Source organism: Niallia sp. CD-39 (assembly GCF_059874745.1).
Genome location: NZ_JCBCPS010000009.1, coordinates 1 through 56,731, shown reverse-complemented (window position 1 = coordinate 56,731; position 56,731 = coordinate 1). Strand labels below are relative to the sequence as shown.

Genomic DNA, 56,731 nt, shown 5'->3' with positions numbered 1-56,731 from the left:
AAGAGATCCGCCGTTTATCGGCGCCCGAAAATAGCGTGCCGATGGTAGTTAGGGGCGCCCCTTGTGAGAGTAGGACGCCAGCGGGCAAAAAAAGAAAGTACCTGATAGGTGCTTTTTTTGTTATGTCTTGGTCTTTATAAGAAAAACATCCGCCGAATGTTCAAGAGACAAGTGATCAGGAAGAGTAATGATTAATAAGTAAGAGGACCACCTATTTAAAATAAGGCAGATATTCTATAAACTAGAATCAATACTAATTTAAATAGGAGTGAAGCTAATGAACCAACAAAGAAAGAAAGCTGTTTTTCACTGGAGTGGAGGCAAGGATTCAGCATTAGCTTTATTTAATGTTTTACAGAGTAATGAGGTTGAAGTTTTATACTTATTAACCACAGTATATAAAGAAAATCTTCAATCGACTGTGCATCATATTCCTATACATCTATTAGAAGCACAAGCAAAAAGCATTGGTATTCCACTACTCGTTGTAGAATTAGAAGAAGAGAAGGAATTGCGGGATTACATGGATGCGATGGTGGCAGTTATTAAGGAGTTGAATGAAGAGGGGATTAATTGTTTCATATTTGGTGATCTGACAGTTTCAAATGCAAAAACGTATCGTGAAAAGCAGTTTAAACCGTTCGGAATTAGCATAATTGAACCATTATGGGGATTAACTTCAGAACAAGTAATGGAGAAGTTTTTAGGCTCAGGGCTACAAGCAATCATAGTGACAACAATGGCAGATGTATTAGATGAATCGTATATAGGAAAAAGGATTGATGAAAAGTTAATACGTGGTCTTCCTAAAAGTATCGATGTATGCGGAGAGTATGGGGAATATCATAGCTTTTGTTATGGAGGAGGAATGTTTACCATATCAGTTTTACCTGAGTTAGCATTGCCTCTTTTTATTCGCAAAGAAATTAATTTGAGCAATGGGGAAAGAAAGACGTTTACATACTGGCATGCAGATTTCAAATGAACATAACAAAAAAGAGCCCTCAGCGCTCTTTAAATAAAGGAAAGTATTATAAGTTTTTCTTTAAAGAACCATTTGCTTTTCTTAATTGATGTAAGTAATATTTATATTTTGGATCGCTTGTATCTGTTGAAATCATGTCTTGTTCGCAGTCGAAACAAATAAATGATGTGTATAAATGAATGCCAATCGCTTTTCTTGTTTCACAGACGATACAGGTTTCATTTGCAATATGCGGTACTACTAACGGATTCAATATAGTCACCTCCATAATCATAGCTTAGCCTATTGCGTTTATTTGTATACAATTTTATGAAAATTCAACCCATTATGTTTTTCCTTCCTTCATTATCGTATGACAAAAGGCATTAATAGGTGTATGTCTATCCAAAGAATTTTATTTTGGCTTATATTGTTATATTTCATTCAATGTTTGATAAAATAAGTGGAGTCGTAAGTATTAGGAGTAGAAAATGAATCAAAATGCAATGCCTTTATATACAAAGCTACAAACACATATCAATCAGAAGGTGTATTCTTTCCATGTTCCAGGTCATAAATTTGGACATTTATTAAATAGGGGGGATCGTTACCTTCGTGATGTAATGAAAATTGATGCTACAGAAGTGGCAGATTTGGATGATTTACATTCTCCAGAAGGAGTTATCCTTCAGGCGCAGAATTTGTTGTCCTCTTATTATGAAGTTAAAGAAAGCTTCTTTTTAGTGAATGGATCAACTGTAGGTAACTTAGCTATGATATTGGCAACTGTTGAAGCTGGTGAAACAGTACTCGTGCAGCGAAATTGCCATAAATCAATTCTTAATGGCTTAAAGTTGGCAAAGGCAAAAGTAGTTTTTTTACACCCTGAGTTTAACGAGGAGTGGCAGGTTGCAGTAGGAATCCATAATAACACACTAATAGAAGCAATTAAGCAATATCCTTCAGTGAAGGCATTGATTGTGACGCATCCAAACTATTATGGATTGCAGGTAGATCATTTAGAAAGTATGATCGAACTTGCACACCAACATGGTATCGTTGTATTAGTTGATGAAGCACATGGTGCTCATTTTAAGGGAAGTAAGCGATTCCCAAAATCAGCAATTGAATTAGGTGCCGATGTAATCGTCCAATCGGCGCATAAAACATTGCCTGCATTAACAATGGGGGCATTTTTACATATAAACAGCAACCGTGTAGCACAAATGAAAATTCAATATTATTTATCCATGTTACAATCAAGTAGTCCATCTTATCCGATTATGGCATCATTGGATTTAGCAAGGCACTATATATCAACTTATCAATTGGAAGATGAACGCTATATGCTAGAACGATTGAAGTGGTTTCGCAACCAATTATCAAATACTTATGGGATTCGGCTGTTGAATGACGATAATGTCGATCCATTAAAAATAACAATTCGCTCCCAAACAAATAGAACAGGGTTTGAATTGCAAAAAAGACTAGAGGAAGTCGGAGTTTACACAGAACTAGCTGATTTATATAATGTGCTACTTGTTATGCCTTTGTTAAAAAATGGCATGGAGGATGATTTAGCAACAGCTTATGCTAAGATAAAAAAAGTGGCTAAGGAAGAACAAGAAATCGATAAACAATTCGCTACAATTCTTGAGCCAGTGAGGAAGATATCTGAACCGGAAGCTCCTTTCTACAATCCTTCTATGCTACCGATAAAAAGGGTACCAATTACGCAATCACAAGGATTTATATGTGCAGAGAATATCGTCCCTTATCCACCAGGGATCCCGCTTTTATATGCAGGGGAAAAAATAATGGATAGAGAAATAGAGTCAATGATGAGCTTATTAGCTGGAGGGGCGAGGTTTCAATCGAGCACATCCTTAAATAAACGTCTTATATCAGTCTATGAAAAATGAATTGAACCATCTGGAGGGTATCATGAACAAAGGAATATTTATCACAATTGAAGGTCCTGATGGGGCTGGAAAAACGACTATCATCTCAATGTTAGCAGAACAGCTAAGGCGAGAAGGCTATCAAGTATTAAGCACGAGAGAACCAGGTGGAATTGATATTGCAGAACAGATCAGAAGAGTGATTTTAGATAAAGAAAATACGAAGATGGATCCTAGAACGGAAGCACTACTATATGCGGCAGCAAGAAGACAGCATTTAGCTGAAGTCGTTTTGCCAGCAATAGAAAAAGGGTACATTATTTTATGTGATCGATTTATTGATAGCTCATTAGCTTATCAAGGATATGCTAGAGGGCTAGGAATTGATGCCGTCTTTTCCATAAACAAGTTCGCAATTCAGGATATGATGCCTGAGTTAACATTGTATTTTGACATAAATCCTGAGATCGGATTGCAAAGAATCAATCAGCATAAAGAACGTGAAGTTAACCGTTTAGATCTTGAAGAACTAGATTTTCATAAGAAAGTTAAAGAGGGCTACGAGCTATTAATTGAACAATTTCCGGAAAGAATCAAAGTCATCAATGCCGATCAAGCGGTTGAAGCTGTTTTTAAAGCAGCCGAATCTGTGGTCAAGACTGCCTTAAAAAAGGATTAAAAATGGATAAAATCCGTTTTTGAGACATAAATAATTGATATAATAGTTGTATTAAGCACCGCTTTTGACGAATTTATAAGGGGGTATGGAAAATGAAATTGATTTTAGCTGTTATTCAGGATCAAGATAGCAATCGTTTAATGAATGCATTAGTAAAAAATAATTTTAGATCGACTAAACTAGCAAGTACAGGTGGCTTTTTGAAGTCTGGTAATACGACATTCATGATTGGTACCGACGATACTCGAGTAGATGAAGCGTTGAAGATTATAAAAGATAATTGTCAGTCTCGTGAGCAGCTTGTTGCACCTGTTTCACCAATGGGAGGGAATGCGGATTCCTATATTCCATATCCAGTTGAAGTCGAAGTAGGTGGAGCAACCGTATTCGTCTTGCCAATAGAAAATTTCGAACAATTTTAAGGAACTACTTTCGGGGGTAGACAATGAAAATCAATCAAGATGTTCGTGTTAAATTGGATAATGTTCATCAGCAAAAGCAACCAAATGCTGGTGGTGCAAGATTTAATGAAATTGTACAAAAGCAAGGGCAAAAAATGCAGTTTACACAAATGCAAGCGATTATGAAGGACATTGATCTTGCTGGAGAGAGATTGGTAAGGTCCCGTCATTTTAGAGATTTAGCAAAATACAAATCACTTGTGAAGCGCTTTGTGAAAGAAGCAGTCGATTATGGGATGGACATTAAACAGTCCCATAGCTGGGATCAGTTTGGACAAGGTCGATCATTAAAGATCGTTGAACAGGTTGATCAAGAGCTGATGGAAATTACAGAAATGATTATGAAGAAGGAAGAGAAGTCAATTGATATATTAGGCAAGATTGGCGAAATAAAAGGACTTCTAATTAATTTATATATGTAAGTAAAAAGGTAAGTGAGTGATGAAGTTGACAAGCACATGGGAGCAATTAGAAGCGATTCAACCAACAGTTATGAAAATGTTCTTAAATAGCATAAAGAGAGATCGCCTTGCCCATGCCTATTTGCTTGAAGGGATGAGAGGTACTGGTAAGAAGGATGTTGGCCTTGTACTAGCAAAGAGTCTCTTTTGTTTACAAGCAATTGATGAATATGTTCCATGTGAAACATGCGCAAATTGTAGAAGAATATCGAATGGCAATCATCCAGATGTCCATATTATTGGACCTGAAGGGCTATCAATTAAGAAGCATCAAATCCATTCCCTGCAGCAGGAGTTTTCTAAAGCAGCTGTAGAGTCAAAGCGTAAGCTCTATATCATTGAGCATGCAGATAAAATGACAAATAATGCGGCAAATAGTCTATTGAAATTTCTAGAAGAGCCGAATAAGGGTACGATTGCTTTGTTGCTTACAGAGCAGGTTCAACAAATTTTACCAACAATTGTTTCACGTTGCCAAATTATTTCTTTTAAGCCAATTCAACCAAAGTTTTTGATCGAAAGGTTAATAGCACAAGGAATAGACCCCGCGCTCGCACCATTGCTTTCACATATGACAAATAATATTGAGGAAGCAATCCAGCTGAGTCATGATGATTGGTTTGTACAAGCAAGAAAAATAGTGGTAAAATTATATGAAGCACATAGGAAGCATGCACTTGAAGCAATGGTTTCTTTGCAAGAGCATTGGATGCACCATTTTAAAGAGAAGGATCAGATGGATAGAGGATTGGATTTAATGCTTCTCTTTATCCGTGATATCTCACAACTTCAGCTCGGCAAAGAGAGTCAAATTGTCTTTCGATATGAAAAGCAGCAGCTTGAACAGTTTGCTTTACATATTTCGGGACAGCAATTAACCAATCAAATGGCTGCTGTCCTTGAGGCAAAGAGAAAATTGCATGCGAATATGAATCCACAGCTATTAATGGAACAGCTTGTACTGAAAATGCAGGAGGGATCTTCAGTTGTATAATGTAGCAGGGGTACGCTTTAAAAAAGCGGGCAAAATCTATTACTTTGATCCCGGCGATTTGCAAATACAAAAAGACGATTTTGTAATTGTAGAGACAGTTCGTGGTGTTGAATACGGAAAAGTTGTAATCGGCCCAAAGCAAGTGGATGAGCATGATGTCGTACTTCCGTTAAAAAAGGTTCTACGAATTGCCGATCAAAAGGATCATTTGATCGTAGAAGAAAACAAACTTGCAGCAAAGGAAGCGTATGAGGTTTGCTGTGAAAAAGTCATTACACATCAACTAGATATGAAGCTAGTCGATGTTGAATATACATTTGATCGTAATAAAGTGATCTTTTACTTTACAGCAGATGGAAGAATTGATTTTCGTGAGCTTGTAAAAGATTTAGCAGCTATTTTTAGGACAAGAATTGAGCTTCGACAAATTGGTGTGCGTGATGAAGCAAAAATGCTTGGCGGTATTGGGCCGTGCGGACGTATGCTTTGTTGTTCTACGTTCCTTGGCGACTTTGACCCTGTATCGATTAAAATGGCAAAGGATCAAAATCTATCATTAAACCCAACGAAAATTTCTGGACTTTGTGGTCGCCTAATGTGCTGCTTAAAGTACGAAAACGACGAATATGAGTCTGCAAAAGAACAATTACCAGATGTCGGTGAGTGGGTTACAACTCCTGAAGGCGCTGGGAAAGTCGTAGGGTTAAATATTTTAGAACGAATTTTGCAAGTCGATGTAAAGGAGCAAGAAAGAGTCCTTGAATTTACGTTAGAAGAGCTTAATCAACATGGGACTGTGTCAGCTCAATCCACAGAGTGATGAGGTGGAATGCATGGATAAAAAAGAATTATTTGATTCAGTCATCAATATGGAAGAACAAATTGGGCAATTGTATACACAACTAGGGGAATTGAAGCAGCATTTAGCCGAAATTCTTGAAGAGAACAATTCATTAAAGCTTGAGAACGATCATTTACGTAAACATTTACAACTAACAGATGATCGTGATTCTGATGTACACAAACATACAAAATCAAAACAGGAATCAAAACAAGAGGTAAAACAATTAGATATTGGTGAAGGGTATGATAACCTTGCGCGCCTTTATCAAGAAGGTTTTCATATTTGCAATCTTCACTTTGGTAGCCCTAGAAAAGAAGGCGATTGCCTCTTTTGTTTATCCTTCCTAAATAAAAAATAAATGCATAGCCTTCCAAAATGGGAGGCTATTTTCTAAGAGTTTTGGAGGAAAGAAAATGGAATTATTAAAAGGGGATGAACGCCTCGATCATCTTTTGGCTGAAAATTTACGTATCATTCAAAGCCCATCGGTTTTTTCATTTTCTCTTGATGCAGTTTTGCTATCAAGATTTGTATATGTACCGATTCAAAGAGGGAAATTAATCGACTTATGTAGTGGAAATGGTGTGATTCCACTTTTTTTAAGCAGACGGACAAAAGGAAACATTACCGGAGTTGAAATTCAGGACCGCCTTTTTGATATGGCGAAGAGAAGCATTGCTTATAATGGATTAGAAGACCGCTTGCATATGATTCATGGAGACATAAAGGAAATGCCGACGCAGCTTGGCTACGGGAAGTATGATGTCGTAACCTGCAATCCGCCTTATTTTCAAACACCACCAACAAGTGAAAAAAACATCAATGAGCATTTAGCCATCGCTCGTCATGAGATTACATGTACATTAGAAGATGCAGTGAAGGCGGCGAGCAAATTGGTAAAGCAAGGTGGAAAGGTTGCCTTTGTTCATCGACCTAATCGCCTATCAGAAATTATAACGGTGATGCGCGCGTATCAGTTAGAACCGAAGCGAATTCAGTTTGTTCATCCAATGGTAGGAAAAGAAGCGAATACACTGCTAATTGAAGCAATAAAAAATGGAAAGCCAGATTTAAAAATCCTTCCGCCAATAATCGTGTACACGAATGAGGATGAATATACTCCGGTTGTACGAGAGATGTTATATGGAAAATAAACTGCATTTCTTCTATGTTTTGACATGTAGCGATCGCAGTCTATATGCTGGTTATACGAATCATTTGAACAAGAGAATAAGAATGCATAATGAAGGAAAAGGGGCAAAGTATACAAGAGCGCGCTGCCCAGTGCAGTTACTGTTTTTCGAAGTATTTACGACCAAAACCGAAGCAATGCAAGCTGAATATGCATTTAAACAGCTTACTAGAAGTCAAAAGCTACAATATATAAAAAAATAGGGGGATAAAGGATGCATCAACAAAAGAGTTTCCATATGGAAGATGAAAAAGGGATATTATATTTAATTCCAACCCCTATCGGAAATTTAGAAGACATGAGCTTTAGAGCGGTTCGCTTATTAAAGGAAGCAGATGTTATTGCAGCCGAAGATACACGAAACACAAAGAAGCTTTGTTCTTATTATGAAATTGATACACCACTAATTAGTTATCATGAGCATAATAAGGAATCAAGTGGAGATAAACTTGTTGAACGAATTCGAAATGGAAGCAAGGTGGCATTAGTGAGTGATGCAGGAATGCCAACAATTTCGGATCCTGGATATGAACTTGTCGTCAAATGCATAGAGGCTCAGTTGACTGTAGTGCCACTTCCGGGTGCAAATGCTGCATTAACTGCGCTCATAGCATCGGGTATCACAACACAACCGTTTTACTTTTACGGCTTTCTCTCAAGGCAAAAGAAAGAGAAGAGAGTTGAACTTGACGAGTTAAGGCGAATTCAAGCGACAATGGTTTTTTATGAAGCTCCACATCGACTAAAGGAAACATTAGTTCAAATGGAGCAGCAATTGGGAAGTCGCCGCATTGTCTTATGTAGAGAATTAACGAAGAAATACGAAGAATTTATAAGAGGAACGATACAGGAAGCGATTGAATGGGCAAATCAATCAGAAGTACGAGGAGAATTCTGTTTAATTGTAGAAGGTTCCAAACTAGAAGAGGAAGAAACTGAAGAAGCTTGGTGGGAGCAATTGAGCATAGTCGAGCATGTAAATTATTATATTGAAGAAAAGAGCTTCTCTTCAAAAGATGCAATTAAACAAACTGCTGTCGACCGTTCTGTAATGAAAAAAGAAGTGTATCGGGCATATCATGTTGAATAAATTAGAAAATCTACATTGATGATTAAGGCTTTTCTATGTGGTTTTTAACTTGACAACATGCGTAATTTTTCAAGGTATTTTGAGAGTTTCACCTGTTAGTAAAGATTTCATAAAAAAATATAGACAAAGTCGAAAATCGACTTTGTCTATATTCTAAAAACCTTCATCCGCAGATGAAGGTTTAATATCGTTTATTATTTCATTTGAAAGTTGCTTTGGATTTCGTTAATTAATTGCTCAGCACCTTCGCGGCTAAGAATTAATTTTCCACCAGCTAACTGTAGGTTGTCATCAGAAACTTCACCAGTAACTTGACAAGTCATGTTTGGCTTGTATTTCTTTAAGATGATTTTTTCCTCATCAACATAAATTTCTAATGCATCTTTTTCCGCGATACCTAGAGTGCGTCGTAATTCAATAGGAATAACTACACGACCTAGTTCATCAACTTTACGTACAATACCTGTAGATTTCATTATAAATCTTCTCCTCTCGATTTCTTTATCTCTATTTATATGAATTCGTCATTATTCGACATAATTCTTAAGTTTTATAATACCAGCGATTGCCATATTCGTCAATTACATTCAACTAATTTTTTTTGGAAATTACTACTACGTTGAATCCAAAGGGTTTCTAGGATCTTATAGGGAAAAAATACAATAAATAGTACTAATTTCATAATGGTTTATTCGACATTTATCTACAAGATCAAATGATGGATACCTTGCACAAATTCTTCTTTTTATGTATATTTTGATGATAGAAGAGGTTAAGCTGACGTATATAAACATGTATAAAAAACTCGTCTCTTAGGCGGGTTTTTCAAATACTTAAAACAATAGTTGTTCCATCGCTTTAGAAGAGTGACAAATCCTCTTATAATGAGGATAATAGAAGAAACAAAAGGATAGCGATCGTACTATGGGAGGGAGATATTATAATGAAAGAAAAATTAAAAACTTTCTATTTAACTACACCGATTTATTACCCAAGTGGGAATTTACATATCGGACATGCATACACGACAGTTGCTGGTGATGCAATGGCACGTTATAAAAGAATGCGCGGTTATGATGTAATGTATTTAACAGGAACAGATGAACATGGTCAAAAAATCCAAGAAAAAGCTGAAGAAAAAGGTGTAAGTCCACAAAACTATGTAGATGAAATTGTGGCTGGCATTCAAGATCTTTGGAAAAAGCTTGATATATCATATGATGATTTTATTCGTACGACGGAAGACCGTCATAAGACAGTTGTTGAGAAAATCTTCACACAGCTTGTAGAACAAGGTGATATTTACCTTGGTGAATATGAAGGTTGGTATTGCACACCTTGTGAATCGTATTATACTGAAACTCAATTAAATGATGGAAATTGTCCCGATTGTGGTCGTCCTGTACATAGAGTTAAGGAAGAATCATATTTCTTCAAAGTAAGTAAATATGCAGATCGGCTATTGAAATACTATGAGGAAAACCCATCATTCATCCAGCCGGAATCTCGAAAGAATGAGATGGTTAACAATTTCATAAAGCCAGGTTTAGAAGATTTGGCTGTGTCTCGAACAACATTTGATTGGGGAATTAAGGTTCCAGAGAACCCTAAGCATGTAGTGTATGTTTGGATTGATGCTTTATCAAACTATATTACAGCATTAGGATATGGAAGCGATGATGATCGAAAGTATGTAAATTACTGGCCAGCTGATGTTCATTTAGTAGGGAAAGAGATTGTTCGTTTCCATACGATTTACTGGCCTATTATGTTAATGGCATTAGATCTTCCATTGCCAAAGAAAGTGTTTGCTCACGGCTGGTTATTAATGAAAGATGGCAAGATGTCGAAGTCAAAAGGTAATGTCGTGGACCCTGTTACATTAATTGATCGTTATGGTCTAGATTCACTGCGTTATTACTTATTAAGAGAAGTTCCTTTTGGAGCGGATGGAGTATTTACTCCTGAGGGCTTTGTTGAGCGCATCAATTTTGACTTAGCGAATGATTTAGGAAACTTATTAAATCGGACAGTTGCGATGATTCAAAAGTATTTTGATGGAGAAATTCCAGCATACACAGGCTCTAATGGTGAGTTTGAGCAAGCACTAGTTAATGTGAATAAAGAAACTGTTGAAAAATATGAAGAGGCAATGGAAAACATGGAGTTTTCTGTTGCATTAACGAGTATTTGGCAGCTTGTGAGTAGAACGAATAAATACATCGATGAATCACAGCCATGGGTGCTCGCAAAAGACGAAGCGAAAAAAGAACAATTGGGGACAGTGATGTACCACCTAGCAGAATCATTACGCCGAATTGCAGTATTATTAAAACCATTTTTAACAAGAACACCTGATGCGATTTTTGCTCAATTGAATATTGAAAGTGAAAAGCTTACTTCCTGGGATAGCTTAGATGGCTTTGGTCAGCTTTTAGGTGGGGCGAAAGTGTTGAAGGGAGAACCAATTTTCCCAAGACTTGATTTAGCTGAAGAGGTTGAGTTCATTAAAGAAAAAATGCAAGGTGGCACAAAAGCGGAAGAAGCGAAAAAACCAGCGATTGAAAAACCAGATTCAGAAGAAATTACGATTGATGACTTTATGAAGGTAGATTTGCGAGTTGCTCAAGTTTTAGAATGCGAGCCAGTGAAAAAAGCAGACAAGCTATTAAAGCTTCAATTAGATTTAGGATATGAAAAGCGACAAGTTGTTTCTGGGATCGCGAAATTTTACAAACCAGAGGAATTAGTTGGCCGAAAAGTAATTTGTGTCACAAACCTAAAACCAGTTAAGCTCAGAGGTGAGTTATCAGAAGGAATGATCTTAGCAGGAAGTGATGATGGTGAATTGTCCTTGGCTACTATTGCTGAAGCCTTGCCTTTAGGTTCCCGAGTTAAGTAAGTTCTTTCCTTATAAAAACATAGAAATGCTTCAATTATGAAGTTCATTTCTATGTTTTTTATCATATCATCACATATTCGCATTTTCTAAACCAAACGTAATGCTACAATTGGTAAAATCCTTAAATTTCAAATTTTAGAACAAAATGAGATTATTTTTAAATATTATTCGATGTGTAATGTTTGTTGATGATGCTAAATCATTATTGTGATTTACAAAAAACAAGTCTAGTAAATCGTTATTTCAAGAAAATAATTTAAATTGTAAAGTAATTTTAATATTAGTAATCAATACGAATTATAAGGAGTCTTTGTCATGTTATTTGATACACATGTGCATTTAAATGCAGATCAATTTAAAGAGGATATTGAAGAAGTAATAGAACGAGCAATTTCAACCGGTGTAGAAAATATGGTTGTTGTTGGTTTTGATCGCCCAACAATTGAAAGGGCGATGGAGCTTGTTGAAAAATTTGAGTTTATGTATGCAGCCGTTGGTTGGCATCCAGTCGATGCAATCGATATGACTGATCAAGACCTTGAGTGGATTGAAGAGCTATCCTCGCATCCAAAAGTTGTTGCGATCGGAGAGATGGGCTTAGATTATTATTGGGACAAGTCTCCAAAAGAAGTACAAAAAGAGGTCTTTCGTAAGCAGATTCGCTTGGCAAGAAAAGTTAAGTTGCCGATTGTCATTCATAACCGTGATGCGACATCAGATATTGTGGAGATTCTTCGAGAAGAAGAAGCACATGAGGTAGGAGGGATCATGCATTGCTTTAGTGGTAGTCCAGAAACAGCAAAACAATGTGTTGAGATGAATTTTTATATTTCATTAGGCGGACCAGTAACGTTCAAAAATGCAAAAAAACCTAAGGAAGTTGCTGAGCAGATTCCATTGGATCGATTGTTAATTGAAACTGATTGTCCTTATTTAGCTCCGCATCCTTATCGTGGAAAACGTAACGAGCCAAGCTATGTAAAATTAGTGGCAGAAGAGATTGCAAAGCTTAAAGAGACAACAATTGAAGAGGTAGCAAGAAAAACAACAGCAAATGCGAAAAAATTATTCGGCATTTCTTGACAGGGGATGCTGTCGATAAGTTGCACAGTATGTCCAAATCTTTATTTTTTCTAAAAAGTTCTACACAACTTCTTTCGTTCATAGGATAACCATGTCGATAACTCTCTCTTTCTTTTCTAATTTTTTTTTTGCATAATAGGAAATATGTTTGAGAGTGACCTTTTCCAAGCAGGATCTTCAGTAGTTTAAGAGGAATTATCGACTGCCTTTTTTAACATCTAGGAGGTGTATGAGAGAAGAGGAGATAAACTGAATGAAACGAGAATGGTCCATTTTTTGTAATAAAGACTGAAAAATTGAGGAGTTGACAGATGGAAAGATTGTCTATATAATCACTCCGAGAGAAAAGGAGGCGTTTTTCATCGTGATTAAAAACATGAAAAACCTATTATCCAAGTCTTTGAGTAAAAAGAAACTGGCCGTTTTTTCTGCAAGTTTAATAGTTTTGATTGCAGCAGTTGGATTTATAACATATGAGATTACGAAGAATACGGTAACGGTTTCGATGGACGGGGAAGAGCGTGTTGTAAAGACTCATGCCTCGAATATTCAAGAATTACTTAATGAACTTGGAATTACATTACGTCAAGAGGATCATGTCCAACCAAAGGTGGATACAGAGATCCAGGACGAAATGAAGGTTGTATGGACTCCTGCACAGCAGGTAAACATAGTGAATGGCACTGAGCAAACAGCTGTATGGACAGTAGCAGCTACAGTGAAAGAAGTATTGGAAGAGCATGATATTCAGCTTAATGAATATGATGTAGTCGAACCAGCACTTGAAACAGAAACAGCGAGTAACATGGATATTCATATTCAAAAAGCATTTTCTTTAACCTTGAATGAAGGTGGAGAGGAAAAGCAGGTTTGGTCAACTTCGACTACGGTCGCTGACTTTTTAACACATCAAGAAGTCGAACTATCAGAATTAGACCGAGTTGAACCAGGTATGGATGAAACAATCAAAGAAAATGATGTAGTAAAGGTCATTCGAATTGAAAAAGTCACCGATGTAGTGGAAGAGCCAATTCGCTTTGCTGTTGTAACGAAAAAAGATGCAAACCTTAACCGCGGTGCTGAAAAAGTTGTAACTGCAGGAAAAGAGGGACTTGTATCCAAAGAGTTCGAAGTCGTTAAAGAGAATGGGAAAGAAATCTCTCGTAAACTTCTGAACGAAAAAGTTGTACGTGAAAAACAAGATAAGGTAGTAGCTGTTGGGACTAAGTCCGTACAAGTGGCACAGACAGCTTCTCGTGGCGAATCTGCTCCGTCTGGTGGCCGTGAGATCTATGTAACATCAACTGCCTATACAGCAAACTGTAATGGCTGTTCAGGCATTACATCAACAGGATTCAATTTAAAAGCGAACCCAAATGCGAAAGTTATCGCAGTTGATCCTAGTGTCATTCCATTGGGCACAAAAGTGTATGTTGAAGGATACGGGTATGCTATCGCTTCTGACACTGGTTCTGCAATTAAAGGGAATAAGATTGATGTATTCTTTGCCAACAAGTCAGATGCGTATCGATGGGGCAGAAAATCAGTTAAAATTAGAATTCTAAATTAAATCTTGATTGAGTTTATCTTTTAAAAGGGTTTTATATATTCTAATCATGATGCAGAGGGCTTAGATGGGCTCTCTGCTTTTCTAATGGAATTAGGTTTTCTTCTTGAATTTTTTTCGTATATAATATAGTTCATGTATATTTTGTTTTGTTACTAATTAGACGTTTAAGATTACAGAAATGTTTCATTTTTTTATCAAAAATTAAAATAAAATTTCTTATATGTTATTGGGTGTACCAATCCTAATTTTAGAATGAAGAAATGTTTAGATCCAATAATGCTGTACGAGTTTATCGGAGGAATTATGAGAATAAAAGAAATCATTGTTGTTGAAGGAAAAGATGACACGGTAGCGATTAAGCGTGCAGTGGATGCCGACACAATTGAGACCAACGGTTCAGCTATCAATATGGAAACGATTGAAAAAATTAAGTTAGCTCAAAAAGCAAGGGGTATTATTGTGTTAACAGACCCTGATTTTCCTGGTCAAAAAATTAGAAACACGATAACAATCCATGTTCCTGAATGCAAACATGCATTTATTGATCGAAAATTAGCGCTGAAAAAAAACGGGAAGGGGATTGGTGTGGAGCACGCATCTCCAGACGTGATTCGTGATGCATTAAAGCATGCTCATATGGCAATAGATGAATTTGAGGAGCAAATTTCAAAAGATGTGTTAATTGATGCAAAGTTGATAGGATTCCCTGATTCTAAGGAAAGAAGAGAAAGGTTAGGGAGAATTCTTAGTATAGGCTATGCAAATGGAAAGCAGCTGCATAAGCGTTTGAAAATGTTCCATGTCTCAATGGATGATTTTGTAGCCGCTGTGGAGCAGATGGAACAGGAGGATCATCATGAATAAAGATATAGCAACACCGATAAGAACGAGAGAAATTCTTGAGAAGTTTGGGTTCTCTTTTAAAAAGAGCTTAGGGCAAAACTTTTTAATTGATACGAATATATTAAATCGCATCGTCGATCATGCTGAGTTAACAGAGCGCTCAGGTGCGATTGAGATTGGGCCTGGGATTGGTGCACTTACTGAACAACTAGCGAGGCGGAGTAAGAAGGTAGTCGCATTCGAAATTGATCAAAGGTTATTGCCGATTTTAGAAGAAACGCTATCTCCATATCCTAATACAAAAGTAATCCATCAGGATGTTCTAAAAGCGGATGTGCTTGGAACTATGAAACAGGAGTTTGATGGCATTGAAGATATTATGGTTGTGGCGAACTTACCTTATTACGTAACGACTCCGATTATTATGAAGCTTCTTGAGGAGCAACTTCCTATTAGAGGCATCGTTTGTATGCTTCAAAAAGAGGTTGCAGACCGTATTTCAGCTAAGCCAGGCACGAAGGATTATGGCTCATTATCAATAGCTATTCAATACTATACACACGCTGAGACAGTTATGGTGGTACCTAAAACTGTCTTTATTCCACAACCGAATGTTGATTCTGCAGTCATCCGTTTAACGAAAAGAGAGAAGCCTAAAGTGGCTGTCAAGGATGAAGCGTTTTTCTTCCAAGTGATTAGAGCAAGCTTCGCACAAAGAAGAAAGACGATTTTAAATAACTTAACGAGTCAACTTCCAAATGGAAAAGAGAAAAAAGCGATGATTATTGAAGCATTGGAAGCATCCGCTATTGAACCGACTAGGAGAGGAGAAACGCTTTCCATTGAAGAATACGGTAAATTAAGCGATGAGCTCCTTGAAGTGATAAAGAAATAGCAGGTTATAAAAAGGCATCAGTTGTCTCAAACTGATGCCTTTTTATATGGGATTTCCATCTTATCGTGTAGAAGCACATGTTATGGAGTTGTCGCATATTTTATAACGTTACAATGGGTCTGTTTACTAAAAAGAATTATCGTTCATCTACAGATATTAACGACAGGAACGCTGGGTTTGGAGTGACAACATTGACGATCAAGAAAATGGATTTTGTCGGGAGGGTTTCTTACCATTGCGATATCATCTTTAAAGTAATTGATTTCAAAGAAGAGAATGGGGAGAGAATAGCAGTCCTTTACGGAGAGGATGTTCGTCTGATTGCGGATGCACCATACGATGATCTGATTCTTATGGATCAGTCAAGCAGGAAGAAGATTGAAGATGAGTATAGGTCGCTTGAGGAGCAATCCTTTCATTTGTTTAGACAGGATGTAGAATTATTAAAGCAAAAGCAAGAATATGAAGCAAGTGAAGGGTACGCTACAGAAATCAACTACTTTCAAATGCCCGGAAAAGTGTTGCATTTAGACGGAGATGCAAATTATTTAAATAAATGTATAAGTCTTTATGAAAGAATTGGGGTGCCAGTGACAGGAGTACACTGCAATGAAAAAGAAATGCATCTCAAGATTGGTAAGTTACTCGATTATTACCGTCCTGATATATTAGTGATTACTGGTCATGATGCCTATTCTAAAACTAAAGGAAAAAAATCCGATATAAACGCATATAGGCATTCGAAACATTTTGTACAGACAGTTAGTGAGGCTCGAAGACGGGTACCGCATTTAGATCAATTAATTATCTTTGCCGGTGCATGTCAATCCCATTTTGAGTCATTGATTCATGCAGGAGCAAATTATGCTAGCTCTCCGTCTCGAGTGAATATCCATGCTCTTGACCCTGTCTATATAGTAGCGAAGATCAGCTATACATCTTTTATGGAAAGAGTAAATGTTTGGGATGTTCTACGAAATACATTGACCGGTGCCAAAGGAATTGGTGGAATCGATACAAGAGGTGTTCTGCGTACGGGCATGCCTTATCGATATGAACAAAATAGACTTAACCAATAATTATATATTGATGAAGCGGACGATTACTCACCCGCTTCTTTTTATGTAGTTACATTTCGACATATTTCAACAACGTTTGATAATAGTGAAAAAACAGGTCTATCAATACGTATTTAAACTTTCCATATTTGTGTACATATACCCTTAAAATCTAGGACATACTAAATATTGTTGAACAATGGTAGAAAATGTAGTGAAAAATATATTGACAATTATTTTGAGATACTGTTATAATTTATATTTTTGTTTGACTATTTTGTGTCAGTGTGATATACTTTACATAGTGAGGTGGACCGAATGGCAAAGACATTATCGGATATTAAAAAGGCTCTTGATTCGAATCTTGGGAAAAGACTCTTGCTCAAAGCAAATGGCGGTCGTAGAAAAACGATTGAACGTTCAGGTGTTCTTGCTGAAACGTATCCTTCTGTGTTCGTTATTGAATTAGACCAAGAGGAAAATGCATTTGAACGGGTATCATACAGCTATGCGGATGTTTTAACAGAAACGGTTCAAATAACCTTCTATGAAGACTCATCAGGACAGGTTGCTTTAAGCTAACATAAATGTATACTTCATTAGGGCAGCGAACAATGGTTTGCTGCTTTTTGTATGAGCAGAATAAACGGATGATCTGATTCTTTATTTCATTCATTTGCTTTACTTGTTGCCGATAGAAGGGCCGCCAAACGCTTTTCTTCATGAAAAGGTACCTAAACATCCATAATAAGCTTAAGACGGATGTGAGGAGGTTACAATGAGGAGAAAGAGTGGTATGATGTCTCAAGAGCTCAAAGTGGAATTGGCGAAGGAAACAGGCATTTATGGCTCAATTCTTGCCAATGGTTGGGGAGAAATAAAGTCAAGAGATGCTGGAAACGTTGTGAAGCAAGCTATCTTACAAGCTTATACGCAAATGGAACGAGAAAATTCATGATCTTACGAACAGTCGGGGCCATCAGCTTCGACTGTTTTTAAGCCATTTCAACTTCAATAGGACAATTTGTATGAATGATTCATCTGTAATTACGTCTTATCCTTTTCGTTTTGTGGTAAAATAGGACAAAAAACGACGAATAAAGGATTCATTTTTAACATGAATACATGGGCGTGACTATATAAAGTAGGTGGAAATGTTGAAACTTTTAGTGAAGGCACCGGCTAAAATCAACTTATCTTTAGACGTGTTGTATAAAAGAGAAGATGGTTTTCATGAAGTTGAAATGATCATGACGACTATTGACTTAGCCGATCGTCTTGAAATTACTAAGCTTGAAACGGATGAAATTAAAATTATCTCACATAATCGATTTGTGCCAGACGACCATCGGAACCTGGCGTATCAAGCTGCAATGCTTCTTAAAGAGCGCTTTCAAGTAAAGCAAGGGGCTTCAATTGCGATTGAGAAGGTCATTCCGGTCGCAGCAGGCTTAGCTGGAGGAAGCAGCGACGCAGCAGCGGCTTTACGAGGCTTAAATGAGCTATGGGAGCTTGGTCTAACATTAGACGAATTAGCAGTGTTAGGGGCGGAAATTGGCTCAGATGTATCATTCTGTGTATATGGTGGTACGGCATTGGCCACTGGGAGAGGAGAAATCATTAAGCAGCTTCCAGCTCCGCCAACATGCTGGGTTATTTTAGCGAAGCCATTCATTGGAGTATCAACAGCGGATGTTTATCGTCGATTAGATGTTCAGAAGGTTGAACATCCGAATACCGAAAAAATGATGAAATCGATTCGTGAAGACGATTATGAAGGGGTATGTGGTTCAATGGGCAATGTATTAGAATCGGTCACATTGCAAATGTATCCTGAAGTTGCTCAAATAAAGGAGCAAATGAAACGTTTCGGTGCAGACGCCGTATTAATGAGTGGCAGTGGTCCCACAGTATTTGGACTAGCACATCATGATTCACGTATGCATCGAATTTACAATGGTTTAAGAGGCTTTTGTGATCAAGTATTTGCCGTACGAATATTAGGTGAACGCAACACTTGATTAAATCCGTATATTAATGATATATTTACGGTAAAATATTCGGATTTAGTATTGGGGGTCCAATAATGAAATTTCGCCGTAGCGAACGTTTAATAGATATGACCAATTTTTTATTAGATCATCCTCAAGAATTGGTATCCTTGACGTTTTTTGCTGATCGATACGGATCGGCTAAATCCTCCATTAGCGAAGATTTAGCGATTATAAAAGAAACGTTTGAAACGCGGGGCATTGGTACATTGCAAACTGTACCTGGAGCTGCAGGTGGCGTAAAATATCAGGCGAGCATTAAAGAAGAGGATGCATTGACCTTTATTTCAGAGTTATGTGAGCAAATAGCAAGTCCAGACCGCTTGTTGCCTGGTGGCTATTTATATATGACTGATATACTAGGTGATCCTAGGATCGTTAAGAAGGTCGGACGTCTATTTGCAGCAGTGTTTGCAAACAAAAAAGTTGATGTAGTAATGACAGTGGCAACAAAAGGGATTGCACTAGCTTATGCTGTTGCTGATTATTTGAATGTTCCAGTCGTGATTGCACGAAGAGATAGCAAGGTTACGGAAGGATCAACTGTCAGCATCAATTACGTATCAGGATCTGCAAAACGCATTCAAACAATGGTACTAGCAAAACGTAGTTTAGCAGAAGGTTCCCGTGTATTAATCGTCGATGATTTCATGAAAGCTGGCGGTACGGTTAACGGCATGGTCAGTATGCTAGAAGAATTTAAAGCTACTCTTGTTGGAATTGCAGTCTTAGTCGAAGCAGAGAAAGCTGAAGAGCGGTTAGTTGATGAATATTTATCTTTGATCCGTTTATCAGATGTCGATGTAAAAGAAAAGACGATTACGGTTAGTGAAGGCAATTATTTTAGAAATGAAGAATAGTCGGGGGGATGAAAATGAAAGTTGTAAGCACAATAGAAGCACCTTCAGCAATTGGACCATATTCTCAAGGAATGATTGTAAATAATCTTTTTTATAGTTCAGGACAAATTCCATTAACTAAAGATGGTGCAATGGTTGAGGGTGATGTTAAAGTTCAAACGCATCAAGTATTTAAGAATTTGCAAGCGGTATTGAAGGAAGCAGGAGCATCGTTAGACACTGTTGTGAAGGCAACTGTTTTCATCCAAAACATGGGCGACTTTGGCTTGATTAATGAGGTTTATGGAGAGTATTTTCATACACATAAGCCAGCCCGTTCTTGTGTCGAAGTAGCTAAACTTCCGAAAGACGCACTAGTCGAAATTGAAGTCATTGCACTCGTGAAATAATTAACGATTGACTTGTTATTTACATGACTGCACGCTTAGTATCACAAGTTTTTTAATGCATTCTAAAAGTTCTTTAAGTTATTAAAAACTTTAATATAAACTCGGAATTAAACGACCATGTCTACATTCTCGCACTCGTAAAATAACTTACGAGTGTTTTTTTGTTGGATTGAAAAAATCGTTTAAAATTTCAAGAGTAGTAGATGTTGAAGGGAAAAGTCCCATTATGTCCAAATTATTCAAAAATTTTTAAAGTAAAAGGAGGAATTCTGTCTCCGATGTGGAATTGTTCATACACAGGGTTATATCTTCTAAACAAAGGTGGTGAACATGATGGAAGTGACTGACGTAAGATTACGCCGCGTCAATACGGATGGACGAATGAGAGCGATTGCATCGATTACATTAGATCATGAATTTGTTGTTCATGATATACGTGTGATTGATGGGAACAACGGTTTATTCGTAGCAATGCCAAGTAAGCGTACACCGGATGGAGAATTTAGAGACATCGCACATCCAATTAATTCTGGTACGCGTGGAAAAATCCAAGATGCGGTATTAGCTGAATACCACCGCTTAGGTGAATTAGAAGTAGAATTTGAAGAAGCTGGAGCTTCCTAAAAATAGTCAACGAGGGGCCTACTACAAAGTAAGGCTCTTTCTTATTGTTTAAATATCGCTCCTAAAGAATCCCCAATTAAGTCACATATCCTGTTAATTCTTATATTAAGTATCCATAAAGCATAAATATTCATTGTTAAAAATATGTACTTTCACTAGATTTCTTGAAATCACCCCCCATTTAAGATATATTTTTAATGGATAAAAAGGTGAAATTGGAGGCCTAGCGATGACGAAACGGTTCGCGGTTATTTTAGCTGCAGGTCAGGGCACTAGAATGAAGTCTAAACTTTATAAAGTGCTGCACCCTGTAGGTGGAAAACCGATGGTTCAACATGTTGTTGACCATGTAGAAAAGCTTGGTGTGAAAGAAATCGTAACAATTATCGGTCATGGTGCCGATATGGTGAAGTCTCAACTTGGTGATAGAAGCCTTTATGCATTACAGGAAGAGCAGCTTGGAACGGCTCATGCAGTTATGCAGGCAACTCCTAAATTGGCTAATGAGGAAGGGACAACATTAGTGATTTGTGGAGACACCCCGCTAATCACTACAGAAACAATGGAAGCATTATTTGCCCACCATGAGAAATTAGGAGCAAAAGCGACAATCTTAACTGCGCATGCTGATGACCCTACAGGATACGGCCGTGTAGTTCGTGGTGAGACTGGTGTAGTAGAACGGATCGTTGAGCATAAGGATGCGTCTGATGAGGAAAGAACGATTAAAGAAATCAATACGGGTACGTACTGTTTTGATAACCAAATGCTATTTAAGGTGTTGGGTGAAGTAACAAATGAAAATGCTCAAGGGGAGTATTATTTACCGGATGTTATCGAAATACTAAAGAACAAAGGTGAAGTTGTTGCTGCTTATCAAACAGATTCTTTTGAAGAAACACTAGGAATCAATGACCGTGTGGCTTTATCACAAGCAGAGCAGACCTTCAAGGAACGTATAAATGAAGGACATATGAGAAATGGTGTCACGATTATTGATCCAACGAATACGTACATTGGTGCAGATGTTGAAATTGGGCAGGATACCGTAATCTACCCTGGTACAACAATTCTAGGGGAAACCAAAATTGGAACCGATTGTATCATTGGTCCATCGACGGAGATCAATAGCTGCACAATTGCAGATGGTACAGTCATTCGTCAATCCGTTGCCCATGATAGCGAAATTGGATCAAAGGTGAATATTGGACCATTTGCTCATATTCGTCCGAAATCATCGATTCATGATGAAGTGAAAATTGGAAACTTCGTAGAAGTGAAGAAGTCTGTCTTTGGTCATGGAAGCAAGGCGTCCCATTTAAGCTACATCGGAGATGCAGAAGTTGGAACCAATGTGAACATTGGCTGTGGTTCGATCACTGTGAATTACGATGGGCAAAATAAGCATTTAACAAAGATTGAAGACGATGTATTCATCGGCTGTAATTCAAACTTAGTAGCCCCGGTAACGATTGGGAATGGTGCATATGTTGCAGCAGGATCAACAATTACTGAAGATGTACCTAGTTCCGCATTGTCTATTGCACGTGCAAGACAGGTTAATAAAGAAGATTACGCGAAAAAATTAAAAACAAAGAAATAAATGGAGGCAAAACCCAACATGTCTAATCAGTATTTAGATCCAAATTTAAAAGTTTTTAGCTTAAATTCAAACCGTGATGTAGCAACAGAAATTGCCAAATTTATCGGTGTTGAGTTAGGAAAATGCTCAGTAACACGTTTTAGTGATGGTGAAATTCAAATCAATATTGAAGAAAGTATTCGTGGCTGCGATGTTTATGTCATTCAATCTACTAGCGGACCAGTTAACGAGCACTTAATGGAATTATTGATTATGATCGATGCTTTAAAACGCGCATCAGCAAAAACAATCAATATTGTCATGCCATACTACGGTTATGCGCGTCAAGACCGTAAGGCAAGAGCACGTGAACCAATCACTGCAAAATTAGTTGCTAATCTATTAGAAACAGCAGGTGCAACTCGCGTAATTACTTTGGATCTACATGCTCCACAAATTCAAGGCTTCTTTGATATCCCAATTGACCATTTAATGGGTGTGCCTATTTTAGCGGATTACTTTAAAAAGAAAGAGCTGGATGGTGACATTGTTATTGTCTCTCCTGATCACGGTGGCGTTACTAGAGCGCGTAAAATGGCAGATCAATTAAAGGCACCAATTGCAATTATTGATAAACGACGTCCAAGACCAAATGTATCTGAAGTAATGAATATTGTTGGTAACATTGATGGGAAGATTGCCATTTTAATTGACGACATTATCGATACAGCAGGAACAATCACACTAGCAGCAAACGCACTAGTAGAAAACGGGGCGGCTGAAGTGTATGCATGCTGTACACATCCAGTTCTTTCTGGACCAGCAATTGAACGCATTGAAAACTCTAAGATTAAAGAGTTGGTTGTAACGAATTCTATCGCTCTATCTGAAGATAAAAAATCAGACAAGATTGTGGAGCTTTCTGTAGCAACCTTAATTGGCGAAGCAATCATTCGTGTACATGAAGAACAGTCAGTCAGTGTGCTATTCGATTAATGATAAAAGTGATTTTTAACAAGCTGTGTGTAGGAATTCGTATTCCTTCGCACAGTTTTTTTGTATATGGAATTTATTTATCTATGAATATTTATGAGGATGATTCGATAAGAGTTTCATGATCGGTTAATCTTTGGAAGGTCGTTTCCCATTTACTTCCTAGGAACGTTGATTCCCAAAGAATCTCATTCACCTTGAGCTCGTTAAGATGGAACGTAAAATGTTTAAAGCCTTTCGATTTAGGGAAACGCTATATTATGTAAATAAAATCGTTAAAGGTGGGGTAAATGATGACAACAGTATTAGAAGCAAAGGTGAGAAAAGAATTTAAAGGCTCAACATTGACACACTTACGTAATGAGGGACAAGTACCTGGAGTTCTATATGGTTATCATTTAGAGAATCAATCGATCCATATTAATGAGGGTGATTTCTTAAAAGTCATTAAGCAAGTAGGACGAAATGGTGTCTTTTCAGTAGACATTGAAGGAAATAAAATGGAAGTTATGCTAACCGATTATCAAATGGACCCAATAAAAAACGATCTCGTACATGTTGACTTATTTGCCGTAGATATGAAAAAGGAAATCACAGCAGATGTGAAATTAACGATTACTGGTGACGCTGAAGGAGTAAAGGAGGGCGGTGTGTTGCAACAAATACTACATGAAGTGTCTGTTACCGCAACTCCGGATCATATTCCACAAAATATAGATGTAAATGTATCAAACCTAGCAGTGAATGAAACAATTACTATTGGTGATTTAAAATCATCTAATCATTTCACAATTAACCATGAGGATGAAGAAGTTCTCGTCACAATCTTACCACCTAAACAAGAGGAAGACATTGATAGTGGAGAAAAGCAAGGAGAAGGTCCTGTTGACGAAGAAGGATCTGTTGAAGAAGAATAAGTAGAAGGTTTGAGAAGGAGGTTGGACCAAAAGGTTCAACCTTCTTTAGTGAAAAGATAACAAAGTGTCATGAAATTATAAGAGGTAACTTACAAGCAGGGGAAATTGAAGATATTCTTTTCTTAAAGAAGAAGTATCTAAAAAAGGGAGAAAATCCATGTATTGGTGCTTGTGGCACTTTTCATATTTAGTGTTGCTGAAATATGATAATACATAACATTCACTCTCTGTACTTTTCTTCATGAAACATATAATGCTACAATAAAAGGTGTAGAAGGTCTTTGTTGCCGTTTAAAATGAGGTGAAAGTAATGAAGTTGATTGTCGGTCTAGGGAATCCTGGCAAGCAATATGAACAAACAAGACATAATATAGGTTTTGTCATTGTTGAGGCATTGGCAAACCATTTAAATATTTCTCTGGATCAAGGTAAATTTAAAGGTGTATTAGGCAGAGGTACTGTAAATGGAGAAAAGCTGATCCTTCTTAAGCCACTTACATATATGAATTTATCTGGAGAATCTATCCGTGCAGTGATGGATTATTATGAAATTGAACCTGAAGAGGTCACAGTTATTTATGATGATCTAGACTTGCCAGTCGGGAAAATTCGCTTGCGTCAAAAAGGGAGTGCAGGAGGTCATAATGGCATTAAGTCAACAATTGCACATTTAGGTACACAATCGTTCAATCGTATTCGCGTGGGCATAGATCGCCCACCTGCAGGAATGGCAGTACCAGATTATGTTTTAGGGAAGTTCACAAAAGATGAACAGAGTGAACTACAGCCGGTAATTAAATCCTGTGTTCTAGCTTGTGAGGAATGGGTTGAGAAGCCTTTTCTTCAAGTAATGAATGTTTATAATCAAGGTTGAATGAAGTCTTTAGATTATACATAGGATAGTATAACCTTTGATTGAATGATCCGCTTGTTATGCATAACATCCCCACCAATTGTTCATACTAAATGTAAGTTGTGATTGGAGGGGTGTTTAATGGCCATTCATTATCAGTGTCGCCATTGTGGAATTAAGATTGGATCAATCGAAGAACGAATTGTTCATGCTGAGCGCCTTGGGTTTCATCAACTGAATGACGAGGAGCGACAAGAAATGATTTATTATAATCAAGAAGGAGACATGCAAGTCAAATCCATTTGTGAAGATTGCCATGAATCTTTTCGTAAAAATCCGACTCTCTATGAACAAGATTTCTTTATCCATTAAACAAGCTTTGGAAGCTAAGTCCAAGGCATTTTTCTGTTTTTCAAATCATTCATGTTAAATTTTTAGATTTGTATTCTCTTTTTTTACAGAAATAAAAAAAGAGGTTGATATATAGGAGGATACACGATGCTAGGTTTAAGAAAGCTGTTTTCCCAGCAGGATGATGTACAATCAGTGCTGTCAGGGATTCAAGAAGGGTTAAAAGAACAATTAATCGCTGGTTTATCTGGTTCTGCAAGGACATTGTTCTTATCATCCGTTTATGAAGAATCAAAACGCCCGCTGCTTGTCATTACACATAACTTATTGCAAGCTCAGAAGCTATACGACGACCTTGCTCATATCATTGGAGAGGAAGAAGTGTTCCTTTACCCGGCAAATGAGCTCATTGCTGCGGAGATTAGTATTGCCAGTCCTGAACTAAAGGCACAAAGAATTGAAGCATTAAATTATTGGAGTAAAAATCGTTCAGGAATTATGATTGCCCCGATGGCTGGTGCTCGAAAAATTTTACCTCCTGCCTCACTTTGGAAGAGCTTTCAATTATCTTTGAAAGTAGGAGATGAACTGCTAGAGGAGCAATATCATCGGTTTGTACAAATGGGCTACACAAGAGTGGAGATGGTTTCATCTCCTGGGGAATTTAGTGTAAGAGGTGGAATTGTTGATATTTATCCACTAACAGAAGCTGACCCGATTCGAATAGAGTTATTCGATACCGAAGTGGACTCTATTCGTTCTTTTTCACTTGAAGACCAACGCTCAAAAGACAAACTTGACAAGGTTACAATCGGTCCCGCAACAGAGCTTCTATTACAACAAGAGCATTACGAACGATTGATTACTAGTATTGAATCCGGCCTAAGCGGAAGCTTAAAAAAATTGAAGAAAGACCAGGATAAGGCCAAGCTATCGCAAAATATTGGCTATGAGTTAGAACAGTTAAGAATGGGATCAAAGCCTGAACAGCTGGTTAAATACTTATCTATCGCCTATGACGGTGGGAGTAGTTTAATAGATTATTTACCTTCTAATGGTGTCATTTTTATTGATGAAATTAGCCGAGTTCAAGAAATGAATGATACGTTGGAGAAGGAAGAGGCAGAGTGGTATACGAGCTTGCTAAACGAAGGGCAAATCATTCATGATGTGAAAACGTCCTTCCCATTTCGAGAATTGTTCAATAGAAGAACACACCCAATTGCCTATATGTCACTATTCTTAAGACATGTACCAAATACGAATCCACAAAACATCGTGAACATTTCATGCAAGCCGATGCAAAATTTCCACGGGCAAATGCATGTTCTTAAAAGTGAACTAGAAAGATGGAAAAAAGGGAATTACGCAGTCGTTTTCCTTGGAGTGGACGAAGGAAGGGTTCAAAAGCTTCAATCTATTTTAGAAGATTATGATGTGCAAACATACCCTATAAATGCTGATCAAACAGTCGTCCAAGGCAAGTTCCAAATTCTCCAAGGAAACCTCCAAACAGGTTTTGAGATTTCAAACCAACGTCTGGCGGTTATTACAGAAGAAGAACTTTTTAATAAAAAAACAAAGAAAAAGACACAAAGACAAAAATTATCGAATGCCGAGAGAATTAAAAGTTATTCAGAATTAAAAGTAGGCGACTATGTTGTCCATGTTAATCATGGGGTAGGGAAATACCTCGGTATCGAAACTTTAGTCATTAATGGCATTCATAAAGATTATTTGCATATACGTTATCAAGGCAGCGATAAGTTATATGTTCCTGTAGAGCAAATTGATCTTGTGCAAAAATATGTAGGGTCAGAATCGAAAGAGCCGAAGCTTTACAAACTCGGAGGGAATGATTGGAAGCGAGTTAAGAAGAAGGTTGAATCATCGGTTCAAGACATTGCAGATGATTTAATTAAACTGTATGCCGAAAGGGAAGCAACAAAGGGTTATGCGTTTAGTCCCGATAGCGACATGCAGCGTGAGTTTGAGCTGTCGTTTCCATATCAGGAAACAGACGATCAGCTAAGGTCCATTGTAGAAATTAAAAAGGATATGGAAAGAGAACGCCCAATGGATCGACTACTGTGTGGGGATGTTGGTTATGGAAAAACAGAAGTAGCGATTCGTGCGGTCTTTAAAGCGATTGCCGATGGAAAGCAAGTAGCGTTCCTTGTCCCAACTACGATTTTAGCGCAGCAACATTTTGAAACAATTCGTGAGCGTTTTCAAGATTATCCTGTAAAGATTGGGATGTTAAGCAGGTTCCGTACACGAAAGCAACAAACAGAAACAATCAAAGGCTTAACAGAAGGTGTTATAGACATTGTAGTTGGGACACATCGCTTGCTATCAAAGGATATTTCATACCGTGATTTAGGGCTATTAGTGATCGATGAGGAGCAGCGTTTCGGTGTAACCCATAAAGAGAAAATCAAACAACTAAAGACAAATGTAGATGTGTTAACTTTAACGGCTACGCCGATCCCACGAACGCTGCATATGTCAATGCTTGGTGTGCGTGATTTGTCTGTCATTGAGACTCCTCCAGAAAACCGCTTCCCTGTTCAGACCTATGTAATGGAGTATAATGGGGCGCTTGTCAGAGAAGCGATTGAACGGGAGTTAGCTCGTGATGGTCAGGTGTACTTCCTTTATAATCGGGTAGAAGATATTGAGAGAAAAGCTGAGGAAATTAAGATGCTCGTTCCTGATGCACGGGTAACATTTGCTCATGGGAAAATGACAGAAAACGAGCTTGAATCAACGATGCTCGCCTTTCTTGAGGGTGAGTACGATGTACTTGTCAGCACCACAATCATTGAAACAGGTGTAGATATTCCAAATGTAAATACACTGATTGTCCACGATGCAGACAGAATGGGCTTATCACAACTGTACCAGCTTCGAGGACGTGTAGGACGTTCCAACCGAGTTGCTTATGCGTATTTCACGTATAGGAAGGATAAAGTGTTAACGGAAATTGCAGAGAAGAGGTTGCAATCGATCAAGGAATTCACGGAGCTTGGCTCAGGATTTAAAATTGCTATGCGCGATTTAACCATTCGTGGAGCAGGGAATTTACTAGGTGCAGAACAGCACGGCTTCATTGATTCGGTTGGATTCGATCTATATAGCCAAATGCTAAAAGAGGCAATTGAACAACGAAAAGATTTAATTGCTGAGGTTGTAAAAAAGGAACCGGTCGAAATCGATTTGTCTATTGATGCCTATATTCCGGAAGTCTATATTGCGGATGGTCATCAAAAAATAGAAATGTATAAAAGGTTCAGAGGAGTTTCATCAATTGAAGCATTAGAAGAGCTTCAAGATGAAATGATTGATCGCTTTGGAGAATATCCAACGCAAGTGGGCTATTTATTTGCGATCGCGGAAACAAAGGTATACGCGGATTTAGCTGGTGTTGAGTTAATTAAACAATCCAAAGACGAAATCCAGCTCTTATTAAGCGATGAAGAGAGCAATAAGATCGATGGGCAGAAGGTTTTTCAACTTAGCGGTCAATATGGTAGAATGATTGGACTTGGTATGGATGGGAAGAAGTTTAAAGCTGTAATTCATATTAAAGGCAAACAAGTTGATGACTGGCTTAAAACTTTATTAGAATTTACGAAAGGACTTGTCCATTCGAAGAAAGTAAAAACAGCTAAATAGTCTCATGTGAGAAGTGTTTAATTTGTTAATAAAAGGGTATTTCATTTAAGAACTACCCTTTTAACTGCTTACATTTTTGGTATTAAAATCATCAACAAGAAAAATTATTGCATACGTATAGAACTTTCCATATGAAAGATACTAAGTTCAAGAAATGTGATAAGCCTCATTGTACGGATAGTACAAGAGGACATCACACATAAAGAAAAGAGAAGTTTATCAACTTTTTAATTAGGACAAGCTTCTTACTTTTCTTAATCATTTGATGAAAGTGAGGCAACATTAGTGAAAGCAACTGGTATAGTTCGTCGAATCGATGATTTAGGTCGTGTCGTTATTCCGAAAGAAATTCGAAGAACACTTCGAATTCGAGAAGGTGATCCGTTGGAGATATTCGTCGATCGAGATGGAGAAGTCATTCTTAAAAAATACTCACCTATTAGTGAATTAAGTGATTTTGCAAAAGAATACGCAGAAGCGTTGTATGACAGCTTAGGGAACCCTGTTTTAATATGTGACCGTGATACATATATTGCGGTAGCTGGGGGATCGAAAAAAGATTATTTAAATAAAAGTGTTAGTGACTCCGTTGAGAAAATTATGGAAGAGCGCCATCCTGTATTACAAACTCAGTCTTCTGAATTTGCACTTCTTGATGGTCATACTGAATCTGTTAGTTCTTATACAATTGCACCAATCGTTGCAAATGGCGACCCAATTGGGGCGGTAGTTATATTTGCTAAAGAAGACACTCTAGGTGAAGTAGAGAAGAAATCTGTTGAAACAGCAGCTAGCTTCCTAGCTCGACAAATGGAATCATAATAATTAACGGATCAAAAGATGAGAGGTTGCTGGATAGCCAGCGAGCTCTCTTTTTTAATTAGATAAGAAAGTATAAAGTTTCATTATAACTTCAGTTAAGTAAGCCACTTCTTCGATTAGAACGGAGGCGGCGCCTCCTGCGGGAATAGCAATAGCTGAAAATCCCGCAGGAAGTGGTTTTTTCTGAGGAAGTTGAAGAATTGCGACGGAAAGCGCCAGGATAATCGAAGATGATCATTTGCAATTTTTGATATAATACAATTTACAGTTGGTTTAATTGGATAATAGGAAGGGGAACGCTTGGTTGGGGACGCATATGCAAGCACAACAGATTTTAAAAGGAGCGTTCATTTTAACGATTGCTGCCTTAGTTGTTAAAATCCTAAGTGCCGTTTATCGAATACCTTTTCAAAATATTGTTGGTGATGTTGGTTTTTATATTTACCAGCAGGTTTATCCTTTTTACGGAATCATGTTGATTTTGACTACATATGGATTTCCTGTTGTTCTTTCAAAGTTATATATGGAATCGTTGCAGGAAGGAAAGAATAATGAAAATCAATTGTTCGCAATTTCACTTCTAACCTTTACTATTTTTGGAATTAGCGGCTTCCTCTTTTTCTATATTGGTTCAAGCTGGATTGCGGCATTAATGGGAGATCCACAGTTGGCTTCTCTTATTCGAATAGTGGCTTTCTTTTATTTGTTTATGCCTATTAATTCAGTGTTAAGAGGATACTTTCAAGGGCAATCATACATGGTACCGACAGCTCTGTCTCAAGTGGGTGAACAGTTTATAAGAGTGGCGACCATCCTTTTATTCGCGTATTTATTTACGCGAAATGAACTATCTTTATATGAGGTTGGTTCGGGTGCTTATCTTGGGGCAATTGCTGGTGGTATGGTTGCGTGTATGATTCTGTTAATTTTTCTATTTATAAAAAAGGATAGGGATTTTAAGTGGACGATTTTCCCCTTAGGTGAGAGTTTTCGAATCATGAAGGAAGTAACGATACAGGGCTTTGCAATCTGTGTGAGTAGTTTACTATTAATCTTCCTTCAGATGGCCGACTCCTTTACGTTCTATTCACTTTTAGTTAACATTGGTATGAGCGAACATGAAGCGATGGTTTTAAAAGGGGTTTATGATCGTGGTCAGCCGCTTTTGCAGTTAGGAACAATTGTGGCAACTTCGATTGCTTTATCCATCATTCCTTTTGTCACGGCTGCGAAGAAGGCCGGTGATTATGCACTTATTAAGAGAAAGGGAGAAGACGTATTAAAAATGACCTTCTTCTTCGGCCTTGGTGCATCTGTTGGCTTATTTGCAATTATGGAACCTACGAATAGAATGTTGTTTAAAAATAGCGATGGAACAATTGTGTTATCGATCTTAAGCTTTATGATCTTATTTGCTTCAATGATTATGACAAGTTCAGCGCTGTTGCAAGGATTTGGAGATACGATTTATCCAGCAGTTGTGATTGTGATCGGTTTTTTAGTAAAATATTGCTTAAATATTTTATTCATGCCCGTCTTTTTAGAATACGGTGCAGCGATTGCATCAATATGTGCATTACTATTGATCATGGTATGTGTCTTGTATAAGCTTCATCGACTCATCCACTATCATATAAGCATCAAAATGATAATGAAGATGTTCCTCTCAGCATTCGCTATGTTATTAAGTATAAAAGCTTATTACCTCCTTTTAGAATCGGTAATAGTAGAATCGACAAGGATAACTGCCATGCTCCAGTCTCTCTCAGCGGTTGTGCTTGGTGGTTTGGTCTATGTATTTTGTGTGTTAAGGTTACAAGTTTTCTCAAAAGAAGAATGGGCAATGATTCCATTAGGAAATAAACTGATTCGTTTTCTTCCTAATAAGAAATGAGTGAAACAATATGGAAAAGATCATCGTCGTTGGTTTAGGTGCAGGTGATTTAAATCAATTGCCTTATGGTGTGTACAAACAGCTAACAAACGAAACAGAGACTGTCTTTTTACGAACGAAAGAACATCCAGTTGTAAAGGAATTAATGGATGAGGGAATTTCCTTTCAATCGTTTGATGATGTGTATGAAAAGCATGAACAGTTTCAACAAGTGTATGAAGAAATCGTTCAGCGTCTGATCGAGGTGGCTACAGAGAAAGGTATTATTTACGCAGTTCCTGGGCATCCTCTTGTAGCTGAGATGACTGTGCAATTATTGCTAGAACAAAGTAGACAAGGGAAAGTAAATGTTGAGGTTGCAGGTGGTCAAAGCTTTATTGATGCAATTTTTACAAGTGTGCAAGTCGACCCAATTGAAGGTTTTCAGTTATTAGATGGCACGAATCTAGAGTTATCCTCTCTAAATGTGAAGCAGCATCTAATGATTGGTCAGGTTTATGATGCGTTTGTTGCTTCTGAAGTAAAGCTTATTTTGATGGAAGTGCTTCCTTATGATTATGAGATTCAAATCGTTACTGCAGCAGGAAGCAAGGACGAGCAGATTAAAAAAATTCCATTAGTAGAATTAGATCGTGAAGTAAGCTTAAACAACTTAACCTCAATTTATATACCTCCAGTAAGGGATGAGAAACTTTTATATAAGAATTTTAATCAGTTAAAGCATATTATCCAGACATTGCGTGGACCAAACGGTTGCCCGTGGGATCAAAAACAAACCCATCACTCCCTTAAAAAGTATATGATTGAAGAAGCATATGAGCTCATTGATGCGATCGAAAATGATGATATTGACAATATGATTGAGGAGCTTGGAGATGTACTGCTTCAAGTTATGCTTCATGCGCAAATCGGGGAAGATGAAGGTTACTTTACTATTTCAGACATCATTGAAGTGCTTTCAGAAAAAATGGTCAGAAGACACCCTCATGTGTTCGCGAATGTTCAGGTTGATGACGTAGAGGATGTAGTGAATAACTGGGAAGATATTAAAAGAGCAGAAAAGAGTGATATGTTATCAACTTCCTTGCTTGACAATGTAAATAGCTCCTTTCCAATGCTAATGCAGGCAGAAGAGATACAAAGAAAAGCTGCAAAGGTTGGATTTGATTGGGAGAAAGTAGATGGCGCATGGGAAAAGGTGAAGGAAGAAGTACAGGAATTCGAAGAGGCAGCCATTCATCAAAGTGAGAAAGAGCGAAGGAATGAATTTGGTGATCTCCTATTTGCTTTAGTTAATATTGCACGCTTTTACAAGATTCAGCCTGAAGAAGCTCTGCATCAAACGAATGAAAAATTCAAAAAACGTTTTAATTATATTGAAAATCGGGTAAAGAATGCTGGTAAAACATTTAACGATTATACATTAGAGCAGTTAGATCAATTTTGGAATGAAGCAAAAAATAGAAGTGAGTAGGGGTGAGATTTCATGCGTTTAGATAAGTTTTTAAAAGTGTCACGCTTAATTAAGCGAAGAACAATGGCAAAGGAAGTGTCCGATCAAGGGCGAGTTTTAGTGAATGGTTTGCAAGCGAAGGCAAGTACAACAGTGAAGGTTGGCGATGAGCTATCAATTCGTTTTGGCCAAAAAGTCGTAACGGTGCGAATTGAACAACTGCAAGAAACGACTCGTAAGGAAGAAGCAAGTCAAATGTACGAACTTCTTAAAGAAGAAAGAGTAGAAGCTTAGCCAATTGAAAGGCTTGTTCTAATTTCTCAATCCACTTCATACATATGTACAAAATGATTGTACTTTAGGATTGTGAGGGATGAAGAATGAGTCAATATTATGATGGTAATTCTACAAAGTCGACTGTTCCCGATCATGATGTCTTAATGAAAGGTAGACGTCTTTTAGACATAACGGGTGTCAAGCAAGTCGAGAGTTTTGATAATGAAGAGTTTTTACTTGAAACGGTAATGGGGTTTCTAGCAGTTAAAGGACAAAACCTACAAATGAAAAACCTAGATGTTGAAAAAGGGATTGTATCGATTAAAGGGAAAATCCATGACCTAGTCTACTTAGACGAGCATCAGGGAGATAAAGCTAAAGGGTTCTTTAGCAAGTTATTCCGATGACGTTATCGACTCAATTTTTAACGATGATAGCGATGGCAGGTATGGGGACAGCGTTTGGTGCCAGTTTAGATACATATCAACGGTTTCTAAACCGCCCTCATAGAAAAAATTGGATTGTATTTTTCAATGACATTTTATTTTGGCTATCACAAGCACTTGCCATCTTTTATGTGTTATTCTTAGTAAACCAAGGGGAGCTACGTTTTTATATCTTTCTAGCTCTATTATGTGGATTTGCTGCTTATCAAAGCCTTCTCAAAAAACTCTATTTATTTTTATTAGAAAAAATCATCCATTCTGTGATTTCCTGTTATCAAATAATTGTTAAATTAATTGATTTCGTCATTGTGAAGCCAATTATTGGCATCATTTCGTTATGTCTTTCTATCTTTTTTATGACAGGAAAAGCCATATTGGCTTTATTAAAAGGATGTTTAAAGCTTCTCTTTGTGCTGCTTAAGGTCGTATTATCACCAATTAAATGGGCTTGGCAGTTATTTTGGAGACTTTTGCCGAAACAATTTAAGAAAACGGTCGATAAGTTATATAGGAAAACAGCAGGATTTTTATATCCAATCAAGAATAGATTCCTTACATGGATTTCATCAATGAAAAAAACAAAAGATTAGGAAGGAGAGTAAAATGAGTGTCCGAAAAAACAAAATTACTAAAATGGCAACAGCTTATGTACAAGAAACAGAAGCGGCAACAGAACAAAGTAATATAAAACGCAAACTTCTTTTTAGAAGGTTGGCTGTTTTTTTTGTCTTTGCAGCTGTCGTTTCAGGATTCATGATTTCCACACTCATTTCACAATCCGCTACTCTTGAACAAAAGGTTGCTGCAAAGGAAAAACTTGAAGTGGAGCTTGCGACATTAAAGCAAGAAGAAACATTGCTTCGAGAAGAACTTGTAAAACTAGACGATCCTGATTATATTGGAAAGCTAGCAAGAAAAGAACTGTTTGTAACAGAGGAAAATGAAGTTAATTTCATTATTCCAGAAAAGAAAAAAGACGATAAAAATGATGAAAAGGAAGAAAAAGAAAAATCCAGTGAGTAGCTGCCATATTGACACTCTTTTTTCCGATTCGGTATAATATATAGTAAGTATGAAATTTTTTCATTAAGTTTCTCATTTAGCTGTAGGTAAACTTATAGCATTGATTCACTTTATATCTTTAAGGAGGCAATTTCTTTTTATGTCAATTGAAGTAGGCAGCAAGTTACAAGGAAAGGTCACAGGGATTACCAATTTCGGAGCGTTTGTTGAGCTGCCGGAAGGGTCAACAGGTCTTGTTCACATCAGTGAAGTGGCTGATAATTATGTAAAAGATATTAATGAGCACCTGAAAGTCGGCGATATGGTCGAAGTAAAGGTCATTAATGTCGAGAAAGATGGCAAGATTGGTTTATCTATTAAAAAGGCGAAAGACCGTCCTGAAAGACCTGAGCGACCTGAAAGAAGAGAGTCTAGAGGTCCTTCTCAACGACCACGCCAAGGTAGAACAAATGATAATCGTGCACCAAAAGAAAACTTCGAATCAAAAATGGCTCGCTTTTTAAAAGACAGTGAGGATCGTTTATCATCATTGAAACGAAACACGGAATCAAAACGTGGGGGAAGAGGCGCTAGACGAGGATAAAACTTGTTGCTGATGATTCATATACTTTACACGCAATGAACGTGTTGCTAAAAATGAAAGAGGCTATTCAACAGATGGAAAATGCTGTTGAATAGCCTCTTTTACATTAAAATGCTGATGAAAAAAACAAAAAACTGTTCGAGAATAAACTCGAACAGTTTTTTGTCGGACAGTTTGGCACCACAGGCTTTACAGCAGGAATCAGAATTTCTATTGGTGTGAATGCCACAGTACTTTTCTTATGACCCGTACGGGATTCGAACCCGTGTTACCGCCGTGAAAGGGCGGTGTCTTAACCGCTTGACCAACGGGCCTTAAAAATAAAAGAATCGAATCAATGAATCTGATTCGATTAAGTAATAGCGGCGGAGGGGATCGAACCCCCGACCTCACGGGTATGAACCGTACGCTCTAGCCAGCTGAGCTACACCGCCATAGAAGATGTCTTTTTACGACACAAGATATATAATACAAAGATTTTCACTCTATGTCAATTGTTTTTTAGTTAATCGAGGATTAGCTAAATATGTTCTCTACTATATAAATTCGCAGAATAAAGTCGAAAGAATTTTATGTGCTTGTCCACTATTCTGACAAACTTTTTTATTTCTCCCCTATATAATTGTCAGCAACACTAAAAACGTTGGGGAGTGGGATGAGATGGAAAAGCTGGGGAGAACATTAACAGAACCACTTGGAGAAGTAACACTTCCTAAATCAAAGGTGAAAATTGATTTAGGGCAATTTCTATTAAGCATTCAATTATGGTTCGAGGGATTCTTTATAAAAAAGGGGTATATTTTATTTGTTATCGGATTCTTATTAGGACGGGCACTTATTCTCGCACAACTGTCTCCATTTGTTTTGCCATTCTTTGCTTCAGTTTATTTAATCCGCAAAGATAAAGCACCGCTTGCGATGCTAGGCTTGGTTGTGGGTGGTGCTACATTGTCGATTACAAATGCGGTATCTGTTTTTGCTCTCATCATGTTGTTTTTAGCCGTTTATCGAACAGTGAACAAGTGGGTGCGGAATGAATTAAGATCATTGCCGTTTTTTGTTTTCTTTCTCGTGCTGCTTGGAAAGGGAGTAGAAAGCTTTATCGTAACTGGTCAATTCACGGTATACAATGGCATGATGGCTGGAGTTGAAGCGAGCCTCGGATTTATATTAACGATGATTTTCTTGCAAGGTTTACCGCTGTTGTCACTAAATAAAAGGAGGCAAGTGTTAAAAACAGAAGAAATTGTCTGTCTGATTATTATCCTCGCATCGGTCATGACAGGGACGATCGGCTGGTCTGTTTATGACTTATCCATTGAGCATATATTAGCTAGATACTTAGTGCTTATCTTTGCATTTGTTGCTGGTGCAACTGTTGGTTCAACTGTTGGAGTAGTCACAGGTTTGATATTCAGTCTAGCAAATATATCAAGCTTTTTTCATATGAGCTTACTTGCTTTTTCGGGATTACTAGGAGGGTTATTAAAAGAAGGACGTAAGATCGGTGTTGCATTTGGACTACTAATAGCGACATTGCTTATGGGGATGTATGCAGAAGGAAGTGGAAATATTATCATTACCCTCTATGAATCTAGCGCAGCTATTCTACTGTTTTTCCTTACTCCATTAAGCTTAACCTCGAAGCTTGCAAAGCATATCCCGGGGACTCCAGAGTACTTGGCACAACAGCAAATATATATGCGTAAAATGCGTGACGTGACAGCCCAGCGAGTTTCTCAATTCTCTAAGTTGTTTCATGCGCTATCCAACAGCTTTTCAACTTTTGAAGTACAAAAAGAACAGGAATTAAACGAAGATCGTGAGTTTGATTATTTCCTTAGCAATGTAACAGAAAAAACATGCCAAACTTGTTTCAAGAAAGATCATTGTTGGGCAAAGAACTTTAATACAACGTATGATTACATGAAAGATCTTATGACGGAAATCGATGAAAACGATGAGGAAATTCCCTCGAAATTAAAGCGCGATTGGGAGAGACACTGCACACGCTCGAAAAAGGTGCAGGATGTTATTAGACAGGAGCTCACATACTTAAAAGCAAACCAAAAATTGAAAAGGCAAGTTCGTGAAAGCCGCAAGCTTGTTGCCGACCAACTGTTAGGTGTTTCGGCAGTCATGGGTGATTTTGCAAAAGAAATCCAACGAGAGCGTGAAAATCATCATAAACAAGAAGAAACCATTCTCGAAGCGCTCCAGCAATTTGGGATTGAAATTGAACAAGTAGACATTTATAGCCTCGAACAAGGGAATGTGGACATTGACATGACGATTCCATACTGTCAAGGGTTGGGAGAGTGTGAGAAACTGATTGCCCCAATGCTTTCTGACATTTTAGGTGAAATGGTTCTTGTTCATTCTGAAGAATGTGGGCAATCAAAAAATGATGTTTGCCAAGTAACGTTTAGATCGGCGAAACCATTCACAGTTGATACAGGAGTCGCCCATGCTGCAAAAGATGGCGGATTTATTTCAGGGGATAACTTCTCAACGATTGAACTCGGAAGTGGAAAATATGCGGTGGCAATTAGTGACGGGATGGGAAATGGAGAGAGAGCTCATATTGAAAGCAAAGAAACGCTTGAACTGCTTCAAAATATTTTGCAATCGGGAATTGAAGAGCAAGTAGCGATTAAATCGGTTAATTCAGTTTTAAGCTTGCGGACGACAGATGAAATTTTTTCAACATTAGATTTGGCGATGGTCGATTTACGCACGGCGGAAGCGAAATTCTTAAAAATCGGTTCCACACCTAGCTTTATTAAACGAAGTGACCGAGTATTGAAAATCCAAGCAAGCAATTTGCCGATTGGAATGATTGATGAATTTGATGTTGATGTCGTATGTGAACAATTAAAAGCAGGTGATTTACTCATTATGATGAGCGACGGAGTCTTTGAAGGTCCGAAGCATGTGGAGAATTTTGATTTATGGATGAAACGGAAAATCACTGAGCTAAAAACAAATAAACCACAAGAGGTTGCGGATTTGATTATGGAAGAAGTCATTCGATCACGATCAGGTCATATTGATGATGACATGACTGTTGTTGTTGCTAAGGTAAAACATAATACACCTAAATGGGCAAGCATTCCATTGCAGCAAATGGGGAGAAAAGTTAATTAACAAAAAAGTTAGTATGTGCAAACTAGGATGAAAATATGTATATTTCCCTTCTGAAACGTCGAAAATGGAAACATCAAGTCGTTTTGGAGGGGATAGAATGAAGACAGGAACATTGAAGCAAATTTTATTGATTACAGATGGGTGTTCAAATGATGGTGAAGATCCTATTGCAATGGCCGCTCTTGCAAAAGAGCAAGGAATTACAGTGAATGTCATTGGAGTCATGGAAAACGATTTAATTGATGAGCAAGGAATGAATGAGATTGAGAGCATTGCGTTGTCAGGTGGCGGAGTAAGCCAAGTCGTTTATGCAAAGCAACTAGCACAAACTGTACAAATGGTGACCCGTAAAGCAATGACACAGACGTTACAAGGTGTTGTAAATCAAGAGCTGAAGCATATTTTAGGAAAGGACAAGACAGTAGAGGACCTGCCTCCTGAAGAGCGAGGAGAAGTAATGGAGGTAGTTGACGAACTGGGAGAGAAAGTAGAGTTAGAAGTTCTAGTGTTAGTGGATACAAGCGCAAGCATGAAGCAGAAGCTACCAACAGTTAAAGAGGCGTTATTCGATCTGTCTCTAAGCTTAAATGCAAGATCGGGCAATAATAAGTTTTCTGTGTTTGTATTTCCCGGGAAAAAGAAATCTGTCGAAATGGTTTTGGATTGGACACCAAGATTAGAGTCGTTATCGTCTATATTCGCCAAGTTATCTGTCGGTGGTGTGACACCAACAGGTCCAGCAATACGGGAAGCTCTAACTTCCTTTAAGAAAAAACGATCCTTAAAGAACTTATTATCTCGCGACGATGAATCATACTATGAAGAGTCTATTTAATGTCTCTGCTGGTACAGTTATAAGAGGGAAGTGGCATCACAGATGCTATACAGTGGTTCGTTCATTAGGTGCTGGAGCGAACGGGGAAGTTTATCTAGTGCGCGAAAATGAACAAGAGTTTGCTTTGAAAGTGAGTGAAAATGGCTTTTCAATCACTTCTGAGGTGAATGTTTTGAAGTCTTTTGCGAAGGTTCAAGGTATGATCCTTGGACCTTCTTTAATGGACGTTGATGATTGGGAAGTACAAGGAAAACGAATTTCTTTTTATGTAATGGAATACATAAAAGGGGAGGAGTTGCTTCGTTTCATTCAAGGCAAAGGGGAATCATGGACACCTGTCCTCGTTTTGCAGCTTTTAAGTGATCTTGAAAGCTTGCATCGCAATGGTTGGATCTTTGGGGACTTGAAACCAGAAAACTTAATTGTATCTGGCCGGCCAGCAAAAATACGGGTTATAGATGTGGGGGGAACAACACAAAAAGGCAGAGCGATAAAAGAGTTCACAGAATTCTACGATCGCGGCCATTGGGGCTTAGGATCACGCAAGGCAGAAGCTGGTTACGATTTGTTTGCTGTTGCGATGATCATGATCAACACTGCTTACCCTAAAAGGTTTCAAAAGAGAGTCGGTGGGATAAAGGAATTAGAGGAGAAGATAGAGGCCAAACAGAGTTTGAAACCATATAAAGCTTTCATTCTGAATGCACTAGTAGGAAAATACGCGACAGCATTAGAAATGAGATTAGATTTGCTAGAAACGATTCAACAGATGCAAACAGCTTCTGTAAGCAGAACGAAACCACATGCACCAAAAAATCGTACTTTCAAACATGCGGCAAAACAGAAGAAGAAAAAAAGCAGAGTGTTTGAAACATCTCTCCTTCTGCTATTTATTTCCTTTTTATATTTTCTATATTTATACGGTCAACTTGTGTAATTGAACCGCTTTGAAACGATGATCGATTTAAGGTATGCTCAATATAGCATAGAAAACTGACTTAAAGAAGGGAAAATGGATGAAGGAGAAGGTAGTAGCTTTTTTAAATAAAAAAAAGGTGGTTTTAAGAGAGAAGAGAGTTGCAGTTGCTGTTTCGGGAGGTCCAGATTCGCTCGCGTTACTTCATTTATTTAATGAGTTAAAGAGTGAGTTCGGTTTTGCCTTACACGCTTTTCATGTTGATCATATGTTTCGCGGGATTGAATCTTATGAAGAAGCTGAATTTGTTCAATCATTTTGTGAAGCGAGAAATATCCCTTTCCATTTTAGGCAAATTGATGTTCCTCGTTTTATAAAGGAGTCTACCCTCTCCTCACAGATTGCAGCAAGAACTTGTCGTTATCAGTTTTTCGAAAGAGAAATGATTCACCATAACATCGATTATTTAGCAATGGGTCATCACGGAGATGATCAGGTTGAAACAATATTGATGCGCTTTACAAGAGGAGGAACTGGGACAGGGCGAGCTGGTATTCCATTTAAGCGTAGCTTTGCTGCTGGGGAGATCATTCGGCCTTTTCTTTGTGTGAATCGCCTCATGATTGAACAATATTGTCAGGAGAAAGATTTGGAGCCACGGAGAGACCCTAGTAATGAGTCGGACGTGTATGCTCGTAATCGTTTTCGTAAACAAGTACTGCCGTTTTTTAAAGAAGAAAATGAACGTGTTCATGAGCATTTTCAACGATTTAGTGAAGAATTAATAGAAGATGAACACTTTTTACTGGAGTTGGCAGAGGAAAGTTTAGAGAATGTGTTGCTTGAGAAGGAATCTACGAAAGTGATTCTGTTGATTGATCATTTTTATAAACTGGCAATGCCTTTACAAAGAAGAGCGATTCAACTAATATTAAAGTATCTTTATGAGGAAAAACCACCTTCTTTATCTGCTTCACATATCGATAAAGTTTTTTCCTTAATTGAAAATCCTCACCCATCAGGAATCATTCATTTCCCAAACGGTTTAACGATTGAGCGATCCTATAGACAATGCATCTTCTCATTCCCGAAAAATGATGAATCGAAGGAGTACATATGCAAAATATATGGACCAGGCAAATGGCAACTTCCAAATGGATCACATCTTTTAGTTGAGAAGAGCCTAGCAGATGGTGAAGTGATACCTTGCCGGAGCCATGAACTTCTTTTGGATGGTTCAGACGTTCAGTTTCCGCTTATAGTCCGAACGAGACACCCTGGAGATAAGATGTCTATCAAAGGGATGAAAGGCACCAAAAAGATAAAGACTATCTTTATTGATGAAAAGATTCCTTTACGTCAAAGAAATGAATGGCCGATCATAACAGACAGTACAGATGAGATTTTATGGGTGGTTGGTTTAAAGAAAGCAGCTAAAGCAGATGTTTATAACCATCATTTACATGTGATGAAACTAACTTACATACAGCAATAATCTTCTAGGGGGCACTTTAATCATGAAAAATGATATTGAAAAGGTACTAATTACAGAAGCGGAACTGCAAGATAAAATTGCAGGTCTTGCGAGTGAATTAACAGAGGAATATAAAGATCGTTTTCCTCTAGCTATCGGCGTTCTAAAGGGTGCAATGCCATTTATGAGCGATTTGTTAAAGCGAGTGGATGCATATTTAGAAATGGATTTTATGGATGTATCGAGCTATGGCAAAGGTATGACATCATCGGGAGAAGTAAAAATTCTGAAAGATTTAGATACTTCTGTTGAAGGGCGAGACATTCTAATTATTGAAGATATTATTGATAGCGGATTAACTTTGAGTTATTTAGTGGAATTATTCCGTTACCGCAAAGCAAAATCGATTAAAATTGTCACACTATTAGATAAGCCAACTGGTCGTAAAGCAGATATTGAAGCTGATTACGTTGGGTTCGTAGTACCTGATGCGTTTGTTGTCGGTTATGGACTAGATTATGCTGAGAAATATCGTAATCTTCCTTATATTGGTGTGTTGAAGCCAGAAGTATATAGCAATAATAATTAAGAAACTTAACGAAGAACAGAATGGGTAGAAGTGTAATTCCTTGAAGTAGCAGGATTTTCTATGATACTATACTATGTAGCTTGTTTACCGTGGGAGGAGGTAAGAGATGAATCGGGTCTTCCGTAATACCATCTTTTATTTATTGATATTTTTAGTCATTATCGGACTATTCAGTTTTATAACTGGAGATAATAACCAAGCAAAAGTACTTAATCAAGGTGATTTCCATACTCAATTGGAGAACGGAAATATTAAAGAAGTACAATTGCAGCCTCAGAGAGGCGTCTATGAAGTTACAGGTACTTTTAATTCCGCAGTTGATGAAAACGAAAACTTTATCACATACTTACCTGTAAGTGAAAAAACGTATACAGCAATGGAAGAGTTACCAGGAGCGAATGTGAATTATGCTCCAGCTCAAGAAACAAGTGGATGGGTGACATTCTTTGTTTCGATTATTCCATTTATCATTATCTTCATTTTATTCTTCTTCTTGTTGAACCAAGCTCAAGGTGGCGGCAGCCGTGTTATGAACTTTGGGAAAAGCAAGGCGAAACTATATGATGAAAGCAAAAAGAAAGTTCGTTTCAAAGATGTTGCTGGTGCAGATGAAGAAAAGCAGGAGCTTGTAGAAGTTGTAGACTTTTTGAAAGATCCTCGTAAATTCTCCGAACTAGGAGCAAGAATTCCAAAAGGGATTTTACTAGTTGGACCACCGGGTACAGGTAAAACTTTATTGGCACGTGCAGCAGCTGGAGAAGCTGGTGTACCATTCTTCTCTATTAGTGGATCTGACTTCGTTGAGATGTTTGTCGGTGTCGGAGCTTCACGTGTACGTGACTTATTTGAAAATGCAAAGAAGAATGCACCATGTCTAATCTTTATTGATGAGATTGATGCAGTTGGACGTCAGCGTGGAGCTGGTTTAGGTGGAGGTCATGATGAACGTGAGCAAACATTAAACCAATTGCTTGTTGAAATGGATGGATTCGGTGCTAATGAAGGAATCATTATCATTGCAGCAACAAACCGTCCTGATATTTTAGACCCTGCTTTGCTACGACCAGGTCGTTTTGACCGTCAAATTACGGTTGATCGTCCTGATGTAACAGGACGTGAAGCGGTGCTTAAAGTACACGCTCAAAACAAACCACTTGATGCAAATGTGAACTTAAAAGCGATTGCACAACGTACTCCAGGATTCTCTGGTGCAGATCTTGAAAACTTATTAAATGAAGCTGCACTTGTTGCCGCGAGACGTAATAAGAAAAACATTGATATGGAAGATATTGATGAAGCAACTGACCGAGTCATTGCTGGTCCGTCGAAAAAGAGCCGTGTGATTTCGAAGAAGGAACGAAACATTGTTGCTTTCCATGAAGCTGGACATACGGTTATTGGATTAGTATTAGATGAAGCAGAAATGGTTCATAAAGTGACAATCGTACCTAGAGGTCAAGCTGGTGGCTATGCAGTGATGTTACCGAAGGAAGATCGTTACTTCATGACTAAGCCAGAACTTCTAGATAAAATTGTTGGTTTGTTAGGCGGTCGTGTTGCTGAGGAGATTGTCTTTGGTGAAGTAAGTACTGGAGCGCATAACGACTTCCAGCGTGCTACTGGAATTGCACGTCGAATGGTTACTGAATTCGGTATGAGCGATAAGCTTGGGCCGTTGCAATTCGGTCAATCTTCTGGCGGTCAAGTGTTCTTAGGTAGAGACTTTAACAATGAACAGAATTACTCTGATGCGATTGCATATGAGATCGACTTAGAAATCCAACGAATCATTAAGGAAAGCTACGAAAGATGTAAGAAGATCCTTACAGAAAATCGTGATAAGCTTGATTTAGTTGCTAATACATTACTTGAAGTAGAAACATTAGATGCTGAACAAATTAATCACCTAGTGGATACAGGAAAGCTTCCTGAGCGTACTGTAAATACAAACAATGCAACTGATGATGTAAAAGTGAACATTCAATCGAAAAAAGATGAAGAAGCTGGAGAAGAAGCGATTGCTGAAACTCAAGAGAAAACATCACCTGATGAAGAGCAAAATCCACCATCGATCGATGGCGAAAAGAAATAAACATCATTTGAAGGCACTGCGGATGCAGTGCCTTTCTTATTGTCCAGGAAATTATCTTTTCTCGTCATTTCAGATACTAGAAGCTTATAAAATGAAGGTGCTTCTGGGAACATTAATCGTAAGTGCTTACGGGTGATGAGCTTTTTACATACACGAACTATATCTAATTATGGTATGATGTTTGCAGTGTTACTGGATTCAAAAAAAAGATAGAGTGGTGAGTGGCTTGATTTTTGTTTTTGATATAGGGAATACGAATATTGTTCTCGGTGTCTATGATGAAGATGTTTTGAAGCACCATTGGAGAATTGAAACAAACCGTAATAAAACAGAGGATGAATACGGGATGATCGTAAAATCTTTATTTGATCATGCGGAATTATCTTTTTCTGATATAGATGGCATTATTATTTCTTCGGTTGTACCACCAATAATGTTCTCTCTTGAGCGCATGTGTCAAAAGTATTTTAATATTAAGCCTTTAATTGTTGGACCTGGAATCAAAACAGGCTTAAATATTAAATACGAAAACCCTAGAGAAGTAGGTGCTGACCGTATTGTTAATGCTGTAGCAGCTATCCATGAATATGGAAGCCCGCTCGTCATTGTTGATTTTGGAACAGCGACTACGTATTGTTTCATTAATGAAGACAAGCAGTACATGGGTGGGGCGATAGCGCCTGGAATTGGCATCTCAACCGAAGCCCTTTATTCGAGAGCGGCAAAACTTCCACGGATAGAAATTGCACGTCCAGAAGGTATTGTAGGGAAGAATACAGTATCTGCGATGCAAGCCGGAATTTTTTATGGGTATGTGGGACAGGTTGAGGGAATCGTAAAAAGAATGAAGGATGAAGCGAAAAAGCAACCTACCGTAATTGCAACAGGCGGTTTAGCAAATTTAATAGCAAAAGAGTCTACGACGATTGATGTAGTTGACCCCTATTTAACCTTGAAAGGGTTGCAGCTAATATACAAAAGAAACAAGGACCCATTAAAACAGAACAAGGAGTAAAAAAATGAATGACTATTTGATTAAAGCTTTAGCCTATGATGGGCAAATACGAGCTTATGCAGTATCTACAACAGAATCAGTTGGTGAGGCACAAAGACGTCACCAAACATGGCCAACAGCATCGGCTGCTTTAGGGAGAGCAATGTCCGCAAGCGTTATGATGGGTGCCATGTTAAAAGGTGACGAAAAGATAACCGTAAAGATTGAAGGTGGCGGACCATTAGGCCCGATCTTGGTTGATAGTAATGCTAAGGGAGAAGTGAGAGGGTATGTTACACATCCACAAACTCACTTTGATCTAAATGCGCAAGGGAAATTAGATGTACGTCGTGCTGTTGGTACGGATGGTGCACTTACTGTTGTAAAGGATATCGGTATGAGAGAGAATTTCACAGGACAAGTGCCATTAGTCTCAGGTGAGCTAGGAGAGGACTTTACGTATTATTTCGCTTCATCAGAACAATTACCATCATCGGTTGGTGTAGGTGTACTTGTAAATGACGATAATACAATTTTGGCAGCTGGAGGATTTATTGTTCAGCTTATGCCAGGTACTTCAGAAGACATTATTACAGATTTAGAGAAAAAATTGAGTGAGATTCCTCCTGTATCAAAAATGATTGAACAAGGTTTATCTCCTGAAGAAATTTTAGCTACATTGTTAGGTAAGGAAAATGTGAATGTGTTAGAGAAAATGCCAGTGTCATTTACTTGCACATGTTCAAAAGAGCGTTTTGGAAATGCTATTGTTAGTCTTGGAAAAGATGAAATCAATGATATGATTCAAACAGATGGAAAAGCTGAAGCACAGTGCCATTTCTGCAACGAAGTATACCGTTTTACATCAAAAGAGTTAGAAGAATTAAAAGAAGCTGCGCAATAAAGCGCCGCTTCTTTTAATGACTGGTAAATAAACTGATTGAATAGGAGGGAGAAGCAGATGAAAAAGCAGCATTTATGGCTGATTATTTTCAGTTTGTTCTTACTAAATTGCATCACTGTCATTGCATACATAACGAAAGATGGAAGCAACTCTAATGAAGTTGTAGCAGAAGTTGGGAAGGAAGAAATCACTCGTCAAGAATGGCTGAGCGAGATGGAAGAGCGATATGGCAAAGAAGTATTGGATGAACTCATTGATAAAAAAGTCATTGAAGTTGCTGGGAAACAATATAATATAAAAGTTTCTGATGAAGAAGTAGAACGTGAACTGAAAATGATGAAATCAATTTATGCATCGTCTCAAGGTTATGGTTTCACAAACGAAGTTGCTCTTAAAAAGGAAATCCAAACAAGCTTATTGCTAGAGGAATTGTTAACGAAGGACGCCATTGTAGAGGAAGGAGAGATTGCAAACTATTATAGTGAATATAAAGATCAATTCAACCTCCCAGATATGTTTCATTATTCGATCATCCTCGTGTCCTCAGAAGGTGAAGCAGATCAAACGTGGAAAGAGTTAGATGAAGGAGCAAGCTTTGCAGTATTAGCGATGGAGAGGTCTATTGATACGTTTACTTCTAGTCGTGGGGGCGATGCAGGGTTTATCACCGTTGACCACGAGTTGTTGCACTCATCGATTCGTCAATCGTTAACAGATTTAAAGCAAGGAGAATTTAGCAAGCCGATTGAGACACCAGAAGGGTATGCGATTGTATTCCTTCATGAAGAGGTTGAAGGAGAACAGTATGAGTTGTCAGATGTTGAAAATATGATTAGAAGACAACTTGCCATTGAGCAGATGGGTGCACCAGTTTCAGCAAGGCCATTTTGGAGCGAGATAAAAGTCGAATCATTTTATGATCAATCACAATAAAGTCCTTTAATTTTCTAAAAATTCCATTTTGTTCGTGCTAAACATTTGACTTTAGATTGAAAGATACGGTAAATTTTAATTAAACCAATTAAATTACTCGGAATAAGGAGTGGAAGATTTTATGGTACGTATTGCTAACTCCATCACAGATTTAGTCGGTAAAACACCGATTGTCAAACTGAACCGAATTGTAGAGCCTGGAAGTGCAGAGGTTTATTTGAAACTAGAGTATATGAACCCTGGAAGCAGTGTAAAGGATCGAATTGCTTTAGCAATGATTGAAGCTGCTGAAGAGAGTGGCGCTTTAAAAGAGGGAGATACGATCATTGAGCCAACAAGTGGAAACACGGGTATCGGTTTAGCCATGGTTGCAGCTGCAAAAGGCTATAAAACGGTATTGGTAATGCCTGAAACAATGAGTATGGAACGTAGGAACTTGCTGCGTGCATATGGTGCAGAACTTGTATTGACACCTGGTCCAGAAGGCATGGGCGGTGCGATTCGCAAAGCGGAAGAACTCGCAAATGCAAAAGGATATTTCATGCCACAGCAATTTAAAAACTTTGCAAATCCTAAAGTGCATCGTGAAACAACTGGACGAGAAATCGTTGAACAAATGGGTGATTCTCTAGATGCATTTATTTCTGGAATTGGAACTGGTGGAACGATCACCGGTGCAGGAGAAGTGTTAAAAGAAAAATATGAGGGCGTTAAAATCTATGCTGTAGAGCCAGAAGACTCCCCTGTATTATCCGGAGGCAAGCCTGGACCTCATAAAATTCAAGGAATTGGTGCAGGGTTTGTCCCAGATATCTTAGATACTACTATTTACGAAGAAGTTATTACAGTTGCGAATGAAACAGCATTTGAATATGCAAGACGAGCAGCGAGAGAAGAAGGAATATTAGGTGGAATTTCTTCTGGTGCTGCGATCTATGCAGCACTAAAAGTCGCAAAAGAACTTGGAGAAGGCAAGAAAGTACTTGCAATCATCCCAAGTAACGGAGAAAGATATTTAAGCACACCGCTCTACCAATTTGAAGAAGAATAAAATTGATGAGATAAACAGAGGTTAGACACAAGTCTATCCTCTGTTTTTTATTTGATGATCTTATTTTAAAATAACAATGAAATGGGCTTTTGTTTTCCTAATGCTAATAGCGGATAGATTGTGTATGATGTAGGGAGAAGATATTTGAGGTGAACCTTAATGACAAAGTATACCATACAGATTAGAAGAAAGCCGTTTTCAATCGATTTTTTCTTTGAACAATACAAGTCGATCGCGACGCAGTTTAAACATCATATTCTACTGGAAAGTGGAAGAGGTGGACGATACAGCATAGCCGCTTTTGGCCCTAAAGAGATCTATCATGGAAAAAACAACCGAGTAAGTATCTATAGAGGAACAGAATCAGAGTATATAGAGGGAAATCCGCTTAGAATCTTGACAGAGCGGTTAAAGGGTTTCGATGTAGACATCAATGAGGAGCTACCTGATTTCCAAGGTGGTGCCATTGGGTTTATTAGTTATGATTACACTAGATATATAGAAGAACTTCCAAATGATGCAAAAGATGATTTAAATACACCAGACATCTACTTCTTTATTTGTCATGAATGGTTTGTTTTTGATCATGCCAAGAATGAATTAGTTAGTATGTTCCTTGTGGCTGAAGACGAGGAGACAGAAGTGCTAAGTACCCGTATTGTAGAATGGGAAGAAAAGTGGAACCAACAGGTCTCTTGCGAACGATTAGCAACTATTTCAACCATCCAAGCTGGACGAAAGGTATCAATGGATGAAGGGTCGTTCATGTCGGCTGTTGAGAGAATTAAAGAGTATATTTCAGCTGGGGATGTATTTCAAGTGAACTTAGCTGTGCGCCAAAGCGAGCCGCTTCTTACAACACCAATGAATGTATACGAAACATTAAGGAAATTAAATCCATCACCATATATGAGTTTTATGGAGTCGCCGGATTTCCAAATTGTTAGTGCGTCACCAGAACTATTAATTAAGAAGAAAGGTACAACAATTAGCACGAGGCCGATTGCGGGTACTCGTTCAAGGGGTGCTGATGAAGAGGAGGATCTATTGCTAGCCAATGAGTTGATTGGTAATGAAAAGGAACGGGCTGAGCATGTGATGCTTGTTGACCTTGAGAGAAATGACTTAGGGAAGGTAAGTCGATATGGCTCTGTTAAAGTCGATGAGTTCATGGTGATAGAGAAGTATTCTCATGTCATGCATATTGTCTCGAATGTAAAAGGGGAAATCGCAGAAGGGAAAGACCAATTTGAACTAATTAATGCTGTTTTTCCAGGTGGAACGATTACAGGTGCACCAAAGGTCAGAACGATGCAAATTATTGAAGAGCTTGAACCGGTAAGAAGAGGGCTGTATACAGGCTCAATCGGGTGGCTTAACTTTAATGGAGATGTGGAATTAAACATCGTCATTCGGACAATGTTTGTTCAAGAAGGAGTTGCTCATATTCAAGCAGGTGCAGGGGTAGTAATTGACTCTGTCCCTAAAAATGAATACAAGGAATCTTTGAAGAAAGCAGCTGCACTTTGGCGAGCAAAAGAAGAGGCTGAGAGTGTAAAGGAGAAGCGAACATGATATTGATGATTGATAACTACGATTCTTTCACGTATAATCTTGTGCAATATTTAGGTGAGCTTGGGAATGACTTAATAGTGAAAAGAAATGATGAATGGACAGTAGAACAGATTGGCGCTTGTAATCCTGACTATTTGATGATTTCTCCTGGTCCGTGTACACCGAATGAAGCAGGGATCAGCTTAGAAGCAATTAAGGAATTTGCCGGCAAAATGCCAATATTCGGTGTGTGCTTAGGGCAGCAGTCAATTGCCCAAGTATTTGGTGGCGAGGTTGTGCGTGCGGACAGGCTCATGCATGGAAAAACGTCACTTGTTTATCATGACAATCAAACAATTTTTGCTGGATTGCCAAATCCTTTTCCTGCAACAAGGTATCATTCATTGATTGTAAAAAAAGAAAGCTTACCGGAGGAATTAGAAGTATCTGCTTGGACAGAAGAAGGGGAGATTATGGCTATTCGCCATAAACGTTTTGACATCGAAGGTGTGCAGTTTCATCCAGAGTCGATACTAACGACAACAGGTAAGGACTTGCTTGCAAATTTTCTTAAATGCTATGGGAATAAAGCAGGTGGTGATCAGTCTTGTATATCTATTTAAACGGAGACATTCTACCACTTGAAGAGGCGAAGATCTCGCCATTAGATTATGGTTATTTATATGGCCTCGGTGTGTTTGAAACTTTTCGAGTTTATGGCGGGCATCCGTTTTTACTTGATGATCATCTTGAAAGAATGAATGATGGACTCTCTGCAATGGGGATTCACTATAAAATTACGCGTGAAGAAGCGTTATCTATATTAGATCGTGTTTTGTTAGCGAACGGATGGGAAAATGCGTATATTCGATTTAATGTATCAGCTGGAATAGGGGAATTGGGATTTCAAATTGATTCATATAAAGAACCTACAGTGATTATCTTTGCAAAATCTTTACCTGCTCAAACAAGCATAGTAGAAAAAGAGGCAACCTTTTTACAAGTAAAGCGCAATACGCCCGAGGGTGAAGCTCGCTTAAAATCTCACCATTTTTTTAATAATGTGTTAGGAAAGCGGGAAGTTGGCATGAATTCGGGTGTAGAAGGTGTCTTTCTAACGAAAGAGGAGAAAATAGCTGAAGGGGTTACATCAAATGTTTTTTGGTTCAAAGATGGGGTTCTTTATACACCGTCGATATCTACAGGTATTTTAAATGGGATTACACGGCTGTTTGTAATGGAAGTTGCCCAAGCAGAAGGTATCACTGTTGAAGAAGGAGTCTATTCAATAGAAGCTTTAACGAATGCAGATGAAGTCTTTGTTACAAATTCAGTTCAGGAAATCGTGCTCATTTCAAAAATTGGTGAGGTAAACTATACAGCATGTAAAGAAACAAAAAAATTAATCGATCATTACCAGTCATTACGAAAGAAGCGGTTATGGTCGAGAAAGCAAGTGTTAGAGGTGATGGAATGAGTGCAAAGATTGATTCTGGTAGGTACAAGCTCGATTGGAGCAAAGAAACAATTATAATGGGGATCTTAAATGTCACACCAGATTCGTTTTCCGATGGCGGAAGATTCAATCAGCTTGATGCTGCGATCAAACGAGCGAAGCAACTTGTTGACGATGGAGCGCATATTCTTGATATTGGTGGAGAGTCAACTCGACCAGGCCATGAGCCGGTATCAGTAGATGAAGAACTAGAACGAGTCATTCCTGTTATTGAAGCAATATCTCGTGAAGTTGATGTTGCGCTCTCCATTGATACATATAAAGCGGATGTTGCAAAGGAAGCGATACGAGCTGGTGCCCATATTATCAATGACATTTGGGGTGCTAAAGCCGATCCAAAGATGGCGAAGGTTGCTGCTGAAACGAAAGCCCCAATTATTTTGATGCATAATCGCAAGGATATGAATTACGAGGTTTTTTATAGAGATGTTATCAATGATCTGTTTGAAAGCATTGCACTTGTAAAAGAAGCAGGTGTGACTGACAAACAAATAATCCTCGATCCTGGTATTGGCTTTGCTAAAGACTTAAAGTGGAATCTACAAATGATGAGGGATTTGGACAAGCTTGTTGATCTAGGTTATCCGGTACTGCTCGCTCCATCAAGAAAGCGGATGATAGGTGATGTATTAGACCTTCCCGTTGAAGAGCGTATGGAAGGAACAGGTGCAACGGTATGCTATGGTATTCAAAAAGGCTGCCAAGCAATCCGTGTTCATGATGTGAAGGAAATGACGAGAATGGCTAAGATGATGGATGCACTAATGGGGAAAGGTGGCGTAATCAATGGACAAAATTTATGTAAATGAAATGTCTTTCTATGGATACCATGGTGTTTTTCCTGAAGAAACGAAATTGGGACAAAGGTTCAAGGTGAATTTAGTTGTTGAATTAGATTTGCAGGAGGCAAGTGAATCTGATCGGTTAGAAGCATCTGTCAATTATGCAGACTTGTATCTTATTTGCAAAGAGGTAGTAGAGGGACGGCCATACAAGTTAGTGGAAGCTGTTTGTGGTAAGATATTAGGTAAGATTCTTGATGCATTCCCAGAAATACAAACAGTGACAGTGACATTAATTAAACCAGACCCTCCAATTCCAGGGCATTATCAATCTGTAGCTGTTGAAATGACAAGGAGTCGTGCGTGATGAATCGGGCTTTTTTATCTTTAGGCTCTAATATTGGGGAAAGAGAAACTTATTTAGAAGAAGCTATTGATCTATTGGGGCAACATCCAGAGATAGATGTGGTAAATTATTCATCTGTTTATGAAACTGATCCTGTAGGTTATGTAAATCAAGATGCTTTTCTAAACATGGCAATTGAGCTACGTACAGGCTTGACTCCTTCTGAGTTACTAGATGTGTGCATGTCGATAGAACATGAATTAGGTAGAAAAAGGATAAAAAAATGGGGTCCAAGAACGATTGACCTTGACATTTTATTGTATAATCAAGACAATATTGAAACAGAGCAGCTAATTATTCCTCATCCCCGGATGCAAGAAAGAGCTTTTGTGCTCATTCCGCTTCTAGAAATCGATCCAACCATCAAGCTTCCGGCGATGGATAGATCTTTACAATCAATTGTAGAGATGATTCCAGATAGTAAAGGGGTTCGGTCATGGAGGCAGAAAAATGGGGAAGACGTATTCGCGCTTTTCGAAAGTTAAAAGGGCATACACAAGAAGGGTTCGCAAAGCAATTGAATATATCGGTTTCAATCCTCGGTGAGATTGAAAGAGGAAATCGGATGCCGGAACGGTTGCTTCTAGAGCAAATTGCAGCACAGCTTTCTGTAACACTAGAAGAGTTAGCTCCCGATGAGGAGTAAAGGTATATTTTTTAGGGGGTTCAGTTTTGTTTAAAATAGGTAATGTTGAAATGAAAAACAGAGTTGTTTTAGCCCCGATGGCTGGTGTTTGTAACTCAGCGTTTCGATTAACAGTTAAAGAGTTCGGAGCAGGTTTAGTATGTGCTGAGATGATCAGTGATAAAGGGATCGTTCTTAAAAACAAAAAAACGATGAACATGCTATATATAGATGAAAGAGAAAAGCCTCTAAGCTTACAAATCTTTGGGGGAGAGAAAGAGACGCTTGTTGAAGCTGCTCGTTTTGTAGATCAGAACACAAATGCTGATATTATCGACATCAACATGGGTTGTCCAGTACCGAAAATTACAAAGTGTGATGCCGGAGCAAAGTGGTTGCTTGATCCGAATAAAATTTATGAAATGGTTTCAGCGGTAACTGCTGTTGTAGAAAAACCTGTAACCGTAAAAATGCGAATGGGCTGGGATGAAGATCATATTTATGCAATTCAAAATGCGCAAGCAGTTGAACGAGCGGGAGGTAAAGCGGTTGCACTACATGGACGTACACGCGTACAAATGTATGAAGGTACTGCGAATTGGGATATAATCCGTGAAGTAAAACAAAACATCAATATTCCCCTAATCGGTAACGGGGATGTGAAAACACCACAGGATGCGAAGCGTATGTTGGATGAAACAGGTGTTGATGGTGTGATGATTGGCCGTGCTGCATTAGGGAATCCGTGGATGATCTACCGAACAGTAAAATTCTTAGAGACTGGCGAATTAATTGATGAACCATCACTTCGTGAAAAAATGGATGTGTGTATTCTGCACTTAGATCGATTGGTTGCTCTTAAGAGTGAGAAAATTGCTGTTCGTGAAATGAGAAAGCACACAGCTTGGTATTTAAAAGGCATTCGTGGAAATGCAACAATTCGAAATGCGATCAATGAGTGTGAAAAAAGAGATGATCTCGTTACGTTATTAAATGCGATCGCTATTAACGCAGAGACAAATGAACGCTCGGCATCTGAAGCTATTTTAAGCTAGTTCAATTAACTGTCAGTGTTTACACTGGCAGTTTTACCTTATTTATGATGTCTATATCTTGTTTTTTGTGTACAATAATAAAATAGAATAAAATCTTTCATATAATTAAACGTTATCGTTTACATAAAAGATGGATTGAAATTGGAGATGATACAAGTGAGTCAAACGCATGAAGAATTAAATGATCAACTGATTGTCAGACGAGAGAAGATGCAGAGTATTCGAGAAAAAGGCTTAGATCCTTTCGGAAAACGCTTTGATCGTTCACATCAATCCGAAGATCTTGTTGAGGAATACGGCCAATTAGAAAAAGAAGAAATCGAAGAGAAGAATGTTACGGTTACAATTGCTGGACGAATTATGACAAAGCGCGGAAAAGGTAAGGCTGGCTTTGCGCATATTCAAGATTTGTCTGGTCAGATTCAAATCTACGTTCGTAAAGATGCAATTGGAGATGAAAGTTATGATCTTTTTAACTCCACAGATCTTGGTGATATTGTAGGTGTAACTGGTACTCTGTTTAAAACAAAGGTTGGAGAACTTTCTATTAAAGTTCAAGAATATATTCATTTAACAAAAGCACTACGTCCACTTCCTGAGAAGTTTCATGGCTTAAAGGATGTAGAACAACGCTACCGTCAACGTTACCTTGATTTAATTATGAGTCAAGAAAGCAAAGAAACCTTTATTACTAGAAGTCGTATCATTCAAGAAATGAGACGTTATTTAGATTCGAATGGCTACTTAGAAGTTGAAACTCCGATGATGCATTCAATTGCTGGTGGAGCTTCTGCGCGTCCTTTCGTTACGCATCATAATGCTCTAGATATGGAACTGTATATGCGTATTGCAATCGAATTGCATCTTAAAAGACTTATTGTTGGTGGGTTAGAGAAAGTATATGAAATTGGACGAGTTTTCCGTAATGAAGGGGTATCTACTAGACATAACCCTGAATTTACGATGATTGAACTGTATGAAGCATATGCAGATTATCGTGATATCATGAGTTTGACTGAAAACCTTATTGCGCATATTGCACAAGAGGTACTTGGAACGACGACGGTTCAATACGGAGACTACGAAGTAAACTTAAAGCCTGAGTGGAAAAGAGTGCACATGGTTGATGCTGTAAAAGAAGCTACAGGTGTAGACTTCTGGCAACAGATGACTAAAGAAGAGGCGCAAGCTTTAGCGAAGGAACATGGAATTGAAATTAATGAGCATATGGAATATGGTCATATTGTGAATGAATTTTTCGAGCAAAAAGTAGAAGAATCATTAATTCAGCCTACATTTGTTTATGGGCACCCAGTTGAAATCTCTCCTCTTGCAAAGAAAAATGATGAGGATCCACGATTTACAGACCGCTTTGAGTTATTTATTGTTGCGCGTGAACATGCAAATGCTTTTACAGAGTTGAATGATCCAATTGATCAAAAGCAACGTTTCGAAGCGCAATTAACTGAAAGAGAGCAAGGAAATGATGAAGCCCATATGATGGACCATGATTTCATTGAGGCGCTAGAATATGGAATGCCTCCAACAGGTGGCTTGGGCATTGGGATCGATCGCTTAGTTATGCTATTAACTAATGCTCCATCTATTAGAGACGTGCTGTTATTCCCGCATATGCGTCATCGTTAAGAGTAGTTTGTTTATTAAAGGTATCACTTCCTTATAGAAGAGAGGGTGATACCTTTTTCCTTTTCTAAGATAAGGTAACCTAGATCTTAATAGTGGGTTCCTTCTGTGCAAATGATTACCGCTCTATTAAAGTTATTTATTTCGAATTATCTTTTATTATATTTATAAAATAAAATTGTTAAAAATGTATTGCAAACGTCATTTTATGATGGTATATTAATATCTGTTGTTGCGAAAGAACAACACAATGAAAATTAAACAACAAAAAAGTTGTTGACATTAATCGAGCGAATGTGTTAATATTAAAAAGTCGCTCTGACGACAACAAAATTGCTCTTTGAAAACTGAACGAACAAAAAACGTCAACGTTAATCTAAACTGAGTAATCAGTTAAACAAGCACCATAGGTGCAAAAACGAGCTAATCAAACACTTTATTGGAGAGTTTGATCCTGGCTCAGGACGAACGCTGGCGGCGTG

58 protein-coding genes and 2 tRNA genes are annotated in these 56,731 nt (G+C 38.0%); 56 read left to right on the top strand and 4 right to left on the bottom strand.

Annotated features, from left to right (window positions below; all coding sequences use genetic code 11):
* The first annotated feature begins 277 nt into the window (after positions 1 to 277).
* Positions 278 to 985: a Dph6-related ATP pyrophosphatase gene (locus tag AC6F34_RS15755; protein WP_500773850.1), complete on the top strand. Its 708-nt coding sequence runs from the start codon at positions 278 to 280 to the stop codon at positions 983 to 985.
* A 46-nt stretch (positions 986 to 1,031) separates the two neighbouring features.
* Here the strand turns inward: AC6F34_RS15755 and AC6F34_RS15750 are convergent, their stop codons facing one another.
* A complete protein-coding gene (locus AC6F34_RS15750; RefSeq protein ID WP_500773858.1) occupies positions 1,032 to 1,253 on the bottom strand; it encodes a sigma factor G inhibitor Gin in 222 nt (73 codons plus the stop codon).
* 202 nt (positions 1,254 to 1,455) lie between these two features.
* Here AC6F34_RS15750 and AC6F34_RS15745 point away from each other — a divergent pair, with 202 nt between their 5' ends.
* From AC6F34_RS15745 to rsmI, 10 genes are all read left to right on the top strand, one after another.
* On the top strand, positions 1,456 to 2,886 hold the full coding sequence (locus AC6F34_RS15745) for an aminotransferase class I/II-fold pyridoxal phosphate-dependent enzyme (protein ID WP_500773848.1): 1,431 nt from the start codon (positions 1,456 to 1,458) through the stop codon (positions 2,884 to 2,886).
* 22 nt (positions 2,887 to 2,908) lie between these two features.
* Complete coding sequence (gene tmk / locus AC6F34_RS15740) at positions 2,909 to 3,544, top strand: dTMP kinase (RefSeq protein WP_500773846.1); 636 nt, start codon at positions 2,909 to 2,911, stop codon at positions 3,542 to 3,544.
* 92 nt (positions 3,545 to 3,636) lie between these two features.
* Positions 3,637 to 3,966, top strand: coding sequence for a cyclic di-AMP receptor DarA (gene darA, locus AC6F34_RS15735; RefSeq protein WP_500773844.1), 330 nt, complete (start codon positions 3,637 to 3,639; stop codon positions 3,964 to 3,966).
* 23 nt (positions 3,967 to 3,989) lie between these two features.
* The gene (locus AC6F34_RS15730) at positions 3,990 to 4,427 is read left to right on the top strand and encodes a YaaR family protein (RefSeq protein WP_500773842.1); all 438 of its coding nucleotides are present in this window, start codon (positions 3,990 to 3,992) and stop codon (positions 4,425 to 4,427) included.
* Positions 4,428 to 4,452: 25 nt separating this feature from the next.
* Entirely contained in the window at positions 4,453 to 5,460 is a 1,008-nt protein-coding gene (gene holB / locus AC6F34_RS15725; RefSeq protein ID WP_500773856.1) for a DNA polymerase III subunit delta', read from the top strand.
* The gene (locus AC6F34_RS15720; RefSeq protein ID WP_500773840.1) at positions 5,453 to 6,280 is read left to right on the top strand and encodes a PSP1 domain-containing protein; all 828 of its coding nucleotides are present in this window, start codon (positions 5,453 to 5,455) and stop codon (positions 6,278 to 6,280) included. The genes holB and AC6F34_RS15720 overlap by 8 nt, the downstream gene beginning before the upstream one ends.
* A gap of 13 nt (positions 6,281 to 6,293) precedes the next feature.
* Positions 6,294 to 6,662, top strand: coding sequence for a DNA replication initiation control protein YabA (gene yabA, locus AC6F34_RS15715; RefSeq protein ID WP_500773838.1), 369 nt, complete (start codon positions 6,294 to 6,296; stop codon positions 6,660 to 6,662).
* A gap of 55 nt (positions 6,663 to 6,717) precedes the next feature.
* Positions 6,718 to 7,458: a tRNA1(Val) (adenine(37)-N6)-methyltransferase gene (locus tag AC6F34_RS15710; RefSeq protein WP_500773836.1), complete on the top strand. Its 741-nt coding sequence runs from the start codon at positions 6,718 to 6,720 to the stop codon at positions 7,456 to 7,458.
* On the top strand, positions 7,448 to 7,699 hold the full coding sequence (locus AC6F34_RS15705) for a GIY-YIG nuclease family protein (RefSeq protein ID WP_500773834.1): 252 nt from the start codon (positions 7,448 to 7,450) through the stop codon (positions 7,697 to 7,699). The genes AC6F34_RS15710 and AC6F34_RS15705 overlap by 11 nt, the downstream gene beginning before the upstream one ends.
* Positions 7,700 to 7,710: 11 nt before the next feature.
* Entirely contained in the window at positions 7,711 to 8,586 is an 876-nt protein-coding gene (gene rsmI, locus AC6F34_RS15700) for a 16S rRNA (cytidine(1402)-2'-O)-methyltransferase (protein WP_500773832.1), read from the top strand.
* A 194-nt stretch (positions 8,587 to 8,780) separates the two neighbouring features.
* On the opposite strand, the gene abrB is transcribed toward rsmI, so the two are convergent.
* Positions 8,781 to 9,062, bottom strand: a complete 282-nt coding sequence (gene abrB / locus AC6F34_RS15695; protein ID WP_500773830.1) for a transition state genes transcriptional regulator AbrB — start codon at positions 9,060 to 9,062, stop codon at positions 8,781 to 8,783.
* 467 nt (positions 9,063 to 9,529) lie between these two features.
* Between abrB and metG the strand changes: the two genes are divergently transcribed.
* The 26 genes from metG (at position 9,530) to AC6F34_RS15565 (ending at position 35,732) form a co-directional block, all read left to right on the top strand.
* Positions 9,530 to 11,488, top strand: coding sequence for a methionine--tRNA ligase (gene metG / locus AC6F34_RS15690; RefSeq protein ID WP_500773828.1), 1,959 nt, complete (start codon positions 9,530 to 9,532; stop codon positions 11,486 to 11,488).
* Between the two features lie 315 nt (positions 11,489 to 11,803).
* Complete coding sequence (locus AC6F34_RS15685) at positions 11,804 to 12,571, top strand: TatD family hydrolase (protein WP_500773826.1); 768 nt, start codon at positions 11,804 to 11,806, stop codon at positions 12,569 to 12,571.
* A gap of 376 nt (positions 12,572 to 12,947) precedes the next feature.
* Positions 12,948 to 14,141, top strand: coding sequence for a resuscitation-promoting factor (locus tag AC6F34_RS15680; protein WP_500773854.1), 1,194 nt, complete (start codon positions 12,948 to 12,950; stop codon positions 14,139 to 14,141).
* Positions 14,142 to 14,444: 303 nt separating this feature from the next.
* Positions 14,445 to 15,005 carry a ribonuclease M5 gene (gene rnmV, locus AC6F34_RS15675; RefSeq protein ID WP_500773824.1) on the top strand — a complete coding sequence of 187 codons (561 nt, stop codon included), beginning with the start codon at positions 14,445 to 14,447 and terminating at the stop codon, positions 15,003 to 15,005.
* Positions 14,998 to 15,879 carry a 16S rRNA (adenine(1518)-N(6)/adenine(1519)-N(6))-dimethyltransferase RsmA gene (gene rsmA, locus AC6F34_RS15670; protein ID WP_500773822.1) on the top strand — a complete coding sequence of 294 codons (882 nt, stop codon included), beginning with the start codon at positions 14,998 to 15,000 and terminating at the stop codon, positions 15,877 to 15,879. Before rnmV ends, rsmA begins: the two co-directional genes overlap by 8 nt.
* A 206-nt stretch (positions 15,880 to 16,085) precedes the next feature.
* Positions 16,086 to 16,958: a sporulation peptidase YabG gene (yabG, locus tag AC6F34_RS15665; RefSeq protein ID WP_500773852.1), complete on the top strand. Its 873-nt coding sequence runs from the start codon at positions 16,086 to 16,088 to the stop codon at positions 16,956 to 16,958.
* Positions 16,959 to 17,255: 297 nt separating this feature from the next.
* On the top strand, positions 17,256 to 17,519 hold the full coding sequence (veg, locus tag AC6F34_RS15660) for a biofilm formation stimulator Veg (protein ID WP_500773820.1): 264 nt from the start codon (positions 17,256 to 17,258) through the stop codon (positions 17,517 to 17,519).
* Between the two features lie 196 nt (positions 17,520 to 17,715).
* The gene (locus tag AC6F34_RS15655; protein WP_500773818.1) at positions 17,716 to 17,895 is read left to right on the top strand and encodes a protein sspF; all 180 of its coding nucleotides are present in this window, start codon (positions 17,716 to 17,718) and stop codon (positions 17,893 to 17,895) included.
* 199 nt (positions 17,896 to 18,094) lie between these two features.
* Positions 18,095 to 18,958: a 4-(cytidine 5'-diphospho)-2-C-methyl-D-erythritol kinase gene (gene ispE / locus AC6F34_RS15650; protein ID WP_500773816.1), complete on the top strand. Its 864-nt coding sequence runs from the start codon at positions 18,095 to 18,097 to the stop codon at positions 18,956 to 18,958.
* A 65-nt stretch (positions 18,959 to 19,023) separates the two neighbouring features.
* Positions 19,024 to 19,848, top strand: a complete 825-nt coding sequence (gene purR, locus AC6F34_RS15645) for a pur operon repressor (RefSeq protein ID WP_500773814.1) — start codon at positions 19,024 to 19,026, stop codon at positions 19,846 to 19,848.
* Between the two features lie 14 nt (positions 19,849 to 19,862).
* Positions 19,863 to 20,237 carry a RidA family protein gene (locus AC6F34_RS15640; protein WP_500773812.1) on the top strand — a complete coding sequence of 125 codons (375 nt, stop codon included), beginning with the start codon at positions 19,863 to 19,865 and terminating at the stop codon, positions 20,235 to 20,237.
* Positions 20,238 to 20,570: 333 nt separating this feature from the next.
* Positions 20,571 to 20,861, top strand: coding sequence for a septation regulator SpoVG (gene spoVG, locus AC6F34_RS15635; protein WP_500773810.1), 291 nt, complete (start codon positions 20,571 to 20,573; stop codon positions 20,859 to 20,861).
* A gap of 229 nt (positions 20,862 to 21,090) precedes the next feature.
* Complete coding sequence (gene glmU, locus AC6F34_RS15630) at positions 21,091 to 22,464, top strand: bifunctional UDP-N-acetylglucosamine diphosphorylase/glucosamine-1-phosphate N-acetyltransferase GlmU (protein WP_500773808.1); 1,374 nt, start codon at positions 21,091 to 21,093, stop codon at positions 22,462 to 22,464.
* Between the two features lie 18 nt (positions 22,465 to 22,482).
* Positions 22,483 to 23,439 (top strand): ribose-phosphate diphosphokinase, encoded by a 957-nt coding sequence (locus AC6F34_RS15625; RefSeq protein ID WP_500773806.1) that lies wholly within the window; start codon positions 22,483 to 22,485, stop codon positions 23,437 to 23,439.
* Between the two features lie 290 nt (positions 23,440 to 23,729).
* Positions 23,730 to 24,353, top strand: coding sequence for a 50S ribosomal protein L25/general stress protein Ctc (locus AC6F34_RS15620; RefSeq protein WP_500773804.1), 624 nt, complete (start codon positions 23,730 to 23,732; stop codon positions 24,351 to 24,353).
* A 310-nt stretch (positions 24,354 to 24,663) separates the two neighbouring features.
* Entirely contained in the window at positions 24,664 to 25,227 is a 564-nt protein-coding gene (pth, locus tag AC6F34_RS15615; protein WP_500773802.1) for an aminoacyl-tRNA hydrolase, read from the top strand.
* A gap of 120 nt (positions 25,228 to 25,347) precedes the next feature.
* A complete protein-coding gene (fin, locus tag AC6F34_RS15610; RefSeq protein ID WP_500773800.1) occupies positions 25,348 to 25,578 on the top strand; it encodes an anti-sigma-F factor Fin in 231 nt (76 codons plus the stop codon).
* Between the two features lie 126 nt (positions 25,579 to 25,704).
* A complete protein-coding gene (gene mfd, locus AC6F34_RS15605) occupies positions 25,705 to 29,235 on the top strand; it encodes a transcription-repair coupling factor (RefSeq protein WP_500773798.1) in 3,531 nt (1,176 codons plus the stop codon).
* A 285-nt stretch (positions 29,236 to 29,520) separates the two neighbouring features.
* On the top strand, positions 29,521 to 30,057 hold the full coding sequence (spoVT, locus tag AC6F34_RS15600; RefSeq protein WP_500773796.1) for a stage V sporulation protein T: 537 nt from the start codon (positions 29,521 to 29,523) through the stop codon (positions 30,055 to 30,057).
* Positions 30,058 to 30,361: 304 nt separating this feature from the next.
* Complete coding sequence (locus tag AC6F34_RS15595) at positions 30,362 to 31,951, top strand: putative polysaccharide biosynthesis protein (protein ID WP_500773794.1); 1,590 nt, start codon at positions 30,362 to 30,364, stop codon at positions 31,949 to 31,951.
* Between the two features lie 10 nt (positions 31,952 to 31,961).
* Positions 31,962 to 33,425: a bifunctional methyltransferase/pyrophosphohydrolase YabN gene (gene yabN / locus AC6F34_RS15590; protein ID WP_500773792.1), complete on the top strand. Its 1,464-nt coding sequence runs from the start codon at positions 31,962 to 31,964 to the stop codon at positions 33,423 to 33,425.
* Between the two features lie 12 nt (positions 33,426 to 33,437).
* Positions 33,438 to 33,698, top strand: coding sequence for an RNA-binding S4 domain-containing protein (locus AC6F34_RS15585; RefSeq protein WP_500773790.1), 261 nt, complete (start codon positions 33,438 to 33,440; stop codon positions 33,696 to 33,698).
* 86 nt (positions 33,699 to 33,784) lie between these two features.
* Entirely contained in the window at positions 33,785 to 34,087 is a 303-nt protein-coding gene (gene yabP / locus AC6F34_RS15580; protein ID WP_500773788.1) for a sporulation protein YabP, read from the top strand.
* On the top strand, positions 34,084 to 34,716 hold the full coding sequence (yabQ, locus tag AC6F34_RS15575) for a spore cortex biosynthesis protein YabQ (protein ID WP_500773786.1): 633 nt from the start codon (positions 34,084 to 34,086) through the stop codon (positions 34,714 to 34,716). Before yabP ends, yabQ begins: the two co-directional genes overlap by 4 nt.
* Positions 34,717 to 34,729: 13 nt before the next feature.
* The gene (locus AC6F34_RS15570) at positions 34,730 to 35,149 is read left to right on the top strand and encodes an FtsB family cell division protein (protein ID WP_500773784.1); all 420 of its coding nucleotides are present in this window, start codon (positions 34,730 to 34,732) and stop codon (positions 35,147 to 35,149) included.
* Positions 35,150 to 35,288: 139 nt separating this feature from the next.
* Positions 35,289 to 35,732: a S1 domain-containing RNA-binding protein gene (locus tag AC6F34_RS15565; protein WP_500773782.1), complete on the top strand. Its 444-nt coding sequence runs from the start codon at positions 35,289 to 35,291 to the stop codon at positions 35,730 to 35,732.
* A gap of 242 nt (positions 35,733 to 35,974) precedes the next feature.
* Here the strand turns inward: AC6F34_RS15565 and AC6F34_RS15560 are convergent.
* Both AC6F34_RS15560 and AC6F34_RS15555 read right to left on the bottom strand, forming a co-directional pair.
* Positions 35,975 to 36,046: transfer RNA gene (locus AC6F34_RS15560), tRNA-Glu, on the bottom strand.
* Between the two features lie 46 nt (positions 36,047 to 36,092).
* Positions 36,093 to 36,166: transfer RNA gene (locus AC6F34_RS15555), tRNA-Met, on the bottom strand.
* A 226-nt stretch (positions 36,167 to 36,392) separates the two neighbouring features.
* On the opposite strand from AC6F34_RS15555, the gene spoIIE reads away from it, so the two are divergent.
* From spoIIE to lysS, 19 genes are all read left to right on the top strand, one after another.
* The gene (spoIIE, locus tag AC6F34_RS15550) at positions 36,393 to 38,879 is read left to right on the top strand and encodes a stage II sporulation protein E (RefSeq protein WP_500773780.1); all 2,487 of its coding nucleotides are present in this window, start codon (positions 36,393 to 36,395) and stop codon (positions 38,877 to 38,879) included.
* A 97-nt stretch (positions 38,880 to 38,976) separates the two neighbouring features.
* Complete coding sequence (locus AC6F34_RS15545) at positions 38,977 to 39,714, top strand: VWA domain-containing protein (protein WP_500773778.1); 738 nt, start codon at positions 38,977 to 38,979, stop codon at positions 39,712 to 39,714.
* Positions 39,698 to 40,651 carry a serine/threonine protein kinase PrkT gene (gene prkT / locus AC6F34_RS15540; protein ID WP_500773776.1) on the top strand — a complete coding sequence of 318 codons (954 nt, stop codon included), beginning with the start codon at positions 39,698 to 39,700 and terminating at the stop codon, positions 40,649 to 40,651. The genes AC6F34_RS15545 and prkT overlap by 17 nt, the downstream gene beginning before the upstream one ends.
* A 79-nt stretch (positions 40,652 to 40,730) precedes the next feature.
* Entirely contained in the window at positions 40,731 to 42,125 is a 1,395-nt protein-coding gene (gene tilS / locus AC6F34_RS15535) for a tRNA lysidine(34) synthetase TilS (RefSeq protein ID WP_500773774.1), read from the top strand.
* Positions 42,126 to 42,147: 22 nt separating this feature from the next.
* A complete protein-coding gene (gene hpt, locus AC6F34_RS15530; protein ID WP_500773772.1) occupies positions 42,148 to 42,693 on the top strand; it encodes a hypoxanthine phosphoribosyltransferase in 546 nt (181 codons plus the stop codon).
* A gap of 106 nt (positions 42,694 to 42,799) precedes the next feature.
* Positions 42,800 to 44,785, top strand: coding sequence for an ATP-dependent zinc metalloprotease FtsH (ftsH, locus tag AC6F34_RS15525; protein WP_500773770.1), 1,986 nt, complete (start codon positions 42,800 to 42,802; stop codon positions 44,783 to 44,785).
* Positions 44,786 to 45,011: 226 nt separating this feature from the next.
* A complete protein-coding gene (locus AC6F34_RS15520) occupies positions 45,012 to 45,800 on the top strand; it encodes a type III pantothenate kinase (RefSeq protein WP_500773768.1) in 789 nt (262 codons plus the stop codon).
* Positions 45,801 to 45,804: 4 nt separating this feature from the next.
* Positions 45,805 to 46,683 carry an Hsp33 family molecular chaperone HslO gene (gene hslO, locus AC6F34_RS15515; RefSeq protein ID WP_500773766.1) on the top strand — a complete coding sequence of 293 codons (879 nt, stop codon included), beginning with the start codon at positions 45,805 to 45,807 and terminating at the stop codon, positions 46,681 to 46,683.
* A gap of 57 nt (positions 46,684 to 46,740) precedes the next feature.
* Positions 46,741 to 47,616 carry a peptidyl-prolyl cis-trans isomerase gene (locus AC6F34_RS15510; RefSeq protein ID WP_500773764.1) on the top strand — a complete coding sequence of 292 codons (876 nt, stop codon included), beginning with the start codon at positions 46,741 to 46,743 and terminating at the stop codon, positions 47,614 to 47,616.
* Positions 47,617 to 47,737: 121 nt separating this feature from the next.
* Positions 47,738 to 48,667 (top strand): cysteine synthase A, encoded by a 930-nt coding sequence (gene cysK, locus AC6F34_RS15505; RefSeq protein WP_500773762.1) that lies wholly within the window; start codon positions 47,738 to 47,740, stop codon positions 48,665 to 48,667.
* Positions 48,668 to 48,826: 159 nt separating this feature from the next.
* Positions 48,827 to 50,242, top strand: coding sequence for an anthranilate synthase component I family protein (locus AC6F34_RS15500; RefSeq protein WP_500773760.1), 1,416 nt, complete (start codon positions 48,827 to 48,829; stop codon positions 50,240 to 50,242).
* On the top strand, positions 50,239 to 50,844 hold the full coding sequence (gene pabA / locus AC6F34_RS15495) for an aminodeoxychorismate/anthranilate synthase component II (RefSeq protein WP_500773758.1): 606 nt from the start codon (positions 50,239 to 50,241) through the stop codon (positions 50,842 to 50,844). Before AC6F34_RS15500 ends, pabA begins: the two co-directional genes overlap by 4 nt.
* Positions 50,829 to 51,698, top strand: a complete 870-nt coding sequence (gene pabC / locus AC6F34_RS15490) for an aminodeoxychorismate lyase (protein ID WP_500773756.1) — start codon at positions 50,829 to 50,831, stop codon at positions 51,696 to 51,698. Before pabA ends, pabC begins: the two co-directional genes overlap by 16 nt.
* On the top strand, positions 51,695 to 52,546 hold the full coding sequence (folP, locus tag AC6F34_RS15485; RefSeq protein ID WP_500773754.1) for a dihydropteroate synthase: 852 nt from the start codon (positions 51,695 to 51,697) through the stop codon (positions 52,544 to 52,546). The genes pabC and folP overlap by 4 nt, the downstream gene beginning before the upstream one ends.
* Complete coding sequence (gene folB / locus AC6F34_RS15480; protein WP_500773752.1) at positions 52,524 to 52,886, top strand: dihydroneopterin aldolase; 363 nt, start codon at positions 52,524 to 52,526, stop codon at positions 52,884 to 52,886. The genes folP and folB overlap by 23 nt, the downstream gene beginning before the upstream one ends.
* Entirely contained in the window at positions 52,883 to 53,410 is a 528-nt protein-coding gene (gene folK / locus AC6F34_RS15475) for a 2-amino-4-hydroxy-6-hydroxymethyldihydropteridine diphosphokinase (protein WP_500773750.1), read from the top strand. The genes folB and folK overlap by 4 nt, the downstream gene beginning before the upstream one ends.
* Positions 53,362 to 53,571, top strand: a complete 210-nt coding sequence (locus AC6F34_RS15470) for a helix-turn-helix domain-containing protein (RefSeq protein WP_500773748.1) — start codon at positions 53,362 to 53,364, stop codon at positions 53,569 to 53,571. Before folK ends, AC6F34_RS15470 begins: the two co-directional genes overlap by 49 nt.
* Before the next feature lie 26 nt (positions 53,572 to 53,597).
* Entirely contained in the window at positions 53,598 to 54,605 is a 1,008-nt protein-coding gene (gene dusB, locus AC6F34_RS15465; protein WP_500773746.1) for a tRNA dihydrouridine synthase DusB, read from the top strand.
* 156 nt (positions 54,606 to 54,761) lie between these two features.
* On the top strand, positions 54,762 to 56,252 hold the full coding sequence (lysS, locus tag AC6F34_RS15460) for a lysine--tRNA ligase (RefSeq protein WP_500773744.1): 1,491 nt from the start codon (positions 54,762 to 54,764) through the stop codon (positions 56,250 to 56,252).
* Positions 56,253 to 56,731: the final 479 nt, after the last annotated feature.

What these genes read in the sequence shown, in the direction of transcription:
- fin (WP_500773800.1), top strand. Translation starts at nt 25,348, where the DNA reads ATGGCCATTCATTATCAGTGTCGCCATTGTGGAATTAAGATTGGATCA.
- pth (WP_500773802.1), top strand. Translation starts at nt 24,664, where the DNA reads ATGAAGTTGATTGTCGGTCTAGGGAATCCTGGCAAGCAATATGAACAA.
- veg (WP_500773820.1), top strand. Translation starts at nt 17,256, where the DNA reads ATGGCAAAGACATTATCGGATATTAAAAAGGCTCTTGATTCGAATCTT.
- glmU (WP_500773808.1), top strand. Translation starts at nt 21,091, where the DNA reads ATGACGAAACGGTTCGCGGTTATTTTAGCTGCAGGTCAGGGCACTAGA.
- tilS (WP_500773774.1), top strand. Translation starts at nt 40,731, where the DNA reads ATGAAGGAGAAGGTAGTAGCTTTTTTAAATAAAAAAAAGGTGGTTTTA.
- hslO (WP_500773766.1), top strand. Translation starts at nt 45,805, where the DNA reads ATGAATGACTATTTGATTAAAGCTTTAGCCTATGATGGGCAAATACGA.
- yabN (WP_500773792.1), top strand. Translation starts at nt 31,962, where the DNA reads ATGGAAAAGATCATCGTCGTTGGTTTAGGTGCAGGTGATTTAAATCAA.
- cysK (WP_500773762.1), top strand. Translation starts at nt 47,738, where the DNA reads ATGGTACGTATTGCTAACTCCATCACAGATTTAGTCGGTAAAACACCG.
- AC6F34_RS15745 (WP_500773848.1), top strand. Translation starts at nt 1,456, where the DNA reads ATGAATCAAAATGCAATGCCTTTATATACAAAGCTACAAACACATATC.
- prkT (WP_500773776.1), top strand. Translation starts at nt 39,698, where the DNA reads ATGAAGAGTCTATTTAATGTCTCTGCTGGTACAGTTATAAGAGGGAAG.
- metG (WP_500773828.1), top strand. Translation starts at nt 9,530, where the DNA reads ATGAAAGAAAAATTAAAAACTTTCTATTTAACTACACCGATTTATTAC.
- AC6F34_RS15685 (WP_500773826.1), top strand. Translation starts at nt 11,804, where the DNA reads ATGTTATTTGATACACATGTGCATTTAAATGCAGATCAATTTAAAGAG.
- AC6F34_RS15710 (WP_500773836.1), top strand. Translation starts at nt 6,718, where the DNA reads ATGGAATTATTAAAAGGGGATGAACGCCTCGATCATCTTTTGGCTGAA.
- hpt (WP_500773772.1), top strand. Translation starts at nt 42,148, where the DNA reads ATGAAAAATGATATTGAAAAGGTACTAATTACAGAAGCGGAACTGCAA.
- rsmA (WP_500773822.1), top strand. Translation starts at nt 14,998, where the DNA reads ATGAATAAAGATATAGCAACACCGATAAGAACGAGAGAAATTCTTGAG.
- AC6F34_RS15570 (WP_500773784.1), top strand. Translation starts at nt 34,730, where the DNA reads ATGAGTGTCCGAAAAAACAAAATTACTAAAATGGCAACAGCTTATGTA.
- abrB (WP_500773830.1), bottom strand. Translation starts at nt 9,062, where the DNA reads ATGAAATCTACAGGTATTGTACGTAAAGTTGATGAACTAGGTCGTGTA.
- AC6F34_RS15585 (WP_500773790.1), top strand. Translation starts at nt 33,438, where the DNA reads ATGCGTTTAGATAAGTTTTTAAAAGTGTCACGCTTAATTAAGCGAAGA.
- yabA (WP_500773838.1), top strand. Translation starts at nt 6,294, where the DNA reads ATGGATAAAAAAGAATTATTTGATTCAGTCATCAATATGGAAGAACAA.
- pabA (WP_500773758.1), top strand. Translation starts at nt 50,239, where the DNA reads ATGATATTGATGATTGATAACTACGATTCTTTCACGTATAATCTTGTG.
- AC6F34_RS15655 (WP_500773818.1), top strand. Translation starts at nt 17,716, where the DNA reads ATGAGGAGAAAGAGTGGTATGATGTCTCAAGAGCTCAAAGTGGAATTG.
- rsmI (WP_500773832.1), top strand. Translation starts at nt 7,711, where the DNA reads ATGCATCAACAAAAGAGTTTCCATATGGAAGATGAAAAAGGGATATTA.
- purR (WP_500773814.1), top strand. Translation starts at nt 19,024, where the DNA reads ATGAAATTTCGCCGTAGCGAACGTTTAATAGATATGACCAATTTTTTA.
- AC6F34_RS15730 (WP_500773842.1), top strand. Translation starts at nt 3,990, where the DNA reads ATGAAAATCAATCAAGATGTTCGTGTTAAATTGGATAATGTTCATCAG.
- folB (WP_500773752.1), top strand. Translation starts at nt 52,524, where the DNA reads ATGGACAAAATTTATGTAAATGAAATGTCTTTCTATGGATACCATGGT.
- yabP (WP_500773788.1), top strand. Translation starts at nt 33,785, where the DNA reads ATGAGTCAATATTATGATGGTAATTCTACAAAGTCGACTGTTCCCGAT.
- AC6F34_RS15625 (WP_500773806.1), top strand. Translation starts at nt 22,483, where the DNA reads ATGTCTAATCAGTATTTAGATCCAAATTTAAAAGTTTTTAGCTTAAAT.
- AC6F34_RS15750 (WP_500773858.1), bottom strand. Translation starts at nt 1,253, where the DNA reads ATGGAGGTGACTATATTGAATCCGTTAGTAGTACCGCATATTGCAAAT.
- folP (WP_500773754.1), top strand. Translation starts at nt 51,695, where the DNA reads ATGAGTGCAAAGATTGATTCTGGTAGGTACAAGCTCGATTGGAGCAAA.
- AC6F34_RS15545 (WP_500773778.1), top strand. Translation starts at nt 38,977, where the DNA reads ATGAAGACAGGAACATTGAAGCAAATTTTATTGATTACAGATGGGTGT.
- spoIIE (WP_500773780.1), top strand. Translation starts at nt 36,393, where the DNA reads ATGGAAAAGCTGGGGAGAACATTAACAGAACCACTTGGAGAAGTAACA.
- AC6F34_RS15470 (WP_500773748.1), top strand. Translation starts at nt 53,362, where the DNA reads ATGGAGGCAGAAAAATGGGGAAGACGTATTCGCGCTTTTCGAAAGTTA.
- AC6F34_RS15500 (WP_500773760.1), top strand. Translation starts at nt 48,827, where the DNA reads ATGACAAAGTATACCATACAGATTAGAAGAAAGCCGTTTTCAATCGAT.
- tmk (WP_500773846.1), top strand. Translation starts at nt 2,909, where the DNA reads ATGAACAAAGGAATATTTATCACAATTGAAGGTCCTGATGGGGCTGGA.
- AC6F34_RS15620 (WP_500773804.1), top strand. Translation starts at nt 23,730, where the DNA reads ATGACAACAGTATTAGAAGCAAAGGTGAGAAAAGAATTTAAAGGCTCA.
- AC6F34_RS15755 (WP_500773850.1), top strand. Translation starts at nt 278, where the DNA reads ATGAACCAACAAAGAAAGAAAGCTGTTTTTCACTGGAGTGGAGGCAAG.
- yabQ (WP_500773786.1), top strand. Translation starts at nt 34,084, where the DNA reads ATGACGTTATCGACTCAATTTTTAACGATGATAGCGATGGCAGGTATG.
- AC6F34_RS15510 (WP_500773764.1), top strand. Translation starts at nt 46,741, where the DNA reads ATGAAAAAGCAGCATTTATGGCTGATTATTTTCAGTTTGTTCTTACTA.
- AC6F34_RS15640 (WP_500773812.1), top strand. Translation starts at nt 19,863, where the DNA reads ATGAAAGTTGTAAGCACAATAGAAGCACCTTCAGCAATTGGACCATAT.
- yabG (WP_500773852.1), top strand. Translation starts at nt 16,086, where the DNA reads ATGGATTTTGTCGGGAGGGTTTCTTACCATTGCGATATCATCTTTAAA.
- mfd (WP_500773798.1), top strand. Translation starts at nt 25,705, where the DNA reads ATGCTAGGTTTAAGAAAGCTGTTTTCCCAGCAGGATGATGTACAATCA.
- AC6F34_RS15680 (WP_500773854.1), top strand. Translation starts at nt 12,948, where the DNA reads ATGAAAAACCTATTATCCAAGTCTTTGAGTAAAAAGAAACTGGCCGTT.
- AC6F34_RS15705 (WP_500773834.1), top strand. Translation starts at nt 7,448, where the DNA reads ATGGAAAATAAACTGCATTTCTTCTATGTTTTGACATGTAGCGATCGC.
- AC6F34_RS15565 (WP_500773782.1), top strand. Translation starts at nt 35,289, where the DNA reads ATGTCAATTGAAGTAGGCAGCAAGTTACAAGGAAAGGTCACAGGGATT.
- darA (WP_500773844.1), top strand. Translation starts at nt 3,637, where the DNA reads ATGAAATTGATTTTAGCTGTTATTCAGGATCAAGATAGCAATCGTTTA.
- spoVG (WP_500773810.1), top strand. Translation starts at nt 20,571, where the DNA reads ATGGAAGTGACTGACGTAAGATTACGCCGCGTCAATACGGATGGACGA.
- rnmV (WP_500773824.1), top strand. Translation starts at nt 14,445, where the DNA reads ATGAGAATAAAAGAAATCATTGTTGTTGAAGGAAAAGATGACACGGTA.
- ftsH (WP_500773770.1), top strand. Translation starts at nt 42,800, where the DNA reads ATGAATCGGGTCTTCCGTAATACCATCTTTTATTTATTGATATTTTTA.